The organism is Pseudomonas sp. AS2.8 (genome assembly GCF_014190935.1).
Classification (GTDB): domain Bacteria; phylum Pseudomonadota; class Gammaproteobacteria; order Pseudomonadales; family Pseudomonadaceae; genus Chryseomonas.
In genome coordinates this window covers 1-40,905 of record NZ_JACHVV010000008.1, presented here as the reverse complement: position 1 = coordinate 40,905, position 40,905 = coordinate 1, and the positions used below count along the sequence as shown (strand labels likewise).

Genomic DNA, 40,905 nt, shown 5'->3' with positions numbered 1-40,905 from the left:
GAGAGGCTGGCCAGCTTGGTGTAGGCACCGCGGATCTTGAAGGAAAACACCGGCTGCAGGTCTTCACGCTTGAGCAGCACCTGGCAGCCCAGTCGTTCGGACAGCGCCCGCGCCGGTTGCAGGGGCGTTTCGATCGCCACGTCGTAGACGGGGGCTTCGAGGATCTTGCGGGCATAGCGCTGCAAGAGATCGGTGGCGGGTTCCTGGACGGTCATGGCGCGGCCTCCATCTGGGCATCCAGCAGCCCAGTCCCATAGGAGTTATCTACTGCACAACGCCACTGGTCATCGGCTTCCCGTAGAAAGACATAGGTAGCCTGACGCTGCGCCACGGGCTGGTCTGCCGATCCCAGCGCTAAGCGCGCGAGAACCAACGCAGTGTCACCCGTGGCCAGAACCTGAAAACAGGATTGCCGCACCTGCAAGTCATCTCCGAAATGCGCGGCGATGCGCTCGAAGGCCCCGATGATAGCAATGCGGCCATTCACCTGGAGCCCTGGCCTGAGTACCAATAGGGCATCCTCGGTATAGAAGTCGGCCAGCGCCGCGAAATCGCGGCTATTGATGAGAGCATCTGCTCTCTGGATACGGGCACACAGCGCAGCGGTAGACATGGAACTCTCCTGGTCTTCGCATTGGCCCAGGAGTCAGAAAGTAAAAACCCGCCTCTTGGGCGGGTCTGGTTGCGCAGCTAACGCTGTCCCGCCATCAGGTAATGGCGGTAATAATGCTGGGGCGTTGAGGGCTGCGCGTTTTCATGACGGCTACCCTAGGGCCTGGCCGGGCATGGCGTCAAGCGGCACCGATGGCTGTGGCACAATGGTCGACCTGTAGCCCACTTCCCGCGACCCGATCGCCTCTGCCGAGAATCCCGATGGCCCGCAAGAAAGCTCCCGACTTCGAACAATCCCTGGCCGAACTGCAGACCCTGGTGGAACGCCTGGAAAGTGGCGAGCTGTCCCTGGAGGACTCCCTCGGCGCCTTCGAACAGGGCATCCGCCTGACCCGCGAATGCCAGGGCGCGCTGGTCCAGGCCGAGCAGAAGGTGCAGATCCTGCTGGAAAAAGACGGCGAACTCACCGCCGCCCCCTTCGCCCCGGTCGGGGACGACGCATGATCGAGGCCTACCAGCAACGCTGCCAGACCCGCGTCGATAGCGCCCTCGCCCCGCTCTTCACCGCCCCCCGCGCCGAACTCGCCCGGCTCTATGCCGCCATGGCCTACAGCGTCATGGGCGGTGGCAAGCGGGTGCGGCCGCTGCTGGTCTATGCCGCCTGCGAAGCCCTGGGTGGCGATCCGGCGCGTGCTGACCAGGCCGCCTGCGCGGTGGAGCTGATCCACGCCTATTCCCTGGTCCACGACGACCTGCCGGCCATGGACGACGACGACCTGCGCCGCGGTCGGCTCACCACCCACAAGGCCTATGACGAAGCCTGCGCCATCCTGGCCGGCGACGGCCTGCAGACCCTGGCCTTCGAGACCCTGCTGGCGGCGCCCCAGGACGCTGCGGTGCGGCTGGAGATGGTCGCGGTACTGGCGCGCGCCAGCGGTCCGGCGGGTATGGTCGGCGGCCAGGCCATCGACCTGGAATCGGTCGGCCGACGCATCGACCAGCCGGCGCTGGAAATCATGCACCTGCACAAGACCGGCGCCCTGATCGCGGCCAGCGTGCAGCTCGGCGCCCTGGCCAGCGAAGCCGCCGGTGCCGCCGAGCGTGAGGCCCTGGCCCGCTACGCCGAGGCCATCGGCCTGGCCTTCCAGGTCTGGGACGACGTGCTCGACATCGAAAGCGATACCCAGACCCTGGGCAAGCGCCAGGGCGCCGATCTCGCCCGCGACAAACCGACCTACCCGGCGCTGCTCGGCCTGGACGCGGCCAAGGCCTATGCCCTGGAGCTGCGCGACACCGCCCTGACCGCCCTCGAGCCGCTGGGCGCGCCGGCCGAACCCCTGCGCGCCCTGGCCCGCTACATCGTGGCAAGGCGCAGCTAGTGTGGTGTTTCAGAAGTTACCTGCACAATTTTGGCGGCGCTTTTTCGTCCCTGCTGGCGTTGCCACTCCTCGCCATAGCCCTGCTATGACTCGTCGCGGCGCCTGGCCAGGATCAAAAAATCACTCGCCAATTCTTGCGCGAACCTCTGAAACACCACACTAGGCGCTTCCCGGCGGAAAAACTCGTGACCCGGGCCGCATTTGCCCCCGGGTCCGTTGTCACAGGGGCATAACAAGACGCCCTGTCCGCTGTTGGGATGCCACGCGGGCATCGGGTAAACTGCCTAATTCTCTGCGCAAAGTGATCAGCCAGATGCCCAAGACGTTTCACGAGATTCCCCGCCAGCGTCCCGCGACGCCCCTGCTCGACCGCATCGACTCGCCGGTCCAGCTGCGCCAGCTCGGTGACGCCGAGCTGGAAGCCGTCGCCGACGAACTGCGCGCCTTTCTCCTGTGGACCGTGGGCCAGACCGGCGGTCACTTCGGCGCCGGCCTGGGGGTCATCGAACTGACCTTGGCCCTGCACTACGTCTTCAACACCCCGGAAGACCGGCTGGTGTGGGACGTCGGCCACCAGGCCTATCCGCATAAGATCCTCACCGGCCGTCGCGAAGGCATGGCCAGCCTGCGCCAGAAGGACGGCCTGGCCGCCTTCCCGCGCCGCAGCGAGAGCGAGTACGACACCTTTGGCGTCGGTCACTCCAGCACCTCCATCGGCGCCGCGCTGGGTATGGCCATCGCCGCCCAGCTGCAGGGCATCGAGCGTAAGTCGGTCGCGGTGATCGGCGACGGCGCCCTGACCGCGGGCATGGCCTTCGAGGCGCTCAACCACGCCTCGGACACCGGCGCCAACATGCTGGTGGTGCTCAACGACAACGACATGTCCATCTCGCGCAATGTCGGTGGCCTGTCCAACTACCTGGCGCGGCTGCTCTCCAGCCGCACCTACCAGCACCTGCGCGAGAACGGCAAGAAGGCCCTCTCCAAGCTGCCCGGTGCCTGGGAAATCGCCCGCCGCACCGAAGAGGCCGCCAAGGGCATGCTGGTACCCGGCACCCTGTTCGAGGAGCTGGGCTGGAACTATATCGGCCCCATCGACGGCCATGACCTGCCGACCCTGGTCACCACCCTGCGCAATCTGCGCGACGCCAAGGGCCCGCAGTTCCTCCACGTCATCACCCGCAAGGGCAAGGGCCTGTCCATCGCCGAGGCCGATCCCATCGGCTACCACGCCATCACCAAGCTGGAGCCGCTGGACGCCAAGCCCAAGCGCCCGGGCGCGCCCAAGTACTCCAACATCTTCGGCGACTGGCTGTGCGACATGGCCGCCGCCGATGCCAAGCTGGTGGGCATCACCCCGGCGATGAAGGAAGGCTCCGACCTGATCCGCTTCGCCGAACGCTATCCCGAGCGCTATTTCGACGTGGCCATCGCCGAGCAGCACGCGGTGACCCTGGCCGCCGGCCTGGCCTGCGACGGCATGAAGCCGGTGGTGGCCATCTATTCCACCTTCCTGCAGCGCGGCTACGACCAGCTGATCCACGACGTGGCGGTGCAGAATCTGGACGTGCTCTTCGCCATCGACCGCGCCGGCCTGGTCGGCGAAGACGGTCCGACCCACGCCGGCAGCTTCGACCTGTCCTATCTGCGCTGCATCCCCGGCATGGTGATCATGGCGCCCAGCGACGAAAACGAGCTGCGCCGCCTGCTCACCACCGGCTATCGCCACCAGGGCCCCGCCGCGGTGCGCTACCCGCGTGGCAGCGGTCCCAATGCCGCCCTCGATCCGGGACTGGAACCCCTGCCCATCGGCAAGGGCGTGGTGCGTCGCCAGAGCAGCCTGAAGAACGGCGCCAAGGTCGGCTTCCTGGTGTTTGGCGTGCAACTGGCCGAGGCCCTGCAGGTCGCCGAGCGCCTGGACGCCAGCGTGGCCGACATGAGATTCGTCAAGCCGCTGGACGAGGCCCTGATCCGCCAGTTTGCTGCCGACCACGACCTGCTGGTCACCGTCGAGGAAAACAGCGTCATGGGCGGCGCCGGCAGTGCGGTCAACGAATTCCTGCAGGCCAATGCCCTGGTCCAGCCCGTGCTCAACTTGGGCCTGCCGGACAGCTACATCGAACACGCCAAGCCGGCCGACATGCTCGCCGAGTGCGGCCTGGACGTCGCCGGAATCGAGCGTGCGGTGCGCGAGCGCCTGGCGCTGCTGGAAGCCACCCAGGCCGATACCTCGCCACACCTGGTGCGCGGCGCGTCCGCCTGAGCGACCGCGCACCGCTGATCCGAAGGCACCGACACCTCGTCCAGCCGCTCTAGTACGCGGCTTAAGCCCCTACCATGCTGGCCGCTGACTGCAATCAGCGTGGCGGCAAGGACGGGTGTTATGAGTGACATGGATCTGAGCGGCCCCGAGCGCCGCTGGCTGCCCTGGCTGGGGCGCAATGGAAAGATCGCCCGTGGCTGGGCCTGCCTGCGCAACGGAGGTCGACAGGCACGCCTGGAAAAGACCTTTGCCGGCCTGGCCGGCACCCGTCGTGATCTGCTACTGACCTGGACCCAGCGGCACTGGCAGCAACTGGAACGGATCGCCGGGGCGCTGGAGACCGGCTGGCCCGCGCTGGATCCCCATCTCCTGGACAACGCCCTGCTGCACCTGGGCGCGGCCTCCGAGCTCTTCGTGGTGGATACCCAGGGCCTGGTCCTCGCCTCCACCGCACGTCAGCGCCAGGGGCAGCGGCACGACGCCGCAGCCCTCGCCCACGGTCTGCAGGCTCCCTTTCTGCAGGGCCCCTACCGTGACCCGGTCACCCTCGCCCTGGGGCCGACCACCTCGGCCTTCCACGACGCCGTCACCCTGCTGTTCCATCAGCCCCTGCGCCAAACCGGACGTACCCTGGGCTGTCTCTGCCTGCGCCTGCCCAACGATGTGCTCAGCGATCTCATCCAGCGCGAGGCCGGCCATGTCTTTCCCGACTCCGGCGACAACTACCTGTTCATGATCAAGGCGGTCGCCGATCCGGGCATCGCGCCGGGTACCGCCCTGTCCCGCTCGCGTTTCGAGGACGCCACCTTTACCGCCGGTGACAACCTCAAGCAGGGCGTCGCGACGCCCTTCGGCACGGTACGGGTGCGCGAGCACACCGAATTCGAGCTGAAATTCACCGCGCCGGCGACTGGCGAGCTGCACCCCGGAGTCCGCGAGACCCTGCGCCGGGGGCGCAATCTCTTCGTCGGCTATCCGGGCTACTCCGACTATCGCCACGTCCCGGTGATCGGTGCCGGCGTCACTCTGCAACTGCCCGGTTCGCCGGACACCTGGGGCCTGCTCTGCGAAGCCGATCTGGAAGAAGCCTATCGCGGCGGCAGTCTGACCCAGTACCTGCTGCTCGGCGCCCTGCTGCTGGGCGCGGGCGCCTGGGGTCTGCAGGCCGCCCTGAGCCTCTGGCAACCGCTGTGGCAGACCAGCTTCACCCTGGGCAGCGCGGCCCTGGCCCTGGCGCTCTATGCCGGCCTGGTGGTGCGGCCCTGTACCCGTCGCCTGCAACGCCTGGGCGACTTCTTCCTGGACATCGCCGAATGCGGCGCCAGTCTCGACCAGCGCCTGGATCGCCGGGGCTTTCGCGCCGACGAGACCGGCGAGCTGGCGATCTGGATCAACAGCTTCGTCGATCGCCTCGACACCTCGCTGCAGACCGTCAAACAGGTTACCCGCGCCCTGAGCGCCGATGCCGCCAGTCTGCAGCGCGGAGCCCAGCACGCCAGCCTGGAAGCCGAACAGCAATGGCAGGCGGCCGAGGCCAACACCCAGGCCATGCAGACGATGCTGCAGGGCAGCCAGGAGATGGCCGCCCATGTGCGCGACAGCAGTGGCCTTTCGACCCGGGCGCGCAACGGCAGCGACCACGGCAATCTGCTGGTCGGCCAGGTGGCCCGCGATCTGGAAACCCTCGATGGCACCATCGGCACCTCGGCCGGCACCATCACGGCGCTGAACGAGCAGACCCATGCGGTGCGCCATGTCACCGACACCATCCGCGGCATTGCCGAGCAGACCAACCTGCTGGCGCTCAACGCCGCCATCGAAGCCGCACGCGCCGGCGATCAGGGGCGCGGCTTCGCCGTGGTCGCCGACGAGGTGCGGCGCCTGGCCAATCATTCGGCGGATTCCACCCGCGAGATCGCCAGCATCCTCGACCAGATCCGCCTGCTGTCGGAACAGGCGGCGGCCGCCATGCAGCGCTGCAAGGCGGACGCCCAGACCTCGCGCAGTCGTTCGGACCAGGCCCAGGAGGCCCTGGGCGCCATCGATCGCGATGTCGGCGCGCTGCAGGAGCACCTGACCCACATCGGCCACACCCTGGAGGCCCTGGACACCAGCGGCAACCAGCTGCAGCTACGCAGCCAGGCGGCCCAGGACCAGGCTCGGCGCAGCGCCGAGCTGGCCCAGACCACCTTGGGCGCCAGTCGCAATGTGGATCAACAGGTGCTGGAATTGCAGGAAGCCGCGCAGCGCCTCGAACCGGCGCGCGCAGCCGGCTGATCAGGAGGCCGGATCGACGGTCTCTTCGTTCTGATGCAGATTGCCGAGCATGTGGCCAAGCTTGCCGGCCTTGGTCAGCAGATAGCGGCGGTTGTGCGGATTGAGGCCTTCCTGCAGCGGCACCCGCTCGGCGACCGGGATGCCGAGCACCTCGAGCGCCTTCACCTTGCGCGGATTGTTGGTCATCAACCGCAGCGAGGTGACGCCCAGGTATTCGAGCATCGGCTTGCACAGCGCATAGGTGCGCTGGTCGGCGCCGAAGCCCAGGCGCTCGTTGGCTTCCACGGTATCGGCGCCGGCATCCTGCAGCTCATAGGCGCGGATCTTGTTGAGCAGGCCGATGCCGCGTCCTTCCTGGCGCAGATAGAGCAGCACGCCGCGACCGGCCTCGGCGATGGCGCGCAGCGCCGCTTCCAGCTGGAAACCGCAGTCGCATCTCAGGCTGAACAGCGCATCGCCGGTCAGGCATTCGGAATGCAGTCGTCCCAGCACCGGCTCGCCATCGGCCACGTCACCGAAGGTCAGGGCGACGTGCTCCTTGCCATCGGTCTCGTCGAGGAAACCGTGCATGATGAACAGGCCGAAGGGGGTGGGCAGTTGGGAGGCGGCGACAAAGACGACGGACACCTGCGGGCTCCTGGCGGGGAAAGACGTACATTGTAACCTTTTCCCCGGGCCCGGCGTCATCGCCAGGGGTTATGACGTCGATACCCGCCGATCTATCAGCGCGCCTGGACGTAGAAGATGCCCTGGGCCTCGCGCCAGCCCACGCGATTGAGGAAACTCATGCCCAGCAGCCCCTGGCTGGGATAGTTGCCCTCCAGCACCATGGCGTCCACCCCGACCACCTCGACATCGCCCAGGCGCACCTGCTTGAGCGTGGTGCGCCAGGCGCGGGCATGACCGCTGGCGGTTTCCACCCAGCCCGGGGTGCCGTCGCGATAGCTGATGCCCAGCTGATCGGCCTGGGCGCCACTCAGGGCGACGCTGGTGGCGCCGGTGTCCACCAGCAGCGACACCGGACGGCCATTGACGTTGGCGGTGACCTGGTAATGGCCGTTGTTGCTGCGCGGCACGCTGAATTCGCGGCGCTGCGGAGCGCTGTAGCCGTCGCTGTATTCGCGGTCGAGGGCAAAGGTCTGGATCCGGCCGTCGATGCGCAGCACCGCCTGCTGGGGATCCGCGCTGACCACCTCGACGTCGTCCAGGCGCTGGCCGACCCGCAGCAACTTGCGCTGGCCATTGACGTTGACCACCGCGGCGCCATTGAACAACCCCACGACCCTGACCTGGGGTTGCGCCCAGGCGAGCGAACCGACGGCCAACAGCAGGCCGTACGCGCCCAGTCTTTTCACTGCCCTGCTCCTTGGGCCTGCGTCTCGTCAGCCGACGAGATGACCCCAACCGATGTGTAATCCCTGAACCACCAGCCAGGCGAGGATGCCGGCCAGTACATCGTCGACCATGATGCCGACGCCGCCGCGGACATTGACATCCAGCCAGCGGATTGGCCAGGGCTTGCAGATGTCCAGCACGCGGAAGGCGACGAAACCCACCAGCAGCCAGATCAAGCCCGGAGGCGCCAGCCAGAAGGTGATCCAGATGCCGACCATCTCGTCCCAGACGATGCCCTCGTGATCGTGCACGCCCAGCTCGCGGGCGACCTTGCCGCACAACCAGCAACCGAAGACGGTCAGCAGCACCAGCAGCAGCGGATAGCTCCAGCCGCCGAGCAGCTGCCAGAGCGGCAGGAAGGGCAAGGCGATCAGCGAACCCCAGGTGCCGGGCGCCTTGGGCAGGGTGCCGGAACCCAGGCCGAAGGCCAGGAAGTGCCAGGGATCGCGCCAGACCGAAAGGGGGACCGGCTGGGCGGGGGCTTGCTGTTCGCTCAAGAGAGGACTCCGCGCCAGGGCGCTAGAAATGTTGGAAACCGGTGTGTATCGGGGTCAGCGGCCGACCATCGGCGGCGAGCACGAGCACGCCGCTGCCCGCCTCGACGCGCCCGATCACCTGCGCCTGGGGCCAGGCGGCGGCCAGGGCCGGCGCCTGGCCCGGCGGCAGGGTAAAGACCAGCAGGTAGTCGTCGCCCGCGCCGAGGGCCAGGCGCAGCACCTCGTCGGCGGGAAACAGCGCGGTCAGCGCCGGACTCACCGGCAGCCGCGCCGTCTCCAGCACCAGGCGGACGCCGGAGGCCGCGGCGATGTGGCCGCAATCGGCTACCAGGCCGTCGGAGACGTCCTGGGCCGCCGTCGCCCGCCCGCGCAGCCAGAGGCCGAGGTCGAATTGCGGCTGGGGCGCCCAGTAGCGCGCCAGCAGGTGCCGACAGGCATCGTCCTCCGCTGCACGCTGACCGAGGACGAAGGGCAAGGCCCCACCCGCCTCGCCCGGCGCACCGCCCAGGCACAGCAGATCGCCCGGGCGGGCACCGCTGCGCAGCAGGGCCTGACCGGCCGGCACCTGGCCGAAAACCGTGAGGGTAAGGGACAGCGGGCCGCGGGTGGTATCGCCACCGACCAGGCGCAACTCGCACTGCTCGGCCATCTGCGCAAGTCCTGCCGCCAGGCCTTCCAGCCAGGCGGGTTCGACGCTCGGCAGGGTCAGCGCCAGGGTGAAGCCCAAGGGCGCGGCGCCCATGGCCGCCAGGTCGCTGGCGCTCACCGCCAGGGCGCGCTGGCCGAGGCCGTGCGCATCCGGGCAGGGATCAGGGAAATGCACCCCGGCGGTCAGGGTGTCGGTGGAAACCGCCAGCTGCTCACCCGGGGCGGGTGCCAGCAGCGCGCAGTCGTCACCGATGCCCAGCGCCACGCCGGGTCCGCTGCGGGCGCAGGGCGCCGCGGCGAAATAGCGACGGATGAGTTCGAATTCACCCATGCCAGAGCGGGCGATCAGCGCTTGCCGCGCAACTCGGCGCTGCGCAGCTTGGGCGCCAGCTTGTCCAGCACGCCGTTGACGAACTTGTGGCCGTCGGTGGCGCCGAAGATCTTGGCCATCTCGATGCCCTCGTTGATCACCACGCGATAGGGCACGTCGATACGCTTGAGCAGCTCGTAGCAGGACAGTCGCAGCACGGCCAGCTCGACCGGATCCACCTCGTTCATGGCCCGGTCCAGGCAGGGCAGGATCAGACCGTCGATCTCGCTCTTGTTGGCCGGGACGCCATGGAGGACTTCGTGGAAGTAGGCGCCGTCGACCTTGGCGAAATCATTGTCGACGCGAAACTGCGCCTCGATCTCGTTGATCGCCTGGCCCGCCATGTGCCACTGGTACAGGGCCTGGACCGACAGGCTGCGCGCTTCGCGACGGGCAGCCAGTTTGCCGGTGGGGGCCTTCTTGCCCGCGGGCTTGCCGGCCGCGGGCGGAGTCAGATCGCCGCTCACTTGGCCTCCAGCTGCGCCAGCAGGCTGACCATTTCCAGAGCGGACAGGGCGGCTTCGGCGCCCTTGTTGCCGGCCTTGGTGCCGGAGCGCTCGATGGCCTGCTCGATGGAATCGACGGTCAGGACGCCAAAGGACACCGGTACGCCGAATTCCATGGAGACCTGGGCCAGACCTTTGGTGCACTCGCCGGCCACGTATTCGAAGTGGGGAGTGCCGCCGCGGATCACCGCGCCGAGGGCGATGATGGCGTCGAATTCGTCGCGCTGGGCGATCTTCTGCACTGCCAGCGGGATCTCGAAGGCGCCGGGGACGCGGATGATGGTCAGGTCGTCCGGCTTGATGCCGTGACGCACCAGAGCGTCGATGGCGCCCTGCAGCAGGCTCTCGACGACGAAGCTGTTAAAGCGGCCGACCACCAGGGCGAAACGGCCCTGGGGAGCGATGAAGGTGCCTTCAAAGGTCTTGATGTTCATGTGCGGGTCCAGTTGTCAAAGAGCCGGACGGCCGGCAGTGCCAGGCCGTCCGTGGAAATCCAGGTGAAGCGCGCCATGCCACCCGGGCGGGGCGCGCCAGGCGGAAGGGTCATTCTTCAGGAGGCAGATAGTCTACTACTTCCAGGTCGAAGCCGGATATGGCATTGAACTTCATCGGCGAGCTGAGCAGGCGCATCTGACGAATGCCCAGGTCGCGGAGGATCTGCGAACCGGCACCGACGGTGCTGTAGGTGGACAGCGCCTTGGGCACCGGGAGCGGCTCGCGCAGGTGCGCCAGCAGGTCGTCGCCCTCGATCGAGTGACCGAGCAGCAGCACCACGCCGGTGCCTTCGCGGGCCACGCGCTCCATGGCGCTGCGCAGACTCCAGCGACCCGGCTGCTGCACCTGCAGGAGGTCGCGCAGCGGATCCATGTTGTGCACCCGCACCAGCGGCAGCTCCTGGCCGGCCAGGTCGCCACGGATCAGCGCCAGGTGGACGTCGCCCTCCACCTCGTCGCGATAGGTCACCAGCTTGAACGGACCGAGTTCGGTCTCCAGCTGCTGCTCGTCGATGCGCTTGACGGTGTGTTCGTGGAGCAGGCGGTAGTGGATCAGATCGGCGATGGTGCCGACCTTGAGGCCGTGCTGCTCGGCGAAGGCTTCGAGCTCGTCGCGCCGGGCCATGGTGCCGTCGTCGTTCATCACCTCGCAGATCACCCCGCTCTCGGCGAAACCGGCCATGCGCGCCAGGTCGCAGGCGGCCTCGGTGTGGCCGGCACGCGCCAGCACGCCGCCGGGCTGGGCCATCAGCGGGAACATGTGGCCGGGGCTGACCACGTCGCCGGCCTTGGCGTCCTTGGCGATGGCGGCCTGCACGGTGCGCGCGCGGTCGGCGGCGGAGATGCCGGTGCTGATGCCCTCGGCGGCCTCGATGGACACGGTGAACTTGGTGCCGAAGCCGGAGGCGTTGCGGCTGGCCATCATCGGCAGGTTGAGGCGCTCGCAGAGGCCCTTGCTCATCGGCATGCAGATCAGGCCGCGCGCGTGGCGGGCCATGAAGTTGATGTGTTCGGCGGTGACGCATTCGGAGGCGATGATGATGTCGCCTTCGTTCTCGCGGTCCTCGTCGTCCATGAGGATGACCATCTTGCCCGCGCGGATGTCCTGGATGATGTCTTCGATGCTGGAAAGTGCCACGGTGTCGTCCTTAGCGCTGCAGATAGCCATGTTCGGCGAGAAAGTGTTCGGTGACGCCGCCCTTGCTGGACTCGGCGGCCTTGTCGCCCAGCAGCAGGCGCTCCAGGTAGCGGGCCAGCAGGTCCACCTCCAGGTTCACCCGGCGTCCGGGCCGGTAGTCGGCCATGATGGTCTCGCCGAGGGTGTGGGGGACGATGGTCAGCTCGAATTCGGCGCCGTCCACCGCGTTCACCGTGAGGCTGACGCCGTCCACGGTGATCGAGCCCTTGAGCGCGATGTAGCGGGCCAGTTCGGCCGGGGCGCGCAGGCGGAATTGCACGGCACGGGCGTTATCGGCGCGGGAGACCACTTCGCCGAGTCCGTCCACGTGGCCGCTGACCAGATGGCCGCCGAGGCGACTGGTGGGCATCAGCGCCTTTTCCAGGTTGACCTTGCTGCCAGGCTTGAGGCCGCCCAGGCTGGTGAGGCTCAGGGTCTCGCGACTGACGTCGGCCCAGAAGCCGTCGCCGGGCAATTCCACGGCGGTGAGGCAGACCCCGTTGACGGCGATGCTGTCGCCGAGCTTGACGTCGGCAAGATCGAGCTTGCCGGTGGCGACGTAGAGGCGCACGTCGCCGCCCTTGGGCGTGAGGGCGCGGATCTCGCCGAGGGCTTCGATGATTCCGGTAAACATCAGCTCAGGCCTCCAAGAGGTAGAGCCAGAAAGGCGGTGCAGCTAGACATCGACGAACTCCTGTTTCGGTGAAAAAACAGGGCGTACGGACAGAAGGGAAATCAGACGGACGAGGGGCTTGCACCCCTGCCAGGCGAGGCTATCCCGTTCTCTCTCATCCGGACTATGACCGTCGGCCCCGGAATCCAACCGGGTCTGCTGACCTCCCCCGCCGCAGAGGACGAGAGAGCGCTCGCGGGCTCGTCCCGACTGATCGGGCATTACCGCCGGTGGGGAATTGCACCCCGCCCTGAGAACTCGCCACCCGAGGGCAGCGCAGGTTTTGTAACACAGTTCGCCGCCGCGGGGCCAGGGGCGTCAGGTGTCCCTGGCCGGTCGGGCGATCAGGTGCAGGTCCGCGCCCACCGGGGTAACGCTGAGGATCTCCAGCTGCGGGGCCTCGGCCAGGTGCTCCAGTGGCCAGTCCAGCAACGGCCGGGAGCTGGAACCGAGGAACCTGGGCGCCAGGAACAGGTGATATTCATCGACCAATCCGGCCTGGGCGAAGGCACCGGCCAGACGCGGTCCGGCTTCCACCAGCACATCGTTGACCTGCTCGCTGCCCAGGCGGACCAGCAGCGCCGCCAGATCGACCTGGCCCTGGGCGCCGGGTAGCGCCAGGTAGTCGTGACCGGCCGCCGCATAGGCGGGCGCCTCGCCGGCCAGACCAGCGACCCGCGCCGCACCGGCCTGGAAGAAGGGCGCGTCCAGCGGTACCCGGCCACGACCGTCCACCAGCAGCCGCTGCGGCGTGCGCAAGGTGGCCAGTTCCAGTTCTGCGCCACTCAGGCCCAGTTCGCTCGGGCGCACGGTCAGGCGCGCGCCATCGGCCAGCACGGTGTCGGCGCCGGTGATCACCACGCCCGCCTCGGCACGCAGTCGCTGCACGCTCTGGCGCGCCGCCGGCCCGGTGATCCACTGGCTTTCGCCATTGGCCATGGCGGTGCGGCCATCCAGACTCAGCGCCAGCTTGACCCGCACGAAGGGGCGCCCGCTGAGCATGCGCTGGATGAAGCCGGCATTGAGCGCCCGCGCCTCGGCTTCCAGGACTCCGGCGCGGGTGGCGATACCGGCGGCGGCGAGCCGCGCCAGGCCGCGCCCGGCCACCAGCGGATTGGGATCGGTCATGGCCGCCACCACCTCGGCCACGCCCGCCGCCACCAGGGCATCGGCGCAAGGCGGGGTGCGGCCATGGTGGCTGCAGGGTTCCAGGGTCACATAGGCGGTGGCGCCACGCGCCGCCTCCCCCGCCTGGCGCAGAGCATGCACCTCGGCGTGGGGACCACCGGCCTGGCGATGCCAGCCCTCGCCCACCACCTGGCCGTCACGGACGATGACGCAGCCCACCCGCGGATTGGGCGCCGTGCTGTAGCGGCCGCATGCGGCCAGCGCCAGGGCGCGGGCTATCCAGAAGGCATCGTTCACCAGGCCTGCCTCGCTCATACCGGTTGCTTGCCCGGATCCTGGGCCAGCCGCTCGATCTCGTCGCGGAATTCGGCCAGGTCCTGGAATTGCCGATAGACCGAGGCGAAGCGGATATAGGCCACCTGGTCCAGCTTGCGCAGTTCGTCCATCACCAGTTCACCCACCACCCGCGAACGGATCTCGCGCTCGCCAGTGGCGCGCAGGCGGTGCTTGATCAGGGCGATGGCCTCTTCCAGGCGCTCGACGCTGACCGGGCGCTTCTCCAGGGCGCGCTGCATGCCGGCGCGCAACTTGTCCTCGTCGAAGGGTTGGCGGGTGCCGTCCTGCTTGATCAGCCGTGGCAGCACCAGCTCGGCGGTCTCGAAGGTGGTGAAGCGTTCCTGGCAGGCCAGGCACTCACGCCGCCGGCGCACCTGCTCGCCGGCCGCGACCAGCCGGGAATCCGTGACCTTGGTGTCGTGGGCGCCGCAGAAGGGACAATGCATGGGAGAGTCGACCGCCGGAAGGGAAAGCCCTCATGGTACCCGATCACCCCCTGGCGGGAACCTCCGGGTACCGGACGAATCGACAGCCAGGAGCCGCCGGGCTATAAGAGCGCACTGTGTTCGACGACCCCTCTCCAGCCTCCCGTGCCGCCCTCGCCGGCGGCGACCTCCGGATCCCGCCATGACCCCACGCGTCCTCCTGCCCCTGCTGCTCACCGGTCTGCTCGTGGCCTGCTCCAGCCCACCCGAAACCACGCCGCCGCAGCCCACCACCCCGGCCGACGAACCGGTCCCGGTGGCCGGCGCCCCCACCCCGGCCAATCTGCGCGAGATCTCCGGGGTGCTGCGCAATGCCCAGGGACTGGTCCCGGCCGGTGCCCAGGTCGAGATTGCCCTGCTGGCGGTCAATGCCAAGGGCCTGCCGCAGCGCCTGCTGGCCAGCGAGACGGTGACCGGCAAGGGCGCGCCGCTGGCGTTCCGCCTGCCCTTCAATCCGGAGATCTTTCCCACCCGCCCGGATCTCAAGGTGGAATTCCACGCGCGCCTGATCCAGGCCGGTCAGTTGGCCAGCTATCTGCCGCCGGTGAATGTCGGCGGACCGACCACGCAGAATCTCGGCGAACTGGTGCTGAACCAGACCCCGTGACGCCTCCTGCCGATCTCGCCGCCGCGCTGACGGTCCTGCTGGGCGACGCCCGTATCTCCTTGCAGGCCCTGCCCGACAGCGACCTGTCGCTGTGGCTGATTGATCCGGCCAACATGGCGCGGGCCTTTTCCCCGGCGGAAACCCAGCGCCTGCTGGAAGCACCGCCCTACTGGGCCTTCTGCTGGGCCAGCGGTCTGGCCATGGCGCGCTGGATCGTCGCCCATCCCGAGCACGTCGCCGGGCGCCAGGTGCTGGATTTCGGCAGCGGCTCGGGCATCGCCGGACTCGCCGCCGCCCGGGCCGGCGCCGCACGAGTCGTCTGCTGCGACCTCGACCCCCTGGCGCTGACGGCCTGTCGCGCCAATGCCCAGGCCAACGCCGTGCAGATCGAGACGCTGGACGACCTGCACGCCAGCATCGAGCGCTTCGATCTCATCCTGGCCGCCGATGTCCTCTACGACCGCGCCAACCTGCCGCTACTTGACCTCCTGCGGGCTCGCGCCGAGCGGATCCTGCTGGCCGACTCGCGGGTACGCGACCTCGCCCACCCCGGCTTCACCCGCATCGCCATGCTCCAGGCCTGCACCCTCCCGGATCTGGCCGAGCCGGACGAATTCCGCCGCGTGGCGCTCTATCGGGGTTGAGCCGGCCCGCCTTGTTTCCAAGCCCGGCGCCCCCACCTATAGTGCATCTTTCGTCTGCCGAGTCCGCCATGAGCCAGGTCCCCTACATTTTCGACGCCACCCTCGACACCTTCCAGCAACAGGTCATCGACGCCTCCTTCAGCACCCCGGTGCTGGTGGACTTCTGGGCCGAGTGGTGCGCGCCCTGCAAGGTGCTGATGCCGCTGCTGGCCAAGATCACCGAGTCCTATGGCGGCGCCCTGCACCTGGCCAAGGTCAACTGCGACATCGAGCAGGAACTGGTGATGAGATTCGGCATCCGCAGCCTGCCCACCGTGGTGCTGTTCAAGGATGGCCAGCCGGTGGACGGCTTCGCCGGCGCCCAGCCGGAATCGGCCATCCGCGCCCTGCTCGAACCCCATGTCCAGGCCTTGCCGCCGGCCGAGGAAGATCCGCTGGACGCCGCCCAGGCGCTGTTCGCCGAGGGCCGCTTCGCCGAGGCCGAGGCGCTGCTCAAGGCGCTGCTGGAGGAAGACAACAGTGACGCCCTGGCGCTGATCCTCTATGCCCGTTGCCTGGCCGAGCGCAATGAACTGGACGATGCCCAGGCCGTGCTGGACGCGGTCAAGGGTGACGAACACAAGCAGGCGCTGGCCGGCGCCCGTGCCCAGCTGACCTTCCTGCGCCAGGCCGCCAGCCTGCCCGAGGTCGCCGAATTGAAGAGCCGCCTGGCGCGCGATGCCGGCGACGACGAAGCCGCCTACCAGCTGGCCGTGCAGCAACTGGCCCGCCAGCAATACGAACCGGCACTGGATGGCCTGCTGGAGCTGTTCCGCCGCAATCGCGGCTACGGCGACGACCTGCCGCGCAAGACCCTGGTGCAGGTCTTCGATCTGCTGGGCAACGACCATCCGCTGGTCGCCACCTATCGCCGCCGCCTGTACCAGGCGCTGTACTAGGCGCCGATCGACAACGGCTGCGTCGCCCCGGACGCAGCCTTATCCACCGCAGGCGTCATCCCAGCGCGGTGGGCATCCCGTAGCGTGGAAAACCGCGCAGCGTTTTCCACTACCCTGCTCCAGCCTTACCCCTGCCAGATATAGAACTGCGCCTCCCCCACCCGCTCCATGCGCACCTGGGGACTGTGTCTCAGCCGCACCAGCAGCTGCTTGGCCACCCCGAGGTTGCCGGTCAGCTTTTCCAGCGCAACCAGGATGTCCGGACCGCTGAGGCGGCCAGCCTGGCTGAGCAACTTGACCACCTGATCCCAGAGCATGTCGCCACCCGACTTGGGCCCGCTGGGTGCGGCGGCCACCGCCGCCGCGGGCGGGGACGCCGCCGCCGGTCGCAGGGCCGCGGCCAGGCGCTGCCAGTCGGCCTCGTCCAGTTCCACCGTGAGATCCACGGGCTGGCTGCCGATGGTTCCGCGAATGCGTACCATGGTGTTCTCCTCGTCGTGCAGAGGCCCATGCTCCCACAGCCACCGGCCGACGCCAAACCGAGGTTGCGGCCTGTAAATGCAACAACATAACATAGCGCCTTTCCGCCCACTGGAAGCCCCCATGCGCCTGCCCCTGCTGACCCTCTGCCTCGCTGCCGCGCTCGCTCAACCGGCCTTTGCCCATGGCACCGATGGCGACCATGACGAACACGAGCACGGCGCCCTGGGCGCCCATGTGCACGGCGAATCCCACCTCGACCTGGCCCAGACCGACAGCGGCCTGGAGCTCCAGTGGCGCAGTCCGGCGGCCGATCTGCTGGGCTTCGAACATGCCCCGCGCAATCGGCAGGAAGAAGACGCCGTCGCCGCCCTGCGCCAGAGCCTGGAGAATCCCCAGGCGCTGGTGCAGCTGCCCGCCGCCGCCGAGTGCCGCCTGACCGAAGCCAGCGCCATCAGCCCGCTGTTCGCCAGGGATTCCAGCGCCAGCGGCCATCTCGACGTGGAGGCCAGCATGAGCTTCAGTTGCAGCAAGCCGGGCGCGCTCGCCAGCCTGGATCTCTCCGGCTGGTTCGCCCGCTTCCCCAACAGCCACAGTGTCGAGGTCCAGGCCATCGTCGCCAGCGGTCAGCAGGGCGCCGAACTGACGGCCAAGCAACCGCAGCTGAAGTGGTAGGGCGGTGGTGACCTCCTCCCCGCTGGTCGAGATCCAGGACCTCGGCTTCGCCTGGCCCGGCCAGGCGGAATGCCTGGACATCCGGCACTTCCAGCTGGCACCCGGCGAGGCGCTGTTTCTCGAAGGTCCTTCGGGCAGCGGCAAGACCACCTTGCTCGGCCTGCTCGGCGGCGTGCAGCGCCCCGGTCGCGGCCAGGTGCGCCTGCTCGGTCAGGACCTGGGCGCGCTCGCCACCGCCCGGCGCGATCGCTTTCGCGTCGACCACACCGGCTTTCTCTTCCAGCAATTCAACCTGCTGCCCTTTCTCTCGGTCTTGGACAACGTCCTGCTGCCCTGCCAATTCTCGGCGCTGCGCCGCGAGCGCGCCACGGCGCGGCATGGCGATCCCCAGGGCGCGGCCCTGACCCTGCTCCGCGCCCTGGGGCTGAGCGATCCCGCGCTGCCCCGCCGTCCGGCCCGCGAACTCTCCATCGGCCAGCAGCAGCGCGTCGCCGCCGCCCGCGCGCTGATCGGCCAGCCGGAACTGGTGATCGCCGACGAACCCACATCGGCGCTGGACAGCGATCACCGCGATGCCTTCCTGCAATTGCTGTTCGCCGAGTGCGCCGCTGCCGGCGCCGGCCTGCTGTTCGTCAGCCACGACCGCAGCCTGGCCAGTCGTTTCGACCGCCACCTGACCCTGGCCCAGCTCAACGCCGCCCGGCCGGAGACCTAGGATGCCGCTCTTGCAACTGGCCTGGGCCAGCCTGCGCAATCGCCGCGCCACCGCCCTGCTCACCGTCTTCACCATCGCCGTCTCGGTGGCCCTGCTGCTGGGCGTCGAACGGTTGCGCACCGAGGCCAAGGCCAGCTTCGCCAGCACCATCGCCGGCACCGACCTGGTGGTGGGCGCCCGCTCCGGCGCGGTCAATCTGCTGCTCTACTCGGTGTTCCGCATCGGCAACGCCACCAACAACATCCGCTGGGAGAGCTATGAAAAGCTCGCCGCCGATCCTCGCGTCGCCTGGACCATCCCGCTGTCCCTCGGCGACTCCCATCGCGGCTACCGGGTGCTGGGTACCGATGGCAACTACTTCGCCCACTATCACTACGGGCGCAACCAGCCGCTGCGGCTGATCCAGGGCCGGCCCTTCAACGACGTCTTCGAGGTGGTGCTGGGCGCCGAGGTGGCCAAGGCGCTGCACTATCAACTGGGCGACAAGGTCGTGCTGGCCCATGGCGTCGCCACCATCAGTCTGACCGAGCACAGCGACCACCCCTTCACCGTGGTCGGCATCCTCGCCCCCACCGGCACCCCGGTCGACCGTACCCTGCACATCCCGCTGAGCGGCATGACCGCCCTGCACCTGGACTGGCGCGGCGGCCTGCCCGGGCCTTCGCTGAGCGACGCCGAGGTGCGCCAGCGCGATCTCACCCCCCAGGACCTCACCGCCGCGCTGGTCGGCCTCAAGAGCCGGGTGGCCACCTTTGCCGTGCAGCGCGCGGTCAACGACTACCGCGGCGAGCCGCTGCTGGCCATTCTGCCCGGCGTGGCCCTGCAGGAACTCTGGGGCCTGCTCGGCACGGCAGAACAGGCGCTGCTGGTGATGTCGCTGTGCGTGGTGCTCACCGGGCTGGTGGGCATGCTCACCGCCCTGCTCGCCAGCCTCAACGAACGACGCCGGGAGATGGCCATCCTGCGCTCGGTGGGCGCCCAGCCGCGCCACCTGTTCGGCCTGCTGCTGGCCGAAGCCCTGGCCCTCACCCTGGCCGGCTGTCTCGCTGGACTGGCGCTGCTCTATGGCGCCATCGCCCTGGGGCGGCCCTGGCTGCTGGCGGAATACGGCCTGGCATTGCCGCTGGACTGGCCCTCGCTCTACGATGGGCAACTGCTCGGCGGTATCCTGCTCGCGGCGCTGGTGCTCGGCTGCATCCCGGCCTGGCGCGGCTGTCGCCAGGCCCTCACGGACGGGTTGTCCGTGCGTTTGTAGACGAGGCTTCCCCATGCGCCTGGCGCTCGTGCTGTTGCTCTGCTGGCTGTCCTGGGCCCAGGCCGACCCCCGCCAACTCGCCTGGCGCGAACTGGTGCCGGCCGATGCGCCGCGCTTCAATCCCGGTAGCGTCGACCACGGCCTCGGCGAAGACGGCCCGGCCGCCAGCCAGCCCTGGCCGGACGCCCCCACGGTGGCCGCCCTGGACGGCCAGGAGGTGCGCCTGCCCGGCTACGTGGTGCCGCTGATGGTCACCGAAGAAGGCGAGGTCACCGAATTCCTGCTGGTCCCCTATTATGGCGCCTGCATCCACGTACCGCCGCCGCCCGGCAACCAGATCGTCTACGTCAAGGGCAGCCACGACCTCTGGCTGTCCAAGCTGCACCTGCCCTACTGGGTGGAAGGCCGCCTGGGCGTGGGCACCCAGCGCAGCGAGGTGGCCGCCGCCGGCTACTGGCTGCAGGCCCAGCGCATCCAACCCTACATCCTCAAGGGCGACGGTTCCTGAGGGATCTGCCCTGCGCTTGAGCGAGATCAAGAGTCCGCCGTTTCAGCTTCGCTAGGCTGCTCCCAGCCATCTTTCAATGCCTTCGGAGCCCTCGCCATGCGTCCCCTCTTCCGTCTCAGCCTGCTCGCCCTCGTGCTGGCCGCCCCCTTCGCCCAGGCCCACCAGGCCGGTGACATCATCCTGCGCGCCGGCGCCATCACCGTGGACCCCCACGAGCGCAGCTCCGACGTCAAGATCGACAGGGGCGCCCTGAGTGGCGCCAACCTGGGCGGCAAGGCGACCATGGACAGCGACACCCAGCTGGGGCTGAACGTCGCCTACATGCTCACCGACCACCTGGGCCTCGAATTGCTCGCGGCCACGCCCTTCGAGCACCAGGTCAACATCAAGGGTACCGGGCTCGACGCCGCCAACGGCAAGCTGGGCAGCCTCAAGCACCTGCCGCCGACCCTGAGCCTGGTCTATTACCCGCTGGACGCCAAGGCGACGTTCCAGCCCTATGTCGGCGCCGGCCTCAACTACACCTGGATCTACGACGAGCACGTCGGCAGCGGCGCCAGCGCGGCCGGCTTCGACAACTTCCGCGCCGACAATTCCTGGGGCTGGTCCGCCCAGGTCGGCGCCGATCTCATGCTCACCGACCGGGTAATGCTCAACGCCCAGATCCGCTACATCGACATCGCCACCACCGCCCACGTCGACAACACCGCCCTCGGCGCCCGCGCCAAGGTCGATCTGGATGTGGATCCCTGGGTCTACATGGTCGGCCTGGGCTATCGCTTCTAGGCCACCGCTAGCCACGCGCCCGCAGGTTGGCGCTGAGACCGCTCCATCGGCGAAGGCCAACAGGCCAGGGATTGCCCCTGGCCTCGTCCGCTAATCCCGCAGCAGCGCCGCCAGCCCCGTACCCATGGTCGTGGGCTGACTGAAGTCGAAACGCTCGCGCAGGCGGCGGTTGTCCGCCTTCGAATGGCGGATATCCCCAGCTCGCGCTGCGCCATGGGTCACCTGCGGCAGGCCACCGAGCACCTGGCCGATCTCCGCCAGCAGACCGTTCAGGCTGATGGTCTCGCCGCGCCCTACGTTCACTGCGCCAGCCGTTACGTCGGAGGCTTCCAGCGCCTGCACCAGGATGCCCACCAGATCGGCCACATAGACGAAATCGCGGGTCTGCTCGCCGTCGCCGAACACCGTGATCGGCGTCTGCCGCCGGGCACGCTCGGTAAAGATGCTGATCACCCCGGAATAGGGCGAAGACGGATCCTGGCGCGGGCCGTAGATGTTGAAGAAGCGGAAGATCGCCGGCTCCAGCCCGTGCTCGCGGCGATAGAAGTCGAAGTAGTACTCGCCGGCCAGCTTGTCCGCCGCATAGGGCGTCAGGGGCGCCTTGGGCAGCTCCTCGTCGATGGCCTGGCCCTGGCCATTGGCGCCATAGACCGCCGCGCTGGAGGCATAGACCACGCGCTTGATGACGGCCTTGCGCATGGCCTCGCACAGATTCAGGGTGCCGATGAAATTGGCTCGATGGGTACCCACCGGGTCTTCCACCGATGCCTGCACCGAGGCCACCGCGGCCAGGTGCACCACCGCCGCGCAACCGGCCACTGCCGCTTCCAGGGTCGCGACATCGGCCACATCGCCCACCCGCAGTTCGATGCGGTCGTCGTCCAGCGGCAGATTCTCGCGCTTGCCGGTGCTCAGATCGTCCAGCACCCGCACCCGCCTGCCCCGCGCGAGCAGCGCGTCGGCCAGATGGGAGCCGATGAAACCGGCACCGCCGGTGATCAGAATGGGCGCATCACTCATGGAAACCTACCTCGTCCTGCCGAAAGCCCTGCAACAGCGCCGGCAACTCCTGCTGCCAGCGCCGCGCCTTGATTCCAAAGGTGTTGAGCAGCTTGCGACTGATCAACACCCCCTGTTGTGGCTCTTCCACGGCATCCGCACGCTCGAGGTGCGTCACCTCCTGCCATTCGCAGCGCACCGGCCGGTCGAATTCCTGCCAGAGCTGGGCGACGGTCTCGGCCAGGCCCAACTCCGACACCGCTTCCTGGGCGCCGTAGTGATAGGTCCCCCAGAGCGGCGCGCCGCAGTCGAGCTGCTTGACCACGGCAAGCAGCACCCGCGCGGCATCGCCCACGGTGGTCGGATTGCCGCGCCGGTCGCCCGCCATCGGCACCACCTGCTCGGTGTCCAGCTGCTGCAACAGACGCCCCAGGCGCCCGTCGCCGGAGTCGTCCAGCACCCAGCCCAGGCGCAGCAGGATGTGCATCGGGCACAGCGCCCGCACCAGTTGCTCGACCCGCCAGAGCGCTTCGCCACGCGCCCCCGGGGGCCGTGGAAGATCCTTTTCACTATAGCCGGCCACGCGCGAGCCATCGAACAGCTGATAACTGGACGGTTGGATCAGCGGAATCTGATAGTGCTGGCAGAGGCCTGCCAGCCGCTGGACGGCCAGCGCCTGGCGCTGCATCAGGGCCGGATCGAAGTCCGCGGCCTGCAACCAGTCGCGGTAGTAGGCAAGATTGATCACCGCCCCCGGCCGTACCCGATCGAGGACCTCGGTCAGTCCGGCCGCGTACCAGCCCTCTGCGGGAGTCTCGGGGGCGGCGAATTCGATGCCCGCTTCGGCACCGGCGGCGAGTAGCGCCTTGCCCAGGGCGCTCTCCCCGCCCACTACTAGAAGACGCATACGCATGTGTTGGAACAGCCTTCAAACCAGCTTGGACAGGCGTCGATAGATTCGACGGACATCGGTCAACATAGCGCGTCGCGCCAACCTTGCTCAAGCACCGGCGGCAACCGCAGCAGGTTCCTCGCGGGTTTGTTCGCGCAGGGTATGGTTGGCGGCGCTCTTGAGATTGGGCAGCAAGCGGCAGATCAGCGCCAGCTGGGTGCACACCAGTCGATAGCCGTCGTCATTGTCCTCCGCCGCGGCTTCCAGTTCGTCGGCCAGGCTGCTTTCCTCTTCGGCGGTCGGCGGCAGACTGCGCCGCTCCGCCACCGCCGCGGCAATGGCCTCCATGCCTTCGGCGATACGGGTCACGGCGCGCTCCACAAGGGCATCGTGCTCGGCCGCTTCCAGCTGGCGGCGGTGCGCGCCCAGGGCCGACAGATAACCCAGCAAGGTGTTGGACAGCGCCAGGTAGCGAAAGCCCGCTTCCAGGTTGCGCCGGAAATGCCCGGGATCGCGCAGCATGTTGGCCAGCGCTGCCGACAGCGTCGCATCGGCATTGTGGGCGTTGCGCCGCGCCACGCGATAATCGAGGTCGTCGCGCTTGCCGGTGCGGTACTGCTCGTGCAACCGGCGCAGATAGAGTGCGTTGGTGCGCAGGGTGTTGGCCATCACCAGATGCAGGCGGCGTCCCTGCCAGTCCGGCAGGACGAAGAACACCGCCAGCACCGCGATCAGGCAACCCAGCAGGGTGTCCAGCAGCCGCGGCCAGATCAGCATGAAGCCATTGCCCACCTGGTTGAAGCAGAACAGCACCATCAGGGTGATGGCCGCGGTGGCGACGGTGTAGCGATCGGTCCGGGTGATGAAGAACACCAGACCGGCGACCAGCGCCAGCAACAACTGGATCTCCGGCTGGGCGAACAGCTCCAGCAAGGCGCTGCCCAGCAACAGGCCGATCACCGTGCCGACGATCCGCTGCACCAGTCGTACCCGGGTCGCCCCGTACTGCGGCCGGCAGACGAACACCGTGGTCAGCAGGATCCAGTAGCCGTTGACCGGGTGGATCAGGTGCAGCACGCCATAGCCGGCCATCAGCGCCAGCGCCATGCGCAGGCCATGGCGGAACAGCAGCGAGGTCGGGGTCAGCTGCAGACGGATACGCTGGAACACCTCGCGCAGCGAGCGCGCCGCCGGATCCAGTAGGCTGGTATCCAGGTCCGCCGCCCCCGAATCGCTGTTGCCCACCTCGGAAAATTGCCGCTCCAGGGTCGAGAGATTGTGCCCGAGCAGGTCCAGGGAGCGCAGCAGGCCTCGCCAGCGCGGATTCTGCTGCTGCTTGAGATACTCCAGCGAGGCCTGCAGATCGGTCAGCCCCTGCTGACTCTGCTGGCCGTATTCGAAGGGCTGACCGAGGCGGATCGCCTCACCCATGTTGCGGCAGGCCACGGCCTGCAGCTTGAGCAGGCGCTGGCAGCGAAAGAGGATGTCGCTGTGAAAGAACGCCTCGGTCAGGGCGCTGTAGGGATAGTGCGAGGAACTGGCGCGCTCGTGGATGTCCTGCGCCATGAAATACAGGCGGAAGTAGCGCCCTGACCGTGCGCCCGGCCGCCCCGAGCGGCCAAAGCGATTGAGGATGGTCGCCTTGGCCTGGTTCAGCGCCTGCACCACCTTGCCGTTCTGCTGGGCCAGCAGTACCCGCCGCCGATGCAGATCCACTCCGCGCACCGGTTCGAGCATCTCCGCCTTGAGTCGCAGCAGGGTCTCCAGCTCGCCATAGAGCGCGGACAGATTCTGCCGCACCGGCTGATGGGCGAACAGCGCACACCAGAGCACCGAGAGCAGGCCGTACCACAGCGCCCCGGCCAGCAGGTGCGCCGGCTCGTACCACAACGGCACCTGGGTACCCAGCCGCTGATCCACGCCGATCATGGCGTAGATCGACAGGATCACCGTGGCCTGGGCAATAGACGCATAGCGCTCGCCGATGGCGCCGAGCATCGTCAGGCTGAAGGTGGCCAGACCCAGGCCCACCACGAAGATCCAGGGATAGGGAAACAGCAGTTCAACCGCGAAGGCGGCAACCGCGAAGCACAGCAGCGTGACCACCAGCGACTTGAGACGACCCAGCCAGCTGTCGTCGGTTTCCGCCAGGGCGCTGGCGATGATGCCGAGAAACACCGGCGACAGCGCGCGCAGATCGCCCAGCGACCAGCAGACGGCCATGGCACCGCTCAGGGCGACAAAGACGCGAACGCCATAGCTGGCCTTTTCGTGCGCCCAGAGCTGGCGCAAAGACACTCCAAACACAGTCATGACGGGAGAGCGAGCCTCGTGTTTTCGCGCTTGATGCGAACCTTAGCACTGCGACGTCGCAAGCGGCGTCCGAGACAGCTTTTCCCGCACTTTTTTAATGGACGAAAAAAAGCCCGGCGGCGCCGGGCTCTTTTCCATCTCCAGGTCAGGCCACTTCGCTGGGATCCATCCCCAGTCCCTTGGCGACACCCATGCCATAGGCAGGATCGGCCTTGAGGAAGTGACCGATCTGCCGCAGCTGGACCTCCCGGGTCACCGAAGCCATGGCACCGACGATATTGTCGATCAGCAAGGCCTGCTGGTCCGCGCTCATCAGGCGGAACAACGCACCGGCCTGACTGTAGTAGTCCTCGTCCACCCGGTGGTCGTAGCGATCGGCCGGACCGGCGAAATTCAGCGCCGGCTCGCGATACTGCGGCGCCTGCCGGGGCGTATGGCCGTAGCTGTTGGGCTCGTAGTTCGGCTGGGAACCGCCATTGCCATCGAATCTCATGGCCCCGTCACGCTGGTTGTTGGCATAGGGGCAGCGCGGCGCGTTGACCGGCAGCTGCTGGTAGTTGGTCCCCACCCGATAGCGCTGGGCATCGGCGTAGGCGAACACCCGTCCCTGCAGCATGCGATCCGGCGACAGGCCGATGCCCGGCACCACGTTGCTCGGCGCGAAGGACGCCTGCTCCACCTCGGCGAAATAGTTCTGCGGATTGCGATTGAGCTCCAGCAGGCCCACCTCCTGCAACGGATAGTCCTGCTGCGACCAGACCTTGGTGACGTCGAAAGGGTTTTCGGCGCGACCGGCCGCTTCCTGCTCGCTCATCACCTGGATGCACAGCTTCCAGCGTGGGAATTCGCCGCGCTCGATGGCCTGGAACAGGTCACGCTGGCTGTAGTCCGGATCGCTCCCGGCCAGACGCGCGGCCTCGACCGGTGCCAGGTTCCTGATCCCCTGCTGGCTCTTGAAGTGAAACTTCACGAAGTGCCTTTCGCCCTGGGCATTGATCAGGCTGAAGGTATGGCTGCCGAAGCCGTGCATGAAGCGATAGCCATCCGGAATGCCGCGATCGGAAAACAGGATGGTCACCTGGTGCAGCGACTCAGGCGACAGCGACCAGAAGTCCCACATCATCTGCGGACTCTTCAGGTTGCTCCAGGGATCGCGCTTCTGGGTGTGGATGAAATCGGGAAACTTGAGCGGATCGCGGATGAAGAACACCGGGGTGTTGTTGCCGACGATGTCCCAGTTGCCTTCTTCGGTATAGAACTTCAGGGCGAAGCCACGCGGATCGCGCTCGGTATCTGCCGAGCCGCGCTCACCGCCCACGGTGGAAAAGCGCAGCAGGGTCTCGGTCTGCTGGCCGACGCTGGCGAACAGCTTGGCGCTGGAAAGATGGGTGATGTCCTGGGTGACGGTAAAGGTGCCGTAGGCCGCGGAGCCCTTGGCGTGCACGCGTCGCTCGGGAATGACCTCACGGTTGAAGTGGGCCAGCTTCTCGATCAGATGGAAGTCGTCGAGCATCAGCGGACCGCGCGGGCCGGCGGTACGGGAATTCTGGTTGTCGGCCACCGGAATGCCGCTGGCGGTGGTGAGGATCTTGGTATCGGTCACAGGCTGTCTCCCTTCGAATAGCACTTGCTGATCGCGTGGGAGAAGTATCGCCAAGGCAATACTTTAGGACTAATTTATTGATCCTAGCGTCCTGATAGAAAATACGATTCGACAGATCCTGCCTGCAGTCCCGTCAAACACCAGGCATGAAAAAGCCGGGCATGAGCCCGGCTTTTCCAGAACAGCGCTACTTATTCAGCAGTTTGTTCCACGGTGCCGCCGACCGGACGGTCGATCAGCTCGACGTACGCCATGGGCGCGTTGTCGCCAGCGCGGAAACCGCACTTCAGGATACGCAGGTAGCCACCCGGACGGTTGGCGTAGCGCTTGCCCAGGTCGTTGAACAGCTTGCCAACGGCAGCTTTCGAACGGGTGCGGTCGAAAGCCAGACGACGGTTGGCGACGCTGTCTTCCTTGGCCAGGGTGATCAGCGGCTCGGCAACGCGGCGCAGTTCCTTGGCTTTCGGCAGGGTAGTTTTGATCAGCTCGTGCTCGAACAGCGACACAGCCATGTTCTGGAACATGGCCTTGCGATGTGCGCTCGTGCGGCTCAGATGACGACCACTTTTACGATGACGCATGATTGAAATTCCTTCCCAAACTATCGTTCGGTGAACAATGACGATCAGGCAGTAGCCTTGTCGTCCTTCTTAAGGCTTGCAGGGGGCCAGTTGTCCAGGCGCATACCGAGCGACAGACCACGCGAAGCCAGAACGTCCTTGATTTCGGTCAGGGACTTCTTGCCCAGGTTCGGGGTCTTGAGCAGCTCCACTTCGGTACGCTGAATCAGGTCACCGATGTAGTAGATGTTCTCCGCCTTGAGGCAGTTGGCCGAACGAACGGTCAGTTCCAGATCGTCCACCGGACGCAGCAGGATCGGATCGATCTCGTCTTCCTGCTCGACCACGACCGGCTCGCTGTCGCCCTTGAGGTCGACGAACGCTGCCAGCTGCTGCTGCAGGATAGTGGCGGCACGACGGATGGCTTCTTCCGGATCCAGGGTACCGTTGGTTTCCAGGTCAAGCACGAGCTTGTCCAGGTTGGTACGCTGTTCGACCCGGGCGTTTTCCACCACATAGGCCACGCGACGAACCGGGCTGAACGTAGCATCGAGCTGGAGACGACCGATTGCGCGGGTTTCGTCTTCTTCGCTCTGACGCGCGTCGGCGGGCTCATAGCCACGACCGCGAGCGATTTTCAGCTTCATGTTCAGCGAACCATTGTCCGCCAGGTGGGCGATGACGTGATCGCCGTTGACGATCTCGACGTCGTGATCGACCTGAATGTCAGAGGCCAGAACCGGCCCCTGACCTTTCTTGCTCAGGCTCAGGGTGACTTCGTCACGGCCGTGCAACTTGATGGCCAGACCCTTGAGATTGAGCAGGATCTCGATCACGTCTTCCTGCACGCCTTCGATGGCGCTGTACTCGTGCAGGACACCGTCGATCTCTGCTTCGACTACCGCGCAGCCAGGCATGGAGGACAACAGGATACGCCGCAGCGCGTTGCCCAAGGTATGGCCGAAACCACGCTCGAGAGGCTCGAGGGTGATCTTGGCACGGGTCTGACTAACCGCCTGCACATCGATATGGCGGGGGGTCAGGAACTCATTTACCGAACTCTGCATGGATGCACCTACTTTCTAGCCCTTACTTGGAGTAGAGCTCGACAATCAGGTTTTCGTTGATGTCGGCGGAGAGATCACCACGGGCCGGCACGCTCTTGAAGGTGCCTTCCTTTTTCTCGGTGCTCACTTCGACCCACTCAACCCGGCCACGCTGGCCGCACAGCTCGAGAGCTTGAGCGATACGCAGCTGGTTCTTGGCCTTTTCACGGACTGCGACGACGTCGCCGACCTTGACCTGATAGGAGGGAATGTTGACGGTCTGACCGTTGACGGTGATCGACTTGTGGGAGACCAGCTGGCGCGATTCAGCGCGAGTGGCACCGAAGCCCATGCGATACACCACGTTGTCCAGACGGCATTCGAGCAGTTGCAGCAGGTTTTCACCGGTAGCGCCCTTGCGACGGGCAGCTTCCTGGTAGTAACCGGCGAACTGACGCTCGAGGACGCCATAGATACGGCGGACTTTCTGCTTTTCACGCAGCTGCAGACCGTAGTCGGACAGACGACCGCGACGCTGACCATGCTGGCCAGGAACGGTTTCCAGCTTGCACTTCGAGTCGAGGGCACGAGCGCCGCTCTTCAGGAAGAGGTCAGTGCCTTCGCGGCGGGACAGTTTGCACTTGGGACCAATGTAACGAGCCATTTCTCACTGTCTCCTATTACACGCGACGCTTCTTCGGCGGACGGCACCCGTTATGCGGGATAGGCGTCACGTCGGTGATGCTGGCGATCTTGTAACCACAGGCATTCAGGGCGCGAACAGCGGACTCACGGCCGGGGCCGGGACCTTTGACGTTCACGTCCAGATTCTTCAGACCATATTCCAGAGCGGCTTGGCCGGCACGTTCGGCTGCAATCTGGGCAGCGAACGGGGTGCTCTTACGGGAGCCACGGAAGCCGGAGCCACCGGAGGTCGCCCAGGACAATGCATTGCCCTGACGATCGGTGATGGTCACGATGGTGTTGTTGAAAGACGCATGGATGTGGGCGATGCCATCAACCACTGTCTTTTTGACTTTCTTACGAGGACGAGCAGCAGGTTTTGCCATGACTAGATTCCTGTCGATTCGCGGATGCGATTACTTGCGGATCGGCTTGCGCGGGCCCTTACGGGTACGGGCATTGGTCTTGGTGCGCTGACCACGGACCGGTAGACCACGGCGGTGACGCAGACCGCGGTAGCAACCCAGATCCATCAGGCGCTTGATGTTCATGTTGATTTCGCGGCGCAGGTCACCCTCGGTGAGGATTTTGGCGACCTCGTTACGCAGCTGATCGACCTGCTCGTCGCTCAGTTCTTTGATCTTGGCGGTCGGCTGGATGCCGGTGGCCGCGCAGATCTTCTGAGAGGTGGTGCGACCGACACCATAGATGTAGGTCAGCGAGATAACAGTGTGTTTGTTATCTGGAATGTTGACGCCTGCAATACGGGCCATTCAGAAAAACTCCAATTGACAGCTACCGACGCCCCGGAAGCCAAGAAAAGGGCGCGCGATATTAACGCTGTAGGAACAAATGATCAACCCGGCAGCACACTAGCTGCCGGGTTAGACGCGTGATTCACACTCAGCCTTGGCGCTGCTTGTGACGCGGTTCAGCGCTGCAGATCACGCGCACGACGCCTTCGCGGCGAATGATCTTGCAGTTACGGCACAGCTTCTTGACCGATGCACGAACTTTCATGACAACTCCTCTAACCTTACGGGTAACGGCTCAGCGCATCATGCCGCCGCCGTAGCCCTTCAGGTTGGCTTTCTTCATCAGGGACTCGTATTGATGAGATACGAGATGGGATTGGACCTGGGACATGAAGTCCATGACCACCACCACCACGATCAGCAACGACGTCCCACCGAGATAGAACGGCACGTTCGCCGCGACCACCAGGAACTGGGGCAACAAGCACACCGCCGTCATGTACAGGGCACCGAACATGGTCAGTCGGGTCAGCACGCCATCGATATAGCGCGCGGACTGCTCACCAGGACGAATACCCGGAATGAACGCTCCGGATTTCTTCAAGTTCTCGGCCACGTCCTTGGGGTTGAACATCAGCGCTGTATAGAAGAAGCAGAAGAAGATGATCCCTGCACTAAACAGCAAGATGTTCAGCGGCTGGCCGGGGGCGATGGCCTGAGCCACGTCCTGCAACCAGCCAAGACCTTCGGACTGACCGAACCACGAACCGAGCGATGCCGGGAACAGCAGGATGCTGCTGGCGAAGATCGCCGGGATGACCCCGGCCATGTTCACCTTGAGCGGCAGATGGCTGTTCTGCGCCGCGAAGACCTTGCGGCCCTGCTGACGCTTGGCGTAGTGCACGGCAATACGACGCTGCCCACGCTCGATGAACACCACGAAGGCAATGATGGCAACCGCCACCACACCCACCATGATCAGCGCGAAGATGTTGATATCGCCCTGCCGTGCCGACTCGAAGGACTGACCGATGGCGCGGGGCAGGCCCGCGACGATACCGGCGAAGATCAGCATCGAGATGCCGTTGCCGATACCGCGCTCGGTGATCTGCTCACCCAGCCACATCATGAACAGTGCGCCGGCGACAAAGGTGGTGACAGCGACGAAATAGAAGCTGAAGCCCACGCTGAACGCGACGCCCTGACTGGCAAGTCCTACCGACATCCCGGTGGCCTGAACGAGCGCCAGAACCAGCGTGCCGTAACGGGTGTACTGGCTGATCTTGCGACGACCAGACTCACCCTCTTTCTTCAATTGCTCCAGCTGTGGGCTGATCGCGGTAAGCAGCTGCATGATGATCGAGGCCGAGATGTACGGCATGATCCCCAGTGCAAAGATGCTCATCCGCTCCAGCGCACCGCCAGAGAACATGTTGAAGAGGCTAAGAATGGTCCCCTCGTTCTGCCTGAACAGTGCGGCCAGCTGATCGGGATTGATACCCGGAACAGGGATGTGCGCACCGATCCTGTAGACGATGATCGCCAGGAACAGGAATCGGAGGCGGGTCCACAGCTCGGACATACCACCGGTCTTGCTGAGCGCAGAGAGAGCACCTTGCTTAGCCATTTATTCCTCGATCTTGCCGCCAGCTGCTTCGATGGCTGCACGTGCGCCCTTGGTGGCACGAATGCCCTTCAGGGTGACGGCACGAGTGACGTCGCCGGACAGCACAACCTTGACACGCTTGATGTCGCGGCTGATCACGTTGGCGTCTTTCAGCGCCTGCAGATCGACCACATCGACATCGACCTTGGCCAGCTCGGAGGTACGAACCTCGGCACGGTCCAGGGCTTTCAGCGAAACGAAGCCGAACTTCGGCAGACGACGGTGCAGCGGCTGCTGGCCACCCTCGAAACCGGGGGCAACCTTGCCACCGGAACGGGAGGTCAGACCCTTGTGGCCGCGGCCACCGGTCTTGCCCAGGCCGCTACCGATACCACGACCGGGACGCAGCTTCTCGCGGCGAGCGCCGGGAGCGGAACGCAGATCATTCAATTTCATGACTTAACCCTCCACACGCAGAAGGTAGTAGGCCTTGTTGATCATGCCGCGATTTTCAGGAGTGTCCTGAACTTCGACGGTGTGACCGATGCGACGCAGGCCGAGACCCTTGACGCAAGCCTTGTGATTGGCCAGACGGCCGTGGACGCTCTTGATCAGCGTGACCTTGACGGTTGCGTTAGCCATGATCAGAGAATCTCCTCGACGCTCTTGCCACGCTTGGCGGCAACAGCTTCCGGCGCCTGCATGTGTTTGAGACCTTCGAAGGTCGCGTACACCACGTTTACCGGGTTGGTGGAGCCGTAGCACTTGGCCAGGACGTTCTGCACACCAGCGACTTCCAGGACGGCGCGCATGGCACCACCGGCGATGATGCCGGTACCGTCGGAAGCGGGCTGCATGTACACCTTGGAGGCGCCATGGGCGGCCTTGACCGGGTACTGCAGGGTGGTGCCGTTCAGATCCACCTGGATCATGTTGCGGCGAGCAGCTTCCATAGCCTTCTGGATGGCGGCAGGCACTTCACGGGCCTTGCCACGGCCGAAGCCAACGCGGCCTTTGCCATCGCCAACCACGGTCAGAGCGGTGAAGGCGAAGATACGGCCGCCTTTCACGGTTTTGGCTACGCGGTTAACTTGAACCAGCTTCTCGATATAGCCTTCGTCGCGCTTTTGATCGTTATTTGCCATGACTTAGAACTCCAGCCCGCCTTCACGAGCAGCGTCGGCCAGCGCTTTGACGCGACCATGGTACTTGAAGCCAGAACGATCAAAGGCCACCTGGGTAACGCCAGCGGCCTTGGCACGCTCGGCGACCAGCAGACCAACTTTCTTGGCCGCCTCGACGTTGCTGGTAGCGCTTTCGCGCAGTTCTTTGTCCAGCGTAGAAGCGCTGGCCAGGACCTTGCTGCCGTCGGCCGCGATGACCTGGGCATAGATGTGCTGGGAAGAGCGGTACACGCACAGACGGACCACTTCCAGCTCGCGCATCTTCAGGCGAGCCTTGCGAGCGCGACGCAGTCGGGTTTCTTTCTTGACGGTCATTTGCTATGCCCTACTTTTTCTTGGCTTCTTTACGGTGGACGACTTCGTCGGCATACCGTACACCCTTGCCCTTGTAAGGCTCCGGCGGACGGAAACCACGAATCTCAGCCGCAACCTGGCCGACCAGCTGCTTGTCGATACCCTTGATCAGGATTTCGGTCTGGTTGGGGGTTTCTGCGGTGATGCCTTGCGGCAGGTCGTAGTCCACGGGGTGAGAGAAGCCCAGAGCGAGGTTCAGCACCTGACCTTTGGCCTGGGCCTTGTAGCCCACACCAACCAGTTGCAGCTTGCGCTCGAAGCCCTGGCTGACGCCGACCACCATGTTGTTGACCAGAGCACGGGTAGTGCCGGCCATCGCACGGGTCTGCTGATCGCCATTGCGAGCAGCGAAACGCAGCTCACCGGACTCTTGAGTGACTTCAACGGACGGATGGACCTTCAGTTCCAGAGCGCCCTTGGCACCCTTAATCGAAAGAGCCTGACCGGCCAGATTAACTTCGACGCCTGCAGGCAGTCTTACAGGGTTTTTAGCAACGCGAGACATGCTGATTCCCCTTAGAAGACTGTGCAGAGCACTTCGCCGCCAACACCAGCAGCACGGGCCGCGCGATCAGTCATCACACCTTTGTTGGTGGAAACGATCGACACACCCAGACCGCCACGCACTTTCGGCAGCTGGTCAACGGCTTTGTACTGGCGCAGACCGGGACGGCTGCTACGCTTCAGTTCTTCGATGACAGGCTTGCCTTCGAAGTACTTCAGCTCGATGGACAGCGACGGCTTAGATTCCGCGCTGACCTGAAAATCCGCGATGTAACCTTCGTCCTTGAGGACTTTGGCAACGGCAGCCTTCAGCTTGGAAGAAGGCATGCTCACAACGGCCTTTTCAGCCATCTGGGCATTACGGATACGAGTTAGCATGTCTGCTAACGGGTCCTGCATACTCATGGGCTATTAGCTCCTAATACAGAAATTGAGCCTACCGGCTCTCAAAATCACCCCTCGGCAATAGGCCGATTCGGGCGAGCCGAGCATTCTAGAGATCGGCCTGAAACGAATCAAGCCCCAAAAGGGGCTTGATTCAATTACCACGATGAAAGGCGCTAGCTGTTACCAGCTGGCCTTCACCAGGCCGGGCACGTCGCCGCGCATGGCTGCTTCACGCAGCTTGATGCGGGACAGACCGAACTTGCGGTACACGCCATGCGGACGACCGGTCAGGCGGCAGCGGTTACGCATGCGGCTGGCGCTGGCGTCACGGGGCTGCTTCTGCAGGGCGACCTGGGCATTCCAACGATCCTCGGGGGAGGCGTTGACATTACCGATGGTCGCCTTCAGCTCGGCGCGCTTCTTGGCGTACTTGGCAACCGTCTGCTGACGCTTCAGCTCGCGGTTAATCATGCTTTGCTTAGCCATCTGAAGACCTCAATCAGTTACGGAACGGGAAGTTGAACGCACGCAGCAGCGCACGGCCTTCCTCGTCGGTACGAGCGGTGGTGGTCAGGGTGATGTCCATACCACGCAGCGCATCGATCTTGTCGTAATCGATTTCCGGGAAGATGATCTGCTCTTTCACGCCCATGCTGTAGTTGCCACGACCATCGAAGGACTTGGCATTCAGGCCGCGGAAGTCACGAACGCGCGGCAGGGAGATGGACAGCAGACGATCCAGGAATTCATACATGCGATCGCTACGCAGGGTCACCTTGACGCCGATCGGCCAGCCTTCGCGAATCTTGAAGCCAGCAATGGAATTGCGGGCATAAGTCACGACCGGCTTTTGACCAGCGATCTTTTCCAGGTCAGCTACAGCGTTGTCGATGATTTTCTTGTCACCGACCGCTTCGCCCAGACCCATGTTCAAGGTGATCTTGGTGATGCGCGGAACTTCCATCACGTTACCCAGCTGAAGCTGCTCTTTCAGCTTGGGCGCGATTTCCTTCCGATAAATCTCTTTCAATCGAGCCATGGTGATCTACCTAGCAGCTTCAGGCCTGGACCGCTTTTTGGGTCGACTTGAAGATACGAATCTTCTTGCCGTCTTCGACTTTGAAACCAACGCGGTCAGCCTTGTTGGTCTCGGAGTTGAAAATGGCAACGTTGGAGACATGCAGAGGGGCTTCTTTCTCTACGATGCCACCCTGAACACCCAGCATGGGGTTGGGCTTGGTGTGGCGCTTGATCAGGTTGACCCCACCAACGACCAGACGGTCATCGGCGAGCACCTTCAGCACCTTGCCACGCTTGCCCTTGTCCTTGCCGGCAATGACGATTACCTCGTCGTCACGACGAATCTTTTGCATGTCGGCTACTCCTTACAGCACTTCGGGGGCAAGGGAGACGATCTTCATGAACTTCTCGGAGCGAAGTTCACGGGTCACCGGCCCAAAGATACGGGTGCCAATCGGCTCTTGCTTGTTGTTCAGCAGAACCGCGGCGTTGCCGTCGAAGCGGATGATGGAACCGTCGGTGCGGCGGACGCCGTGCTTGGTACGCACGACGACTGCAGTCATCACCTGACCTTTCTTCACCTTGCCGCGCGGAATTGCTTCCTTGACGGTGACTTTGATGATGTCGCCAATGCCGGCGTAACGGCGGTGGGAACCGCCGAGCACCTTGATGCACATCACGCGACGAGCGCCGCTGTTGTCGGCGACGTCAAGCATGGATTGAGTCTGGATCATGGCTCTCTACCCTTATACCTGAACGGCGCGCTCGACGACGTCAACCAGGGTCCACGCCTTGGTCTTGGCCAGCGGGCGGGTTTCGCGAATGGTGACCAGGTCACCAATGCGGCACTGATTGGTTTCGTCGTGAGCGTGCAGCTTGGTGGAACGCTTCACGTATTTGCCGTAGATCGGGTGCTTGACGCGACGCTCGATCAGTACGGTGACGGTTTTGTCCATCTTGTCGCTGACCACTCGGCCGGTCAGCGTACGGACAGTTTTTTCAGCTTCAGCCATGATCACTTACCTGCTTGCTGGTTCAGCACAGTCTTGACGCGAGCGATGTCGCGCTTCACTTGCGAGAGCATGTGAGACTGACCCAACTGGCCAGTTGCCTTCTGCATACGCAGATTGAACTGGTCACGCAGCAGGTTGAGAAGCTGCTCGTTCAGCTCCTCTACGGATTTCTCACGCAAATCTTTCGCTTTCATCACATCACCGTCCGCTTAACAAAGGAGGTTTCGAGCGGAAGCTTGGCAGCGGCCAGGGCAAATGCCTGACGAGCCAGATCCTCGGAAACACCCTCGATCTCGTACAGGACCTTGCCCGGCTGGATCTGGGCTACCCAGTACTCGACACTACCCTTACCTTTACCCATCCGCACTTCGAGAGGCTTCTTGGTGACAGGCTTGTCAGGGAAGACGCGGATCCAGATCTTGCCGCCACGCTTCACGTGACGGGTCAGCGCACGACGTGCGGATTCGATCTGGCGAGCGGTCAGACGGCCACGGCCGACAGCCTTCAGCGCGTACTCGCCGAAGCTGACCTTGCTACCGCGATGAGCCAGACCACGGTTGTGGCCGGTCATCTGCTTGCGGAATTTTGTACGCTTGGGTTGCAGCATGTTGCGTACTCCTTACTTAGCAGCAGCTTTTTTGCGCGGAGCCGGGGCGACGGGCTTGAGCTCTTCCTGGCGGCCACCAATGACCTCACCCTTGAAGATCCAGACCTTCACACCGATCACACCGTAAGTGGTGTGAGCTTCCGCAGTGGCGTAGTCGATATCGGCACGCAGGGTGTGCAGGGGCACACGACCTTCGCGATACCACTCGGTACGGGCGATTTCAGCACCGCCCAGACGACCGCTCACCTGAATCTTGATGCCTTTGGCACCAATGCGGATCGCGTTCTGCACGGCGCGCTTCATGGCGCGACGGAACATCACACGACGCTCAAGCTGCTGCGCAACGCTCTGCGCAACCAGGGCACCGTCGAGCTCCGGCTTGCGGATCTCTTCGATGTTGATGTGCACGGGCACACCCATTCTTGCGGTCAGGTCCTGACGCAGCTTCTCGACATCCTCACCTTTCTTGCCGATCACGATACCGGGACGGGCGGTGTGGATGGTGATGCGTGCGGTTTGAGCCGGGCGATGAATATCGATACGGCTTACGGACGCGCTTTTTAGTTTGTCCTGGAGGTACTCACGAACCTTCAGGTCGGCCAGCAGATAGTCCGCATAAGTGCGCTTATCCGCGTACCAGACCGAAGTGTGCTCCTTGACGATACCCAGGCGAATGCCATTGGGATGTACTTTCTGACCCATCTGATCGACTCCGTTACTTGTCCGCAACCTTGACCGTGATATGGCAAGACCGCTTCACGATGCGATCAGCACGACCTTTGGCACGCGGCATGATGCGCTTGAGCGAACGACCTTCGTTTACGAAGACAGTGGAAACCTTCAGGTCGTCCACGTCGGCGCCTTCATTGTGCTCGGCGTTGGCAACAGCCGACTCCAGCACCTTCTTCATGATTTCAGCGGCTTTCTTGCTGCTGAAAGTCAACAGGTTGAGCGCTTCGCCCACCTTCTTCCCGCGGATCTGGTCGGCGACCAAGCGGGCTTTCTGGGCGGAGATACGAGCGCCCGACAGCTTAGCGGCTACTTCCATCTTCCTTACCCCTTAACGCTTGGCTTTCTTGTCAGCCGCATGACCGCGATAGGTGCGGGTAGCAGCGAACTCGCCGAGTTTGTGGCCGACCATGTCTTCGTTCACCAGAACGGGGACATGTTGACGACCGTTGTGCACAGCGATGGTCAGACCGACCATCTGCGGCAGGATCATCGAACGACGCGACCAGGTCTTGATCGGTTTGCGTTCGTTCTTTTCCACCGCGACTTCGATCTTCTTCAACAGGTGAAGATCGATAAAAGGACCTTTCTTCAGAGAACGGGGCACAGTCGAATCCTCTACTGATTACTTGCCGCGACGGACAATCATCTTGTCGGTACGCTTGTTGGAGCGCGTCTTGAGACCCTTGGTCTTGACGCCCCACGGCGAAACCGGATGACGGCCACCGGAAGTACGACCTTCACCACCACCGTGCGGGTGATCGACCGGGTTCATGGCAACACCACGAACGGTCGGACGCACGCCACGCCAGCGGGTGGCACCGGCCTTACCCAGCGAACGCAGGCTATGCTCACCGTTGGACACTTCGCCCAGGGTGGCACGGCACTCGGACAGCACCTTGCGCATTTCACCGCTGCGCAGACGCACGGTAACGTAGGCGCCTTCACGGGCGACCAGCTGAGCGGAGGTACCCGCGGAGCGAGCGATCTGAGCGCCTTTGCCAGGCTTCAGCTCGATACCGTGGATGGTGCTACCGACCGGCACGTTACGCAGCGGCAGGTTATTGCCAGCCTTGATGGGCGCGCCAGCGCCGGACAGCAGCTGGTCACCGGCAGCAACGCCCTTGGGGGCGATGATGTAGCGACGCTCGCCATCGGCGTACTTCAGCAGAGCGATGTGTGCAGTACGGTTCGGATCGTATTCGATACGCTCAACGACGGCAGGGATGCCATCCTTGTTGCGACGGAAATCAACCAGACGGTAGTGCTGCTTGTGACCACCGCCGATGTGGCGAGTGGTGATACGACCATTGTTGTTACGGCCGCCGGACTTGCTCTTCTTCTCCAGCAAAGGAGCGTAGGGCGCGCCTTTGTGCAGATCGGAGTTGACCACCTTGACCACAAAGCGGCGGCCAGCGGAGGTCGGCTTGCATTTTACGATTGCCATGATGCCCCCTGATTACTCGGCGCTGCTGGAAAAGTCGAGATCCTGGCCCGGCTGGAGCGCGATGTACGCTTTTTTCCAGTCGTTACGCTTGCCCAGACCACGAGCGGTACGCTTGGTCTTGCCCTGGACGTTCAGGGTGCTGACGCTGCGAACCTTGACCTCGAACAGCTGCTCGACGGCCTTCTTGATTTCCAGCTTGGTTGCATCGGTGGCAACCTTGAATACGAACTGCTTCTGGCTGTCCGCCAGCATGGTGGCCTTCTCGGAGATGTGCGGGCCAAGCAGCACTTTGAATACGCGTTCCTGGTTCATGCCAGCAGCTCCTCGAATTTCTTCACGGCGGACACAGTGACCAGCACCTTGTCGTAGGCGATCAGGCTGACCGGGTCGGAACCCTGGACATCACGCACGTCGACGAAAGGCAGGTTGCGGGCGGCCAGATACAGGTTCTGGTCGACAGCGTCGGTCACGATCAGCACGTCGCTCAGGCCCAGGCCGTCCAGCTTGCTGACCAGGGTCTTGGTCTTGGGCGCGTCGACGGCAAAGTCGTCAACCACGACCAGACGATCCAGACGGACCAGCTCGGCGAGGATGGAGCGCAGGGCAGCGCGGTACATCTTCTTGTTCAGCTTCTGGCTGTGATCCTGGGGCTTGGCTGCGAAAGCCACGCCACCGGAGCGCCAGATGGGGCTGCGGATGGTACCGGCACGGGCACGACCGCTGCCCTTCTGACGCCAGGGCTTCTTGCCGCCGCCACGGACTTCGGAACGGGTCTTCTGGGCACGGGTGCCCTGACGACCGCCAGCCATGTAGGCCACGACTGCCTGGTGAACCAGGGTCTCGTTGAATTCACCGCCGAAGGTGTGCTCAGAGACTTCGATAGCTTGAGAGCCATTCACATTGAGTTGCATGTTCTCTCTCCTCTCAACCACGGGCCTTGACAGCGGGACGCACGATCACGTCACCACCCGGCGCGCCGGGGACGGCACCCTTGACCAGCAGCAGGTTGCGCTCGGCGTCTACACGCACGACTTCCAGCGACTGAACGGTTACACGCTCCGCACCCAGGTGACCGGACATTTTCTTGCCCTTGAACACTCGACCAGGAGTCTGGCACTGGCCGATGGAACCAGGTGCACGGTGGGAAACGGAGTTACCGTGGGTGTTGTCCTGACCACGGAAGTTCCAGCGCTTGATGGTACCGGCGTAGCCCTTACCTTTGGACTGACCAGTGACATCAACCATCTGACCGGCTTCGAACAGGGCTACGGTGACTTCGTCACCTGCCTTGTACTCACCGTCTTCCAGGCGGAATTCGAGGACGCTACGACCAGCAGCAACGCTGGCCTTGGCGAAGTGACCGGCTTGCGCCTTAGTCACGCGGGAAGCACGACGCTCGCCCACGGTTACCTGAATGGCGCGATAGCCATCGGTTTCTTCGCTCTTGAATTGGGTTACGCGATTCGGCTCGATCTCAATGACCGTGACCGGAACGGAAACGCCTTCTTCGGTGAAAACGCGGGTCATACCGCATTTACGACCGACTAAACCAATCGTCATGTTGAGAACCTCTTGAGTGTACGGGGCTTTCACCCGCTATGGCCGCCCATTTCAGAGCGTTACACGACTGAAACCTTGACGGTCTCAGCCGAGGCTGATTTGCACTTCAACGCCAGCGGCGAGATCGAGCTTCATCAGCGCATCGACGGTCTTGTCGGTGGGCTGAACGATGTCGAGCACACGCTTGTGGGTACGAATTTCGTACTGGTCACGAGCGTCCTTGTTGACGTGCGGAGAAATCAGCACTGTGTAACGTTCCTTGCGGGTAGGCAGAGGAATCGGACCACGCACCTGAGCACCAGTACGTTTCGCAGTTTCTACGATTTCCTGGGTGGATTGATCGATCAGGCGATGATCAAAAGCCTTCAACCGAATACGGATTTGTTGATTTTGCATTTGACCTCAGACTCCAAGCTTTCCTCTCGGACAAAAAGGTGCCCGATTAAAGGAGGCGCAATTCTAAGGATGTCGCCAGCGGCTGTCAAGAACGCCTCTTTTGCCATCTGTCAATTTCACGAGGCAAGAAAAAAGGCCCCGAGGGGCCTTTTTTCGTTTCAGATCAATCGATTACTCGATGATCTTGGCAACCACGCCGGCGCCGACGGTACGACCGCCTTCACGGATGGCGAAACGCAGACCGTCTTCCATCGCGATCGGAGCGATCAGGGTGACAACCATCTTGATGTTGTCGCCCGGCACCACCATCTCGACGCCTTCCGGCAGCTCGCAGTTACCGGTCACGTCGGTGGTGCGGAAGTAGAACTGCGGACGGTAGCCCTTGAAGAACGGGGTGT

57 protein-coding genes, 1 pseudogene and 1 riboswitch are annotated in these 40,905 nt (G+C 64.7%); of the genes and pseudogenes, 12 read left to right on the top strand and 46 right to left on the bottom strand.

What is annotated here, in order from left to right; genetic code table 11:
• Nucleotides 1-215 (bottom strand): pyridoxal-phosphate dependent enzyme (locus FHR73_RS22335; protein ID WP_183634092.1); only part of this gene is annotated, 215 nt, incomplete at its 3' end.
• A complete protein-coding gene (locus tag FHR73_RS22330) occupies nt 212-613 on the bottom strand; it encodes an SgcJ/EcaC family oxidoreductase (RefSeq protein ID WP_183634090.1) in 402 nt (133 codons plus the stop codon). The genes FHR73_RS22335 and FHR73_RS22330, both read right to left, overlap by 4 nt.
• A gap of 260 nt (nt 614-873) precedes the next feature.
• Between FHR73_RS22330 and FHR73_RS22325 the strand changes: the two genes are divergently transcribed.
• The 4 genes and pseudogenes from FHR73_RS22325 to FHR73_RS22980 all read left to right on the top strand — a co-directional run.
• Nucleotides 874-1,116: an exodeoxyribonuclease VII small subunit gene (locus FHR73_RS22325; RefSeq protein WP_183634088.1), complete on the top strand. Its 243-nt coding sequence runs from the start codon at nt 874-876 to the stop codon at nt 1,114-1,116.
• Nucleotides 1,113-1,991 carry a polyprenyl synthetase family protein gene (locus FHR73_RS22320; RefSeq protein WP_183634086.1) on the top strand — a complete coding sequence of 293 codons (879 nt, stop codon included), beginning with the start codon at nt 1,113-1,115 and terminating at the stop codon, nt 1,989-1,991. Before FHR73_RS22325 ends, FHR73_RS22320 begins: the two co-directional genes overlap by 4 nt.
• 313 nt (nt 1,992-2,304) lie before the next feature.
• On the top strand, nt 2,305-4,254 hold the full coding sequence (dxs, locus tag FHR73_RS22315; RefSeq protein WP_183634084.1) for a 1-deoxy-D-xylulose-5-phosphate synthase: 1,950 nt from the start codon (nt 2,305-2,307) through the stop codon (nt 4,252-4,254).
• Nucleotides 4,255-6,018: 1,764 nt separating this feature from the next.
• Nucleotides 6,019-6,531: pseudogene (locus tag FHR73_RS22980) on the top strand (methyl-accepting chemotaxis protein); the annotation flags it as partial.
• On the opposite strand, the gene ribA reads toward FHR73_RS22980, so the two are convergent.
• The 10 genes from ribA to nrdR form a co-directional block, all read right to left on the bottom strand.
• A complete protein-coding gene (ribA, locus tag FHR73_RS22305; RefSeq protein WP_183634080.1) occupies nt 6,532-7,158 on the bottom strand; it encodes a GTP cyclohydrolase II in 627 nt (208 codons plus the stop codon).
• Between the two features lie 95 nt (nt 7,159-7,253).
• Nucleotides 7,254-7,886, bottom strand: a complete 633-nt coding sequence (locus tag FHR73_RS22300) for a TIGR02281 family clan AA aspartic protease (protein WP_183634078.1) — start codon at nt 7,884-7,886, stop codon at nt 7,254-7,256.
• Between the two features lie 27 nt (nt 7,887-7,913).
• The gene (locus tag FHR73_RS22295; protein ID WP_007161206.1) at nt 7,914-8,423 is read right to left on the bottom strand and encodes a phosphatidylglycerophosphatase A; all 510 of its coding nucleotides are present in this window, start codon (nt 8,421-8,423) and stop codon (nt 7,914-7,916) included.
• Nucleotides 8,424-8,445: 22 nt separating this feature from the next.
• Nucleotides 8,446-9,402, bottom strand: coding sequence for a thiamine-phosphate kinase (gene thiL / locus FHR73_RS22290; RefSeq protein ID WP_183634076.1), 957 nt, complete (start codon nt 9,400-9,402; stop codon nt 8,446-8,448).
• 14 nt (nt 9,403-9,416) lie between these two features.
• Entirely contained in the window at nt 9,417-9,908 is a 492-nt protein-coding gene (nusB, locus tag FHR73_RS22285; RefSeq protein ID WP_133860576.1) for a transcription antitermination factor NusB, read from the bottom strand.
• A complete protein-coding gene (ribE, locus tag FHR73_RS22280) occupies nt 9,905-10,381 on the bottom strand; it encodes a 6,7-dimethyl-8-ribityllumazine synthase (protein ID WP_007161209.1) in 477 nt (158 codons plus the stop codon). Before ribE ends, nusB begins: the two co-directional genes overlap by 4 nt.
• Nucleotides 10,382-10,490: 109 nt before the next feature.
• Nucleotides 10,491-11,609: a bifunctional 3,4-dihydroxy-2-butanone-4-phosphate synthase/GTP cyclohydrolase II gene (gene ribBA, locus FHR73_RS22275; RefSeq protein ID WP_221191684.1), complete on the bottom strand. Its 1,119-nt coding sequence runs from the start codon at nt 11,607-11,609 to the stop codon at nt 10,491-10,493.
• Nucleotides 11,590-12,252 (bottom strand): riboflavin synthase, encoded by a 663-nt coding sequence (locus FHR73_RS22270; RefSeq protein WP_183634072.1) that lies wholly within the window; start codon nt 12,250-12,252, stop codon nt 11,590-11,592. The genes ribBA and FHR73_RS22270 overlap by 20 nt, the downstream gene beginning before the upstream one ends.
• Before the next feature lie 142 nt (nt 12,253-12,394).
• A riboswitch (FMN riboswitch) is annotated at nt 12,395-12,553 on the bottom strand.
• 56 nt (nt 12,554-12,609) lie between these two features.
• Nucleotides 12,610-13,734, bottom strand: a complete 1,125-nt coding sequence (gene ribD / locus FHR73_RS22265; protein ID WP_183634070.1) for a bifunctional diaminohydroxyphosphoribosylaminopyrimidine deaminase/5-amino-6-(5-phosphoribosylamino)uracil reductase RibD — start codon at nt 13,732-13,734, stop codon at nt 12,610-12,612.
• The gene (gene nrdR / locus FHR73_RS22260) at nt 13,731-14,201 is read right to left on the bottom strand and encodes a transcriptional regulator NrdR (protein WP_007161213.1); all 471 of its coding nucleotides are present in this window, start codon (nt 14,199-14,201) and stop codon (nt 13,731-13,733) included. Before nrdR ends, ribD begins: the two co-directional genes overlap by 4 nt.
• A 181-nt stretch (nt 14,202-14,382) precedes the next feature.
• Here nrdR and FHR73_RS22255 point away from each other — a divergent pair, with 181 nt between their 5' ends.
• The 3 genes from FHR73_RS22255 (at nt 14,383) to trxA (ending at nt 16,429) form a co-directional block, all read left to right on the top strand.
• Complete coding sequence (locus FHR73_RS22255) at nt 14,383-14,847, top strand: YbaY family lipoprotein (protein ID WP_027599172.1); 465 nt, start codon at nt 14,383-14,385, stop codon at nt 14,845-14,847.
• Nucleotides 14,844-15,491: a methyltransferase gene (locus FHR73_RS22250; protein ID WP_183634068.1), complete on the top strand. Its 648-nt coding sequence runs from the start codon at nt 14,844-14,846 to the stop codon at nt 15,489-15,491. Before FHR73_RS22255 ends, FHR73_RS22250 begins: the two co-directional genes overlap by 4 nt.
• A 68-nt stretch (nt 15,492-15,559) precedes the next feature.
• On the top strand, nt 15,560-16,429 hold the full coding sequence (gene trxA / locus FHR73_RS22245; RefSeq protein WP_183634067.1) for a thioredoxin: 870 nt from the start codon (nt 15,560-15,562) through the stop codon (nt 16,427-16,429).
• Nucleotides 16,430-16,554: 125 nt separating this feature from the next.
• Here trxA and FHR73_RS22240 read toward each other — a convergent pair whose 3' ends face one another.
• Nucleotides 16,555-16,911: a hypothetical protein gene (locus tag FHR73_RS22240; protein ID WP_183634066.1), complete on the bottom strand. Its 357-nt coding sequence runs from the start codon at nt 16,909-16,911 to the stop codon at nt 16,555-16,557.
• 121 nt (nt 16,912-17,032) lie between these two features.
• Here FHR73_RS22240 and FHR73_RS22235 point away from each other — a divergent pair, with 121 nt between their 5' ends.
• From FHR73_RS22235 to FHR73_RS22215, 5 genes are all read left to right on the top strand, one after another.
• Nucleotides 17,033-17,584, top strand: a complete 552-nt coding sequence (locus tag FHR73_RS22235; RefSeq protein WP_183634065.1) for a DUF2796 domain-containing protein — start codon at nt 17,033-17,035, stop codon at nt 17,582-17,584.
• A 22-nt stretch (nt 17,585-17,606) separates the two neighbouring features.
• Nucleotides 17,607-18,299 (top strand): ABC transporter ATP-binding protein, encoded by a 693-nt coding sequence (locus FHR73_RS22230; RefSeq protein WP_221191686.1) that lies wholly within the window; start codon nt 17,607-17,609, stop codon nt 18,297-18,299.
• A gap of 1 nt (nt 18,300) precedes the next feature.
• On the top strand, nt 18,301-19,554 hold the full coding sequence (locus FHR73_RS22225; RefSeq protein ID WP_183634063.1) for an ABC transporter permease: 1,254 nt from the start codon (nt 18,301-18,303) through the stop codon (nt 19,552-19,554).
• Between the two features lie 13 nt (nt 19,555-19,567).
• Nucleotides 19,568-20,062: a DUF3299 domain-containing protein gene (locus FHR73_RS22220; protein ID WP_183634062.1), complete on the top strand. Its 495-nt coding sequence runs from the start codon at nt 19,568-19,570 to the stop codon at nt 20,060-20,062.
• 96 nt (nt 20,063-20,158) lie between these two features.
• Nucleotides 20,159-20,848, top strand: a complete 690-nt coding sequence (locus tag FHR73_RS22215; RefSeq protein WP_183634061.1) for an OmpW family protein — start codon at nt 20,159-20,161, stop codon at nt 20,846-20,848.
• A gap of 90 nt (nt 20,849-20,938) precedes the next feature.
• Here FHR73_RS22215 and FHR73_RS22210 read toward each other — a convergent pair whose 3' ends face one another.
• The 33 genes from FHR73_RS22210 to FHR73_RS22050 form a co-directional block, all read right to left on the bottom strand.
• Complete coding sequence (locus FHR73_RS22210) at nt 20,939-21,868, bottom strand: NAD-dependent epimerase/dehydratase family protein (RefSeq protein WP_183634060.1); 930 nt, start codon at nt 21,866-21,868, stop codon at nt 20,939-20,941.
• On the bottom strand, nt 21,861-22,760 hold the full coding sequence (locus tag FHR73_RS22205; protein ID WP_183634059.1) for a sugar nucleotide-binding protein: 900 nt from the start codon (nt 22,758-22,760) through the stop codon (nt 21,861-21,863). Before FHR73_RS22205 ends, FHR73_RS22210 begins: the two co-directional genes overlap by 8 nt.
• 87 nt (nt 22,761-22,847) lie before the next feature.
• On the bottom strand, nt 22,848-25,052 hold the full coding sequence (yccS, locus tag FHR73_RS22200; RefSeq protein WP_183634058.1) for a YccS family putative transporter: 2,205 nt from the start codon (nt 25,050-25,052) through the stop codon (nt 22,848-22,850).
• A 145-nt stretch (nt 25,053-25,197) separates the two neighbouring features.
• Nucleotides 25,198-26,655, bottom strand: a complete 1,458-nt coding sequence (locus FHR73_RS22195) for a catalase (protein WP_183634057.1) — start codon at nt 26,653-26,655, stop codon at nt 25,198-25,200.
• 191 nt (nt 26,656-26,846) lie between these two features.
• A complete protein-coding gene (gene rplQ / locus FHR73_RS22190; RefSeq protein ID WP_183634056.1) occupies nt 26,847-27,236 on the bottom strand; it encodes a 50S ribosomal protein L17 in 390 nt (129 codons plus the stop codon).
• Between the two features lie 44 nt (nt 27,237-27,280).
• The gene (locus FHR73_RS22185; RefSeq protein WP_017640290.1) at nt 27,281-28,282 is read right to left on the bottom strand and encodes a DNA-directed RNA polymerase subunit alpha; all 1,002 of its coding nucleotides are present in this window, start codon (nt 28,280-28,282) and stop codon (nt 27,281-27,283) included.
• A 22-nt stretch (nt 28,283-28,304) separates the two neighbouring features.
• A complete protein-coding gene (gene rpsD / locus FHR73_RS22180) occupies nt 28,305-28,925 on the bottom strand; it encodes a 30S ribosomal protein S4 (protein WP_017640289.1) in 621 nt (206 codons plus the stop codon).
• Nucleotides 28,926-28,941: 16 nt separating this feature from the next.
• Nucleotides 28,942-29,331 (bottom strand): 30S ribosomal protein S11, encoded by a 390-nt coding sequence (gene rpsK, locus FHR73_RS22175; protein WP_003281811.1) that lies wholly within the window; start codon nt 29,329-29,331, stop codon nt 28,942-28,944.
• Nucleotides 29,332-29,361: 30 nt separating this feature from the next.
• Nucleotides 29,362-29,718, bottom strand: coding sequence for a 30S ribosomal protein S13 (gene rpsM, locus FHR73_RS22170; RefSeq protein WP_017640288.1), 357 nt, complete (start codon nt 29,716-29,718; stop codon nt 29,362-29,364).
• A 130-nt stretch (nt 29,719-29,848) separates the two neighbouring features.
• Entirely contained in the window at nt 29,849-29,965 is a 117-nt protein-coding gene (gene rpmJ, locus FHR73_RS22165) for a 50S ribosomal protein L36 (RefSeq protein ID WP_002555468.1), read from the bottom strand.
• Between the two features lie 30 nt (nt 29,966-29,995).
• Nucleotides 29,996-31,327, bottom strand: a complete 1,332-nt coding sequence (gene secY / locus FHR73_RS22160) for a preprotein translocase subunit SecY (RefSeq protein ID WP_133860560.1) — start codon at nt 31,325-31,327, stop codon at nt 29,996-29,998.
• A complete protein-coding gene (gene rplO / locus FHR73_RS22155) occupies nt 31,328-31,762 on the bottom strand; it encodes a 50S ribosomal protein L15 (protein WP_133860559.1) in 435 nt (144 codons plus the stop codon).
• 3 nt (nt 31,763-31,765) lie between these two features.
• Complete coding sequence (rpmD, locus tag FHR73_RS22150; protein ID WP_007161233.1) at nt 31,766-31,948, bottom strand: 50S ribosomal protein L30; 183 nt, start codon at nt 31,946-31,948, stop codon at nt 31,766-31,768.
• 2 nt (nt 31,949-31,950) lie between these two features.
• Nucleotides 31,951-32,451: a 30S ribosomal protein S5 gene (gene rpsE / locus FHR73_RS22145; RefSeq protein ID WP_007161234.1), complete on the bottom strand. Its 501-nt coding sequence runs from the start codon at nt 32,449-32,451 to the stop codon at nt 31,951-31,953.
• 3 nt (nt 32,452-32,454) lie between these two features.
• A complete protein-coding gene (gene rplR / locus FHR73_RS22140; protein ID WP_007161235.1) occupies nt 32,455-32,805 on the bottom strand; it encodes a 50S ribosomal protein L18 in 351 nt (116 codons plus the stop codon).
• A 10-nt stretch (nt 32,806-32,815) separates the two neighbouring features.
• Nucleotides 32,816-33,349, bottom strand: a complete 534-nt coding sequence (rplF, locus tag FHR73_RS22135; protein WP_017640286.1) for a 50S ribosomal protein L6 — start codon at nt 33,347-33,349, stop codon at nt 32,816-32,818.
• Nucleotides 33,350-33,360: 11 nt separating this feature from the next.
• Nucleotides 33,361-33,753, bottom strand: a complete 393-nt coding sequence (rpsH, locus tag FHR73_RS22130) for a 30S ribosomal protein S8 (protein ID WP_017640285.1) — start codon at nt 33,751-33,753, stop codon at nt 33,361-33,363.
• 162 nt (nt 33,754-33,915) lie between these two features.
• Nucleotides 33,916-34,221: a 30S ribosomal protein S14 gene (rpsN, locus tag FHR73_RS22125; RefSeq protein ID WP_017640284.1), complete on the bottom strand. Its 306-nt coding sequence runs from the start codon at nt 34,219-34,221 to the stop codon at nt 33,916-33,918.
• 13 nt (nt 34,222-34,234) lie between these two features.
• Nucleotides 34,235-34,774 carry a 50S ribosomal protein L5 gene (rplE, locus tag FHR73_RS22120; RefSeq protein WP_007161239.1) on the bottom strand — a complete coding sequence of 180 codons (540 nt, stop codon included), beginning with the start codon at nt 34,772-34,774 and terminating at the stop codon, nt 34,235-34,237.
• A 19-nt stretch (nt 34,775-34,793) separates the two neighbouring features.
• The gene (rplX, locus tag FHR73_RS22115) at nt 34,794-35,108 is read right to left on the bottom strand and encodes a 50S ribosomal protein L24 (RefSeq protein ID WP_017640283.1); all 315 of its coding nucleotides are present in this window, start codon (nt 35,106-35,108) and stop codon (nt 34,794-34,796) included.
• A 12-nt stretch (nt 35,109-35,120) separates the two neighbouring features.
• A complete protein-coding gene (gene rplN, locus FHR73_RS22110; protein ID WP_007161241.1) occupies nt 35,121-35,489 on the bottom strand; it encodes a 50S ribosomal protein L14 in 369 nt (122 codons plus the stop codon).
• Nucleotides 35,490-35,501: 12 nt separating this feature from the next.
• Nucleotides 35,502-35,768 carry a 30S ribosomal protein S17 gene (rpsQ, locus tag FHR73_RS22105; RefSeq protein WP_007161242.1) on the bottom strand — a complete coding sequence of 89 codons (267 nt, stop codon included), beginning with the start codon at nt 35,766-35,768 and terminating at the stop codon, nt 35,502-35,504.
• A 2-nt stretch (nt 35,769-35,770) separates the two neighbouring features.
• Nucleotides 35,771-35,962, bottom strand: a complete 192-nt coding sequence (rpmC, locus tag FHR73_RS22100) for a 50S ribosomal protein L29 (RefSeq protein ID WP_007161243.1) — start codon at nt 35,960-35,962, stop codon at nt 35,771-35,773.
• Entirely contained in the window at nt 35,962-36,375 is a 414-nt protein-coding gene (rplP, locus tag FHR73_RS22095) for a 50S ribosomal protein L16 (RefSeq protein WP_017640282.1), read from the bottom strand. The genes rpmC and rplP overlap by 1 nt, the downstream gene beginning before the upstream one ends.
• 12 nt (nt 36,376-36,387) lie before the next feature.
• Complete coding sequence (gene rpsC, locus FHR73_RS22090) at nt 36,388-37,077, bottom strand: 30S ribosomal protein S3 (protein WP_007161245.1); 690 nt, start codon at nt 37,075-37,077, stop codon at nt 36,388-36,390.
• Nucleotides 37,078-37,090: 13 nt separating this feature from the next.
• On the bottom strand, nt 37,091-37,423 hold the full coding sequence (gene rplV, locus FHR73_RS22085) for a 50S ribosomal protein L22 (protein ID WP_007161246.1): 333 nt from the start codon (nt 37,421-37,423) through the stop codon (nt 37,091-37,093).
• 12 nt (nt 37,424-37,435) lie between these two features.
• Nucleotides 37,436-37,711, bottom strand: coding sequence for a 30S ribosomal protein S19 (gene rpsS, locus FHR73_RS22080; protein WP_007161247.1), 276 nt, complete (start codon nt 37,709-37,711; stop codon nt 37,436-37,438).
• Nucleotides 37,712-37,729: 18 nt separating this feature from the next.
• Nucleotides 37,730-38,551 carry a 50S ribosomal protein L2 gene (gene rplB / locus FHR73_RS22075; RefSeq protein ID WP_007161248.1) on the bottom strand — a complete coding sequence of 274 codons (822 nt, stop codon included), beginning with the start codon at nt 38,549-38,551 and terminating at the stop codon, nt 37,730-37,732.
• 12 nt (nt 38,552-38,563) lie between these two features.
• On the bottom strand, nt 38,564-38,863 hold the full coding sequence (gene rplW / locus FHR73_RS22070) for a 50S ribosomal protein L23 (RefSeq protein ID WP_007161249.1): 300 nt from the start codon (nt 38,861-38,863) through the stop codon (nt 38,564-38,566).
• Nucleotides 38,860-39,462: a 50S ribosomal protein L4 gene (rplD, locus tag FHR73_RS22065; RefSeq protein WP_017640279.1), complete on the bottom strand. Its 603-nt coding sequence runs from the start codon at nt 39,460-39,462 to the stop codon at nt 38,860-38,862. The genes rplW and rplD overlap by 4 nt, the downstream gene beginning before the upstream one ends.
• Before the next feature lie 13 nt (nt 39,463-39,475).
• Nucleotides 39,476-40,111 (bottom strand): 50S ribosomal protein L3, encoded by a 636-nt coding sequence (gene rplC, locus FHR73_RS22060; RefSeq protein ID WP_007161251.1) that lies wholly within the window; start codon nt 40,109-40,111, stop codon nt 39,476-39,478.
• 84 nt (nt 40,112-40,195) lie between these two features.
• On the bottom strand, nt 40,196-40,507 hold the full coding sequence (gene rpsJ, locus FHR73_RS22055; protein ID WP_003243886.1) for a 30S ribosomal protein S10: 312 nt from the start codon (nt 40,505-40,507) through the stop codon (nt 40,196-40,198).
• 171 nt (nt 40,508-40,678) lie between these two features.
• Nucleotides 40,679-40,905, bottom strand: a 227-nt coding sequence (locus tag FHR73_RS22050; protein ID WP_183634055.1) for an elongation factor Tu, incomplete at its 5' end; no start/stop codon positions are given.

Coding starts and splice junctions, on each gene's coding strand:
- rpsN (WP_017640284.1), bottom strand. CDS start 34,221: ATGGCTAAGCAAAGCATGATTAACCGCGAGCTGAAGCGTCAGCAGACG.
- rpsQ (WP_007161242.1), bottom strand. CDS start 35,768: ATGGCTGAAGCTGAAAAAACTGTCCGTACGCTGACCGGCCGAGTGGTC.
- FHR73_RS22210 (WP_183634060.1), bottom strand. CDS start 21,868: ATGAGTGATGCGCCCATTCTGATCACCGGCGGTGCCGGTTTCATCGGC.
- FHR73_RS22240 (WP_183634066.1), bottom strand. CDS start 16,911: ATGGTACGCATTCGCGGAACCATCGGCAGCCAGCCCGTGGATCTCACG.
- FHR73_RS22325 (WP_183634088.1), top strand. CDS start 874: ATGGCCCGCAAGAAAGCTCCCGACTTCGAACAATCCCTGGCCGAACTG.
- rpsC (WP_007161245.1), bottom strand. CDS start 37,077: ATGGGTCAGAAAGTACATCCCAATGGCATTCGCCTGGGTATCGTCAAG.
- rplX (WP_017640283.1), bottom strand. CDS start 35,108: ATGCAAAAGATTCGTCGTGACGACGAGGTAATCGTCATTGCCGGCAAG.
- rplE (WP_007161239.1), bottom strand. CDS start 34,774: ATGGCTCGATTGAAAGAGATTTATCGGAAGGAAATCGCGCCCAAGCTG.
- rpsK (WP_003281811.1), bottom strand. CDS start 29,331: ATGGCAAAACCTGCTGCTCGTCCTCGTAAGAAAGTCAAAAAGACAGTG.
- ribBA (WP_221191684.1), bottom strand. CDS start 11,609: ATGGCTATCTGCAGCGCTAAGGACGACACCGTGGCACTTTCCAGCATC.
- dxs (WP_183634084.1), top strand. CDS start 2,305: ATGCCCAAGACGTTTCACGAGATTCCCCGCCAGCGTCCCGCGACGCCC.
- ribE (WP_007161209.1), bottom strand. CDS start 10,381: ATGAACATCAAGACCTTTGAAGGCACCTTCATCGCTCCCCAGGGCCGT.
- FHR73_RS22255 (WP_027599172.1), top strand. CDS start 14,383: ATGACCCCACGCGTCCTCCTGCCCCTGCTGCTCACCGGTCTGCTCGTG.
- secY (WP_133860560.1), bottom strand. CDS start 31,327: ATGGCTAAGCAAGGTGCTCTCTCTGCGCTCAGCAAGACCGGTGGTATG.
- rpsJ (WP_003243886.1), bottom strand. CDS start 40,507: ATGCAAAATCAACAAATCCGTATTCGGTTGAAGGCTTTTGATCATCGC.
- rplO (WP_133860559.1), bottom strand. CDS start 31,762: ATGAAATTGAATGATCTGCGTTCCGCTCCCGGCGCTCGCCGCGAGAAG.
- nrdR (WP_007161213.1), bottom strand. CDS start 14,201: ATGCATTGTCCCTTCTGCGGCGCCCACGACACCAAGGTCACGGATTCC.
- rplR (WP_007161235.1), bottom strand. CDS start 32,805: ATGACCGTCAAGAAAGAAACCCGACTGCGTCGCGCTCGCAAGGCTCGC.
- yccS (WP_183634058.1), bottom strand. CDS start 25,052: ATGACTGTGTTTGGAGTGTCTTTGCGCCAGCTCTGGGCGCACGAAAAG.
- FHR73_RS22205 (WP_183634059.1), bottom strand. CDS start 22,760: ATGCGTATGCGTCTTCTAGTAGTGGGCGGGGAGAGCGCCCTGGGCAAG.
- rpsH (WP_017640285.1), bottom strand. CDS start 33,753: ATGAGTATGCAGGACCCGTTAGCAGACATGCTAACTCGTATCCGTAAT.
- trxA (WP_183634067.1), top strand. CDS start 15,560: ATGAGCCAGGTCCCCTACATTTTCGACGCCACCCTCGACACCTTCCAG.
- rpsM (WP_017640288.1), bottom strand. CDS start 29,718: ATGGCCCGTATTGCAGGCGTCAACATTCCAGATAACAAACACACTGTT.
- rpmC (WP_007161243.1), bottom strand. CDS start 35,962: ATGAAAGCGAAAGATTTGCGTGAGAAATCCGTAGAGGAGCTGAACGAG.
- FHR73_RS22185 (WP_017640290.1), bottom strand. CDS start 28,282: ATGCAGAGTTCGGTAAATGAGTTCCTGACCCCCCGCCATATCGATGTG.
- rplW (WP_007161249.1), bottom strand. CDS start 38,863: ATGAACCAGGAACGCGTATTCAAAGTGCTGCTTGGCCCGCACATCTCC.
- rplV (WP_007161246.1), bottom strand. CDS start 37,423: ATGGAAGTAGCCGCTAAGCTGTCGGGCGCTCGTATCTCCGCCCAGAAA.
- FHR73_RS22220 (WP_183634062.1), top strand. CDS start 19,568: ATGCGCCTGGCGCTCGTGCTGTTGCTCTGCTGGCTGTCCTGGGCCCAG.
- FHR73_RS22320 (WP_183634086.1), top strand. CDS start 1,113: ATGATCGAGGCCTACCAGCAACGCTGCCAGACCCGCGTCGATAGCGCC.
- rplC (WP_007161251.1), bottom strand. CDS start 40,111: ATGACGATTGGTTTAGTCGGTCGTAAATGCGGTATGACCCGCGTTTTC.
- rplB (WP_007161248.1), bottom strand. CDS start 38,551: ATGGCAATCGTAAAATGCAAGCCGACCTCCGCTGGCCGCCGCTTTGTG.
- FHR73_RS22330 (WP_183634090.1), bottom strand. CDS start 613: ATGTCTACCGCTGCGCTGTGTGCCCGTATCCAGAGAGCAGATGCTCTC.
- ribD (WP_183634070.1), bottom strand. CDS start 13,734: ATGAGCGAGGCAGGCCTGGTGAACGATGCCTTCTGGATAGCCCGCGCC.
- rpsD (WP_017640289.1), bottom strand. CDS start 28,925: ATGGCTCGTTACATTGGTCCCAAGTGCAAACTGTCCCGCCGCGAAGGC.
- rpmD (WP_007161233.1), bottom strand. CDS start 31,948: ATGGCTAACGCAACCGTCAAGGTCACGCTGATCAAGAGCGTCCACGGC.
- rplP (WP_017640282.1), bottom strand. CDS start 36,375: ATGCTGCAACCCAAGCGTACAAAATTCCGCAAGCAGATGACCGGCCAC.
- thiL (WP_183634076.1), bottom strand. CDS start 9,402: ATGGGTGAATTCGAACTCATCCGTCGCTATTTCGCCGCGGCGCCCTGC.
- FHR73_RS22235 (WP_183634065.1), top strand. CDS start 17,033: ATGCGCCTGCCCCTGCTGACCCTCTGCCTCGCTGCCGCGCTCGCTCAA.
- FHR73_RS22270 (WP_183634072.1), bottom strand. CDS start 12,252: ATGTTTACCGGAATCATCGAAGCCCTCGGCGAGATCCGCGCCCTCACG.
- rplF (WP_017640286.1), bottom strand. CDS start 33,349: ATGTCTCGCGTTGCTAAAAACCCTGTAAGACTGCCTGCAGGCGTCGAA.
- rpsE (WP_007161234.1), bottom strand. CDS start 32,451: ATGGCAAATAACGATCAAAAGCGCGACGAAGGCTATATCGAGAAGCTG.
- rplN (WP_007161241.1), bottom strand. CDS start 35,489: ATGATCCAGACTCAATCCATGCTTGACGTCGCCGACAACAGCGGCGCT.
- FHR73_RS22225 (WP_183634063.1), top strand. CDS start 18,301: ATGCCGCTCTTGCAACTGGCCTGGGCCAGCCTGCGCAATCGCCGCGCC.
- rpmJ (WP_002555468.1), bottom strand. CDS start 29,965: ATGAAAGTTCGTGCATCGGTCAAGAAGCTGTGCCGTAACTGCAAGATC.
- rplQ (WP_183634056.1), bottom strand. CDS start 27,236: ATGCGTCATCGTAAAAGTGGTCGTCATCTGAGCCGCACGAGCGCACAT.
- rplD (WP_017640279.1), bottom strand. CDS start 39,462: ATGCAACTCAATGTGAATGGCTCTCAAGCTATCGAAGTCTCTGAGCAC.
- FHR73_RS22215 (WP_183634061.1), top strand. CDS start 20,159: ATGCGTCCCCTCTTCCGTCTCAGCCTGCTCGCCCTCGTGCTGGCCGCC.